Source organism: Halapricum desulfuricans (assembly GCF_017094465.1).
In the GTDB taxonomy this organism is placed as follows: domain Archaea; phylum Halobacteriota; class Halobacteria; order Halobacteriales; family Haloarculaceae; genus Halapricum.
On sequence record NZ_CP064791.1, the window covers coordinates 670974 to 725768 of the forward strand.

Below are 54795 nucleotides of genomic sequence, written 5' to 3' on the forward strand. Positions count from 1 at the left end.
TCGGAGCTGGCGTTGTAGCTCGCCCGGCCGATCCAGGTCGGGCTTGTTCTCGATGCCGACCAGCCGGTCGAACCACGCACCGGGATAGCGTGCGGTCTGTCGCACTCGCAGGGTGCCGCCCCGCCGTTCGCGCTCGAAGAATCCGATTTCGACGCCGCGATCGATCCGCGATCGCGCCCGTTCCGGCCGCAGATCCGGGAAGACGCGCCGCCAGTCACGCGCCTGGCCGACGCCGACGTCCGCCTCGATGAGTCGATCCGGGATCGTCCGATCGGTGATGGTCGTCCGCTGGTCGAACCCCGGCCCGGGTTCGAGCACGACCGTGTCGATGATGCGGCGCCCGTGGATGCTCGCACCGAGCTGGCGGCTAACCACCCGCTCGTCGGATTCAAGCGCCGCACACAGCGCCAGTTCGAACCCGTACTCGCGCACGCCTGGACGTTGCCCGCCACGCGCAAAAGCGTCTCGCCGTGTATACCGGGTTCTGTAACCCCGTATATATGGGGGTTGGTGACATGGCCATCGGGAACGAGATCTTTGTCGAAATACGGCTTGCAAGAGTCAACATCGGCCTGAAATGTCTTTTCGGGCGCGGTTCCCACGCGCTGAGAATGTGGCGGTCGTTTACTAACATAACGCTCTGAGTAGCGAACGAAGAGCTACCCCACACCCGATATATGGGGGTCATACAATGACAGATGGATGGAACATAGTCGTCTGCGTCAAGCAGGTACCCGATGCGGACGACGTTTCTATAGACCCGGAGACGGGACGGTTGAATCGCTCCGACGCCGAGGCCGTGATGAACGCGCCGGACTACAACGCGGTCGAAGCGGCGCTGGAACTGCGCGACGAGGTCGGCGGAACGGTGACGGCCCTCTCGATGGGGCCGCCGAACGCCGACGCGGTGTTGCGTGTGGCCGTCGGGATGGGTGCCGACGACGGCGTCCTCCTGTCCGATCCGGCCTTCGGTGGCAGTGACACCTGGCCGACGAGCCTGGCACTGGCCCGCGGGGCCGAGGAACTGGATGCTGACGTGGTCCTCGGCGGCGAGGAGACGACGGACTCCTCGACTGGCCAGGTCCCGCCGGGGATCGCCGCCCACAACGGCTGGGCACAGCTCACATACGTCGAGGAGCTCGAACCCCGGCCCGACGGGGACAAACTCGTCGCGAAGCGTGACGTGGAAGGCGGCTACGAGAAAGTCGCCGCCGAACTGCCGGTCGTCGTCGCGATGGGCTTCGGCGAGAACGATCCCCGTCCTGCGGGGCTACACCGCAAGATCTTCGCCGAGGCCGACTTCGAGCCCGAGACCTGGACGGCCGAGGATCTCGGCGTCGAGGACGAGGTCGGACTCTCCGTCTCGCCGACGCAGGTCGGCGGCATGGACACCGCGGATCCGGTCCCGCGCGAACAGGAGGTCGTCGACGAGACCGACGAACTCGCCGAGCAGATAGCGGAGGTGCTCTGAGATGGCAGCCACGAGCGACACCAGTGCCGATATCGAGGCACACGACGACGTCTGGGTGTTCGTCGAACAGCACGACGGCGAGATCGCGAACGTCGCCTGGGAACTGCTGAGCAAGGGTCGAGATCTGGCCGACGAGCGCGGCGAGGACCTCGTCGCCCTGGTGATGGGTGCGGATCTCGACGAGACGGACATCCCCGAGCAGTGTATCGCCCGCGGGGCCGACACAGTGCTGATCGCCGACGATCCGGTGTTCGAGCCCTATCGGTCGGACCCCTACGGCGAGCAGTTCCGCCACCTCGTCGAGACGCGCAAGCCCGCCGTCGCGCTGATCGGCGGGACCCACACCGGTCGGGACTTCGCCGGCCGCGTGGCGGTGCCGACACACGCAGGCCTGACCGCCGACTGCACCGAACTGGAGATGGAAGACGGTCGCTACGAGATGCGCCGGCCGGCCTTCGGCGGGGACGCGCTGGCGACGATCATCTGTCCCGAGCACCGACCGCAGATGTCGACCGTCCGACCCGGGGTGTTCCCGGCTGCGGAACCCGAGGAGGGCCGCGAGGGCGAGGTCGAGACCGTCGAGGTCGTCGTCGACGAGGACGAGACGATGACCGAGGTACTCGAGCGCGAGGTCGGCGACGTCGCCGACATCACCGACGCCGATATCGTCGTCGCCGGCGGGATGGGCGCCGAGGGCGACTTCGAGCCGCTGTGGGAGCTGGCTGACCTCCTCGGCGGTGAGGTCGCAGCGACCCGTGACGCCGTCGAAGAGGGCTGGATCGAACCGGCCCGACAGGTCGGCCAGACCGGCAAGACCGTCCGACCGAAGCTGTACGTCGCGGCCGGGATCTCGGGTGCGATCCAGCATCTCGAAGGGATGGACGATAGCGAGACGGTGATCGCGATCAACACCGATCCCAACGCACCGATCTTCGACAACGCTGACTACGGTATCGTCGGTGACCTCCACGAGGTCATTCCCGAATTGATCGAGTACTTCGAGGAGAACGAGGAGGCGATTCCGGCATGAGCGAGACTCCGAACTACGATAACATGTACGACGCAATCGTCGTCGGCGCGGGACTGGCCGGGTCGACGGCTGCACTGACGATGGCTCGCGACGGGCTAGACGTGATTATGATCGAGCGTGGTCCGTCGCCGGGCACGAAGAACGTCTTCGGCGGCGTCCTGTACACGCCGCGGATCCGCGAGCTGACGGACTTCGAGGACGCCCCGAAGGAACGGTACGTCTCCAAGAAGACCTACAGCATGCTCAGCGAGGAGGGCGACGAGACCTCGATGTCGATCGCGCCCTCGTCCTGGCGCGAGGAGCCCCACAACAACTCCTGGATGGTACTGCGTGGGGACTTCGACGAGTGGTTCGCCGAGCAGGCCGTCGAGGCAGGTTCGATGCTGGTCACCGAGACGACGGTGACCGATCTCATCAAGGAGAACGGTGAGATCGTCGGTGTCGAGACCGATCGTCCCGACGGCGAGTTGCGCGCACCGATGGTCGTTCTCGCGGAGGGTGCCAACTCACTGGTCAGCGAGGCCGCCGATCTCAAAGATCGGGACGACCGGGACAACGTCGCCGTCTCGGTCAAGGAGGTCCGGAAGTACGACCGCGAGAAGCTGGAAGACCGCTTCCACATCGACGGCGACGCCGGGCTGGCCGCACACTACTTCGGTGACGGGGCCTGTGGCGACGCCGTCGGTGGTGGCTTCCTGTACACCAACAAGCGGACAATCTCGCTCGGCGTCGTCTACTCGATTGAGGACGCCGCTCGCGACGACAAGACGCCCGACGAAGTGCTGGAGGAGTTCAAGCAGCATCCCGCCGTCGCGCCGCTGGTGCGTGGCGGCCGGATGGTCGAGTACTCCGCCCACGCGATTCCCGAAGGCGGCCCCGACTCGATGCCCGACTTGGTCCACGACGGTGCGGTCATTGTCGGCGACGCGGCCGGCCTCGTGCTCAACAGCGGGGTCCACCTGGAAGGGACGAACATGGCCGTCGAGAGCGGCTACCACGCCGGTCGGGCCGTCGCCGATGCGCTGGCGCAGGGTCGGACTGACGAGGCCGCGCTGGCGAGCTACGAGACCGACCTCCGGAACTCCTACGTCGTCGAGAACCTAGAGCACTACGGCTGGTTCATGGACACCGCCGCCGAGGAGAAGGAGTTCCTGTTCGACGATCTGCCGCGGGCGCTCGGACGGGCCGGCGACGCGTACTTCAAGATGGACAACACGCCGAAAGATGAGCACGTCTCGGAGGCCAAGAGCCACATCCTCGATGCCACCGGCGGCTGGCTCGGCGCCGCCAAGAAAGCCTGGAAGTTCCGCAAGATGCTATCATAACAATGAGTACCGCAAAACCCAACGTTCCGGACACCCCTGAGGTAGAGCGCGAATCGATCGAAGACCGCCTGTACACGGTCAAGTACAGCGACAGCGGCGAGAGTCACCTCGACGTCAAAGTCGAGGGGATCTGCGAGGAGAAGTGTACGAACTACGAATGTGTCAACGCCTGCCCCGCTGATGTCTGGCGAGCGGAGGAGGGCGGCGTTCCGATGATCGCCTACGAGAATTGTCTCGAGTGTGGTACCTGTCGGTTCGCCTGCCCGCACGGCAACGTCGAGTGGGAGTACCCCGAGACCGGTAACGGGGTCTCCTACAAGTTCGGATAACGGCCCCCATTTCATACTGCCAGTTGTCCGTCACTCAAGACTGTCAGCACCGGAGTGGCAAGTCTCTGCACAGAGTTCCGGCGGGACATACACCTGGTGCGTAACTCTGTTGGTCCTGTGTCGCGTGTATATCCGCAATTCTTGGGAGTACAGGAGCAACGTTAACCTGCTCTTGGTGCAATGACTAAGGTGGGATCATGGAAGCCAATCTCGGCATAGCACTCCTCGGACTTGGTGCAATCGGCACTGCATTCTCCAGTATCGGGCTGATTGCAAATCGAAGGTTCGGGTGGTTGCTAGGTCTGACGGTCATGTTGACTGCAATTTTCGGGGCAATGGCTGTTGGTCTCATAGGTTGACGAATCGTCGGGACCGGTGACCGTCCCACCACTGGTACACCCCCGAATCTTTATGATGATCTACAGCAGCCTCTCGAATTGAATTAACTCGTACTCGCCGAACGACCGTCGGCCCTGTTCTTCGAAGCCGTGTGCCGGGTAGAACTCCGTGGCCGCCTGCTGGCGGCGGGCCGTCTCCGCGAGCAGTCGCGTCGCACCGCGCTCGCGGGCGGCCCGCTCCAGCCGATCCAGCAGCGCCGAACCGAGTCCCGAGCGCTGGTAGTCGGGATCGACGCGCATCCGGAACACCTCGGCCGTCTCGCCGTCGATCGTGAGCCCGCCCATGCCGACGATGTCGCCGCCGAGATCCGCGACGAGGAACTCCCCGCCCGAATCGAGATACTCGGACTCGATTCGGCGAAGGTCGTCGATCCCGGGCACGTCCTCGGGATCGGTCCCCTCGGCGGCCATCGCCCGCTCGTTCAGCGCCAGCACGGCGTCGGTGTCGCCGGGTTCGAACCGGCGGATCGTGGCGTCGGTCATCGAGATGGCTGTCCCCGTATGCCGAGACGACCACTCACGCTCGGGGATCGACTGACAACCATCGCGATCACCCGAACTCGATGTCCTCGCGCGTGGTGACTTCGCCGAACAGAAAGTCGGCATGCTCCAGCGCGTACTCGCGGTGTCCGTCCTCGATCGCGCCGACGGCGTCTTCCAGCAGGATCGGTCGGTAGTCACGCAAGCCGGCGCTTGCGGCCGTCTGCAGGACACAGACGTTCGCCAGCGTCCCGACGATCACCAGGTCGTCGATCCCGCGGGCGTTCAGCCACCCTTCCAGTTCGGTCTGATAGAACGCATCGTAGGTGTGCTTCTCGACGACCAGATCCGCGTCGTCGGGATCGAGTTCGTCGACGAGTTCGGCCTCCCAGGAACCTTCCAGCACGTGCTCGCCCCAGCGCTCGAACTCGTCGTAGTAGTGGGCGTCCTCGAACTGCTCGGGCGGATGGACGTCCCGCGTGAATACGACGGTCGCACCCGCGTCGCTGGCCTGATCGACTAGGTCGACGCAGGGCTCGATGGCGTCTTCGCTGCCGGGCGCGTAGAGGGTCCCGTCGGGATGGCAGAACCCGTTTTGCATGTCGACGACCACGACCGCTGTCGAATCGGGATCCAGACGCATATCGACACGTACGTCCCTCTCAGGGGATAGTTGTGCCGAATTGGATGTGTTTTTATATCTGAACGTCGTGGCACGATATATGCGTCCCCGCACTGTCCTACTGATCGTCCTCGTCGGGGTGCTTGCGGTGGGTTCTGCCTCTCTTTCCGCCGGCGCCGCGAGTCACGGTCACGCCGCCGAGCAGGTACCGGTCCAGTCGTCTGCGGACACGGAACCGCCGGATCCGCCCGGCGACCCCCTCGGTTGGGAGAACGGTTACTGGTACAACGAATCGATCGACGTGACGCCCGATGACGGTCTCAACGAGAGTGAACTCGACGCCGTCGTCGCGCGTTCGATGGCTCGTGTCGAGTCCGTCCGCGGTATCGAGTTCAACGGGACCGTCCCGGTCGAGGTAATCAGCCGGGCGGCGTTCAGCGACAACCGGAGCGTCAGCGACACGAACACCTCGACGGCCAACCGGATCCATCAGAACGTCAAGTGGGAGGCGATGTTCTCGATCGGTGAAGACGAAAACGCCCTCTCCTCGTTCCGGTCGACCCAGACGGCGACGATCGGTGGCTACTACAGTCCCGGCGACGACCGGATCGTGATCGTCTCGGAGAACGCGACCACCCCGAAAATGGACGAGGTCACGCTCTCCCAGGAACTGTTTCACGCCCTGCAGGACCAGAAACTCGAAATCTCCTTCAACCGATCGACCCGGGAGGGACTCAACGCGGCCAACGGGATCATTGAAGGTGATGGCAATCTCGTCGACCAGATTTACCAGACCAACTGTGGTGACGACTGGAACTGTGTAACTCCAAGTAGCGACGATTCCAGCGGTGGCGGTGACACGAGCGACATCAATTACGGGATCTACCTGACGCAGTATCAGCCGTACAACGACGGCCCGGCGTTCGTCCAGCAGATCCGCTCTGAGGGTGGCTGGGAAGCAGTCAACGACGTCTACGACAATCCGCCGACCAGCACCGAGCAGGTCATCCATCCCGAGAAATACCCTGACGAAGGCCCAGTAAATATTACGTTCACTGATTCGAGTAGCGACGAATGGTCTGTGCCAGACTTGGGCAACGGGAGCGTCGACTACGCCCGCTTCGGCCAGGCCGGGCTGAGCGCGATGTTCCTGCGGCCGGCGGTCGCGTCACAATACAGCGATGTTCCCGTTTTGCGTCCCGAACAGATATTTACTGACCGTCGGACGCTCAACTACGGTCTCGACGTCACGAACGGCTGGGGCAACGACCGGCTCTACCCCTACGCCACGAATGAGTCGGCGGAAACCAACGAGACCGGGTACGTCTGGCAGATCGAGTGGGACACGGTCGACGACGCCGGTGCGTTCGCCGACGCGTACGTCGAGTTGCTTGAGTACTACGGTGCCGAATCGGTCCCCGAGAACGAGAGCACTTACCGGGTCTCTGACGACGAACCGTTCGGTGACGCGTTCTACGTCGGACACGACGGGCAGACGGTGACGATCGTCAACGGGCCAACTGTCGCCGATCTGTCGGAGATCCGTGCTGGCGTGGCACCAGCGAACGAAACGGACCCAGACGAGACGACTGAGTCAGACGAGACGAACACGGACACCGATGAGACGACTGAGTCAGACGAGACGGCGGGACCAGATGGGGCGACGACGGACACCGGTGATGGATTCGGTCCGGGCTTTAGTGTCGCCGTCGCGTTGCTCGCAGTGCTTGCCAGCGCCGCCGTCGCAGTTCGACGCCACACGTAGGCGCACGTTGTGGTTGTTCGACACGTCGTCCGGAACGCCTTTGCTCAGGAGTCCCCTACGACGGCCAATGCGACGGCACCTCGCGATTCTGGCGCTCGCGGCTGCGCTCGTGATCGCGGGGTGTATCTCACCACCTGCGACTACGGACGATATCGGCGTCGAGAACGGATACCGATACGACGCTGACATCGCGGTCACGACCGGCGACGGCCTCAATGAGAGCGAACGCGAGGCCGTCGTCGGACGCGCGATGGCACGCGTCGAGTACATCCGCGGCCACGAGTTCCAGGAGACCGTCGACGTACGGGTCATCTCCCGGGCGGAGTACCGCAACCGCACCAATGACGCTTCGGACGCTGCAAATCTGACCGCCCGACAGCGATGGAACGAACAGGTCTGGGAGGCGTTGCACATCATCGGCGAGGGCGAGACGTATCCCGAGGCGCGGGCGACCAACCGCGGCTCGTCAGTGGTGGGGTACTACTCGCCGGGGGACGGGGAGATCGTCCTCGTCAGCGACTCGGCGACGCCGCGGGTGGCCCGCGGGACGCTCGTCCACGAACTCGTCCACGCGTTACAGGACCAACACCTCTCCCTCGGGGAGACGCGCCAGTTGCAGGACGAGCAACTCGCCGTCTGGAGTCTCATCGAAGGCGACGCCAACTACGTCCAGGACCGCTACGAACGTCTCTGTGGGGTGACCTGGGAGTGCATCGAGACGCCCCGAGCAGCCCCCGTTCGATCGGGCTCGTTCAATCAGGGACTGTTCCTGGTGAGCTATCTCCCCTACGCCGAAGGGCCCGAGTTCGTCGAGGCATTGCGCGAGCGTGGCGACTGGCGTGCTGTCGACGACGGGTACGGACGGTTCCCCGCGAGCACCGAACAGGTCATCCATCCCGACCGCTATCCCGGCGACGAACCGGCGACCGTGCCTATTCCTGATCGCTCGAACAGTGGATGGGAGCAGTTTGACGACCTCGACCGTCCGGGCCATGACACCGTCGGCGAGGGATCGATCTACGCGATGTTCGCCGCGACCGGCGTGATCGACCGCAGCGGGGCAGCGCAGTACGACTACGACCATCCGCTGTCGAGCGGCTGGGCGGGCGATCGGATCGTCCCCTACCACAACGGTAGCGGCGGCTACGGCTACGTGTGGCGAGTTCGCTGGGCGACTCCCGGCGAGGCCCGTGCGTTCGCCGAGGGGTACCGGACGCTTCTCGACCGTCGGGGCGCCGATCGAATCGGTGACGGTCGATACCGTATCGGGGACGGCGGATTCGCCGACGCGTTCCGGATCTCGCGGGACGGACAGACGGTGACGATCGTCAACGCTCCGACCGCTCCCGGCCTCGATGCCGTCCACGCGCCGTCGTGACGGGGATGGAATAGGTCCCTTTTTTCATCTGCAGCCGGTAGCTCGCGTATGACCGATAGTGGCCCGTTCGACTTTCTCGGGGTGGACGCGATCCGTGCGGAGCGAGCGACCGACGCGTACTTCGACCGCACGGTCGAGGCGCTCGAACACGCGGGCAAGGATCCCCACGTCGTCGCCGAAGTGACCGCCGACCAGTTTCCCGACGGCGAGTTCGAGGTGCTGGCCGGGCTGAAGGACCTCGCGCATCTCTTCGAGGGCTACGAGGTGGACGTCGAGGCACTGCCGGAAGGGCAACTGTTCGACGGCGGTCCGGTCGCCCGGATCGAAGGCGATTATCTGGAGTTCTGTCGGCTGGAGACGGCGTTGCTCGGGTTTCTGTCACACGCCAGCGCCATTGCGACCAACGCCTTGCGAGCGCGGCGGGCCGCGCCGGACTCGACGGTGCTGAGCTTCGGCTCGCGACACGTCCATCCCGCGATCGCGCCGGTCGTCGAGCGGGGCGCCCTGATCGGCGGCCTCGACGGCATCTCCAACGTCGCTGCCGGCGAGATGATCGGCCGGGAGGCCGGGGGGACGATGCCCCACGCGCTGGTGCTTTCCTTCGGCCGAGGTAACCAGGAAGCGGCCTGGCGGGCGTTCGACGAGGCTGTCGGCCCCGACGTGCCCCGTGTCGCGCTCTGTGACACCTTCACCGACGAGGTCGACGAGACGCTTCGCGCCGTCGAGACTATCGAGGACATCGACAGCGTCCGCCTCGACACGACCGGTTCCCGGCGTGGCGACTTCAGACACATCATCAAGGAGGTCCGGTGGGAACTGGACGCACGGGGTCACGACGATATCGGTGTCTTCGTCAGCGGCGGCCTCGGGCCCGACCAGTTGCGCGAGCTTCGGGACGTTGCCGACGGGTTCGGCGTCGGCGGGTACGTCAGCAACGCGGACCCGGTCGATTTCGCACTGGACATCGTCGAGGTCGACGGACAGCCCACTTCCAAGCGCGGCAAGCTCGCCGGCGTGAAAGACGTCTACCGGACCCCGGACGGCGGTCATCACGTCGCGCTCGCGGACCGGCCCGGCCCCGTCGACGGCGAGTCACTCATGGAGCCGCTGGTCCGGGACGGCGAGATCGTCCGGGAGTTCGATATCGAGAACGCCGCGCGGCTGGCCAGTCAGGACGCCGACGCTGTCGGGTTCGCAAGCGAGTGATACGGACTGTTGTACCGATCTGCCACGACGATCGCACTCTTGTGATCGATGCGGAACAGTCCGTCTGAGAGAATTGGGCCGCTACTGGTGTCCGACCGGCTCGTCCGGGTAGTCCTTTTCGCCGACTTCGATCGGAACGTCCAGCCAGTTCTCCATCGGGATCAGCGGACATTCGTAGGCCTTGTTGTATGCGCACGTCGGGTTGTACGCCTCGTTGAGATCCAGGATCCACGTTCCGTCCGCAGTCCTGTGCTCGCCCACCTCGAGATCGATGTACCGGCCCGCGCCGTAGGTCTCCTCGTCGTTGGTCTCGTCGCGAAACGGCACCCACAGACGGTCTTCGCCGCCGACCGGCTGGTAGGCCTGTAGCGTCAGCTCCTCGCCGTCGACCTCGAACCGGAACTCACCGTAGCGAACGTACTCCTGTGAGCCGTCGGCGGTCGTCTCGACGGTTATGTGCTCCTTGTCGTCGTGTTCGTGTAGTTCGAGTTCGAACCGATACGCCGGGTCGATCGGGTAATACTCCAGTCCCGCGAAATCGGCGTGGTTCGGAATCGGCGACCGCGGATGTGAGCCGAAATACTGTTCTTTCTGTTCGCGCTGCTGTTCGAGTTCGCTTTGCCAGTCGTCGCTCATATTCCGTGGTACGGTGAGGGGCCAGTTTACTCTTCCGACTGTTGTGCGTTATTTGGACAATACTGTCTGGGCCGACCGAAATCCGTGGGAGCGACAGCGTGACGCGGGTTCTGTGCCCGTTCTCAAAGCTGTGTGGCTGCTCCGGTACTTTGAGGATTCGGACTGTCGGTCCAGCGTTCGACGCCGCTCGTGTGCTTCGGCGGTGTTTCGCGTTCGAGAGGGGGGATCCGCGTCGATCACTCGTCCCACGCGTCGGGCCAGATATCGGCCGCTCGCATACTGGGCTCGGCATCCGACAGATCGTCTCTGAGCCGCTGTGGGTCGATCCGATCGAGGTCCGTCCCGACCAACTCGCGAACGAGCAGCGTCACCAACATTGCGTGCTCGCGGAGCGTCCGTTGATCGACCTTGTCCCTGGTGTCCGCCCGCGTGTGCGTCCACCCTCGTTTCCAGGTGCCGGTCTCGTCGTTCGCCTGGCTGTGCACCTGCAGCGCCGGGATGCCCCGGCGGAGAAACGGCCAGTGATCGCTGTAGGGATGGGGCCGGTCCTGGACCTCCAGCGGATGGCCGACCGCCGCAAACGCCTCTTCCGCAAGTGCGCCGAGTTCGTCACTACCGTGTGTCAGCGCCTGAATCGTCCGCTCCCGTCCGACTCCGTCGAGGTTGACGACCGCATGCACGTCCTCGGGATCGACGCTTGCCGCCAGGGTCTCGCTGCCCTGTAGCCCCAGTTCCTCACACCCGACCAGCGCGATCTCGACGCCGCGGTCGAGTTCCAGTTCCCGCAGTGCGTCGACGACGGACAGAGATACGGCGACGCCGCAGCCGTTGTCCAGCGCCCCCTCCGCGACGTCGTGGGCGTCGTAGTGAGCGACCAGGAGCACGGACGCGTCGGTCTCGGGACCGAACCGGCCGCGGACGTTCTGGCTCGTTCCCGGTTCGACCGACGCGGTGACGTTCAGCCTGGCGGCCGCCCCGTTTCGAGCGTAGTCACGGAGCCACTCGCCGGTCTCGTGGCTGACTCCCACCGCGGGCAAGGTGTCGCCGACCCGGAGCGAGCCGGTCGGCGGGAGCTGTCCGGGCCGGTGATTCGCGAAGATGAACCCCGCGGCGCCGCGTTCGGCCGCGTGACCGATCTTCTCGGTCCGGTGGACGAACCGATCGGCCGACGGCGGCGTGGCCGCACTCGCGACGACGATCGCGTCCTCCACGTCGTTTTCGTCGAGTTCCTCGGGCGTGCCGTACCCGACATCCACCAGTGGTGCCTCGACGGTCGCCTCCGGGCAGTACGGCAGCGCTCGCGCCTCGAAGGTTCGCTCGCGGTCCTTGCTGTGGACGTGGACCAATAGCGATGTCTCCCCGCGCGTCCACTCCGGGATCGCGAACGACTCCTGGCGGACGTCCTCGACGCCGAGTGCTTCGAGCTCGTCACGCAGGAACTCCGCCGCCCGCTTTTCGCCCGGATGCCCCCCGAGTCTGTCCTCGAATTCCGCCAGCGTCGTCACCACGCGCCAGGGGCGGTCGGACTGCCAGATCGTCCCGAGACGGCGCGTCACCCGTTCGTCCATGGCGAATGCGTCGAACGGGTGGACCAAAAAACTCCCCTGCGCGGATGACACGGTCGCGTCGTTGCGTCCGATCGCAGTCAAGACAACTCCGGGCGAGTTAGGGACTCATCCTCTCCCCCTTCCAGTTCGGCGGCGACCGACTGCAGACGCTCTATCCGCCGGTCGGTCGGCGGGTGTGACCGAAGCTTGATCGTGAGTCCGTCGTCGTCCGCCGACTCGTCGCGGGAGAATCCGTACGGGAGCAGGCACAGCCCTTCGACGAGGCTGTCCATCGACCGGAGATCCGTTTCGGGGCTCGATTCGACCGCATCGTCGAGCTTCCGGAGCGCGCTGGCGAGTGCCTCCGGTTCCCCGGTCAGCATCGCCCCTGCCCGGTCGGCCGCGAACTCCCGGTCCCGGGAGAGCCGGTGAGTGAGGTAGACGACTGGCGTCGCCAGGACCCCCAGACCGACGCCACCGAGCACGAGCGAGAGGCCCGCCGCGACCAACAGTGACACGGGCGAGGTCGGATCCGTCCAGCCCGCCGCAACGATCAGCGCGAACAGCACCGCGCCACCGAAGAGGTTCGCCCGCAGCCAGCGCGGGAGCCCGGCGACAGGCCGATCGCTCGCCAGTGCCGGCAGAAACGTCGCCAGGGTCATCACCGTCGCGTCCCGGTTCTGGAGATGCGCGAGTTCGTGTGCCAGCACCGCGTCCAGTTCCGCGTCGGTGAGTTGTTCGCGCAACCCGCTGCTGAGGACGATCATCGGATCGCCGCCGCCGACCGAAAAGCAGTTGGGCGTCGTCGAGTCGATCAGCCCGACCGCCGGCGGCTGGCGATCGAGGAGTGCCGAGAGCCGCTCGACGCGGTCGTGTAACTCCGGGGCGTCCGATGCAGAGAGGCGCGTCACGTCCGCTCGGGACAACGCCATCGCCCGTGCAGTCCGAAGCTGGACGGCGAGCAAGCCCGAAAGCGAGAGTCCAACTAGTACCGTCCACCAGACTACGCCTGGAACCGCCGGTGCGACCGCACCGCGTGCGCGCTCGACGAACGGTGCCAGCAGCCCCAAAAGCGCGGTGACGAACACCACGTTAGCCACTACGATCGCGAGTACCGTGGCTGCCAGCCGTCGCCGGAGCGATGTCGGTCGATGCGGGGACACGTATCAGCGATGTATTCACGGCACCGGATCAAAACTATTGTGGACTACTCACGCAACTTGAGCGTTTAGAGAGTGAACAACAAGCTATTTTATCGTCACACGTGACACGTCCACACGTGGGACAAGACCTTCGTAGAGCCGCCCTGCTCACGGTCGCCCTGGGTTCCCTCCTGCTGGCGGCGTCGCTGATGCCGGCGGCGGGCCTGGGATCGTTCCCGTCCGCCGAGAGCGACGCCGGCGGGGATAGCGGCCCGGCCGCGTCGACGGGGACGGCCACGGAGACGGCGACCGAAACGGCGACGCTGACAGAGACAGCGACGCCGACCGAAACGACGACGCCGACAGTCACACGGACCGAAACTGACGCCCCAGCCGGCGACTCGCCGGACCGATCCGACGGCTCCGGTTCCGTGTTCACAGAGCTTTTCACGCTGTTCTCGCTGCTCACGTTCGGCGTGGTCGGTTCGGCGCTGGCCGCTGCTGGGTACGCGGGGACCGTCCTGGCTGTCAGCACCGTCGCCGGTCCTGCTGTCGCGGAACGGCTTCCGTTCGGTGCCGGGATTCGGTCGCTTCCGACGGCGACGATGGCGACGCTGATCGGACTGTCCGGCTCTCTCAGTCGGTTCTTCCGCAGTGTCGGGTCGGGCACTGACGCGCTCGTGGCCGGGCTCAGCGGGCTGACCGGTGCCATCGGCTCGATCGGGGTGGGGCTCACTGCAGTTCTCTCCCGCTCAGTCTCGCTCGGCAGTGGGCTCTCGGCCGGCGTCGGTTCGCTGTTCGGATCGCTGAGTAACGCATTGTCGTCGCTCACCCGCGGTGGCGCGACTCGAACGACCGCCGGGACGACGGAAGCAGCGAGTGCCGACGCCCGTTCGGCCGTCGGCGTCGACCCCGAGCCCCCCTCCGAGCCCGACGAGCCGGCGACGGTGTCGGAGGCCTGGGAGCGGATGACTGACCGTATCCCGGTCTCCGACAAGTTCGCGAAGACGCCCGCCGAGCTTCGTGACGCCGCGATAGAGCGCGACTGGCCTCGAGACCCCGTCGAGCGTTTGACAGCCATCTTCCGGGAGATCCGATACGGCAGCAGCGACCGGACGGACGAACACACCGAAACGGCGCTGTCCGCGCTCGCGGAGTTGCGGTCCTACTGGGAGGACGACCAATGATATCTCGGCCCATGAAACGTCTGGCACTGTCTCTGCTGGAGGCTCTGACGCTCGCGGCGGCGATCGCAGTCATCCTGCTGCCCCAGTCGCCCGCAGTCGTCACACAGTACGGTCAGACGCTCGAAGGGTCGATGCTGCTGCTCGTGCTGGCGGGCGTCTTCGCGGCCCTCGGCGTTCGCTACGGGTATCGCGTGGCGGCCCACCGCGGCGGGGAGCCACCGTTCGATCAGCCGCCGGAGGAAGCGACCGGCTACGATACGAGACTCCCTGGCGATCACGTTGACGCGCAGTACGCGAAGGCGACGGCGCCGAACCGCAACGAAAACGTTCGGGCGGCCCACCGACAAACGGTCGTTCGATATCTAGAAGAAACGGCCGTCGACGTACTCTCCGACGCCGAGAACGTTGCGCCACCGGCCGCCCGCGAACGCGTCGAGGACGGTTCCTGGAGCGACGACCCGCGCGTGCAGGCGCTGTTCCAGGGCGATCGCACGCAACTGCCACCGCGGATTCGGCTTCGGGACTGGGCGAGCGGCGAGAGCTTCGAACGTCGCGTCGAGCGAACCGTCGCCGAACTCCAGCGCATCGCGGACCTGCCGGACGACACGCAGTCGTCCCCCGATGATCTCGATTCCGAACTCGACGCCAGCGGCTCGACGCCCTCGGCGCGCTTCGAACCGTCGACAGCCGACACCGCGACGCGCGAGCGGGCCACGGTCACGACGGCCGACGCGACTCTCGAACGCGACGGTCACTGGAACGTCGGGGTACCCGTTGCCTTTCTGCTCGGTGGGCTGGGGTTCGTCCTCTCGAACCCGACGCTGGTGCTCGCTGCGATCGTTCCGGCGGGCTTTTCGATCTACGCGTCGCTGACGCGTTCGCCCGCCCTGAACGTCGATGTCGAGCGGACCGTCTCGAGTGAATCGCCCGCGCCAGGCGAGCGGGTTCGCGTGGTGCTCACCGTCGAAAACATCGGTGACCGGCCACTGGCCGAGTTGCGGGCGGTCGACGGCGTTCCGGAGTCGTTGCGCGTCGTCAGTGGTTCGCCACGACTCTGTGCCACGCTCGAACCCGGCGAGTCGGCGACGACCACCTACACGGTCGAGGCGTTCCGTGGCGAGCACGCCTTCGGGACCGCGTCGCTGTGGGCCCGCAACGTCAGCGGCGACGCCGAACGGACGCACGTGGTCGACCTCGAAACGAGACTCGCGTGTCACGATCCGGTCGAGACGATGCCGACGACCGGGCAGACGACGCCGTACGAGGGCCGGATTGAAACCGACGCCGGCGGTCACGGACTGGAGTTCTACGCGACCAGAGCGTACAACCCGGCCGATCCGCTCAGCCGGATCGACTGGAACCACTGGGCACGGACCGGGGAACCCCGCACCGTCCAGTTCCGACGGACTCAGGCCGGGACGGTCGTGGTCGTCGTCGACGACCGGTCGGTCTCCCGGAGGGCCAGAAGCGAGTTCACCCCGGACGCGGTCGCGCTGGGCCGTCACGCTGCCATCCGTATCGCGGACGCGCTTTTCGCCGCGTCGAACGCCGTCGGAGGCGCGTTACTGACGCGCCGCGCCTACGAGCGGCCGTCGCGCGGTCGGTATCAACGCCAGCAACTTGAGGAGTTTTTCCGCCGGCCGCCGAGCCAGCCCGAGTCGACCGGCAGTGGCGGCTCGCAGTCGCTGATGGACATCGACAAGCAGTTTTTCGGTGGGATAGATGAGGACTCCGATCGCCGATCGAAGCAGGACGGAGACGACGACAGCGTCTGGAGTCCGCTACTCGCGACCGACGGCGGTGGCATCCCGGTCGAATGGCTTCGAAAGCGTTTGTCGGGCCGGGAACAGGTGGTGTTCGTGTCGCCGCTGCTTGATGACGCGCCCCGTCGGTTCGTCCGGACGCTGCAGGCCGGTGGCACCGACGTGACGGTTCTCAGTCCGGATGTCACGTCCGGTGGCTCGCCCGGGCGGGCAATCGCCCGGATCGAACGCCACGAGCGGCTCAGGGCGTTGCGGCGCCGGGGGCTGCGCGTCGTCGACTGGTCGACCGACGAACCGCTGTCCGCGACGCTCGAACATGCCCAGCACAGGTGGTCACGATGACCGCGCCCGATCGACAGCCGGCCTGGCTCACCAGCCGACTGGCCGCCGCGCTCGTTTCCGCGCTCGTGGTCGTCCACGGCTTCGTCGCCGGCGTGCCGGTCGTCGCGTTCCTCGCGCTGCTCGGAGCGCTCGCGCTCGTCAGAGCCGCCCGATCGCTCGCTGTCGACCGCTCGGACGTGGCGCGAACCGAACGCGCGGCCTCGACGATCGGGTTCGTGCTCGGTGCGCTGGTTGTAGTTCTGGCACTGGCGCACCTCGACCCGATCGCTCGGTCGCTCCTCGGTTTGCCGATCGCCGGATTCGTCCTCGTCGGACTCGCCGGCCACGGCGCGATCTACGGACCGCACGCCGGCGCGTTTACCAGCGTCTACCGGCGATCCCGGGTTACTTTCGTGGTTGCTGCTCTCCTCTTTGCGTTCGTCCAGGGGATACTCCTCTCGACGACGGTCTCGCGTGGCGTGGCCTGGCTTCCCGTACTTTTCTCCTGGCGATTCGGCATCGCGCTGGTCGCCTTCGAGCTGGTAGTGTACGCGCTCGTCGTCTCGCTGTTGTGGGCCCAGCGCGAACTCGACGAGCGGCTCGGCACCGAGCGTGTTCGACAGACGATGGCTGTGACGGTCGGCGGGCGGTCCGTCCACGGAACCCTTCGAGCCGTCCACACCTGGGTTCGCGACCACTGGATCGTCGCGGGCGTGCAGGTGGTCGGCGTGTTCTTGCTGGGCGGGACTGTCGAGGCGGTCCTGCTGTCGGCAGTGCCGGTCGGTCCGCTCGTCGTCGTACTGTTCGCGTCCGGCCTTGCACACGCCCTGGTCGGCGTCCTCGTCGCCGTCGCCCTGTCCGTCCGCGTCGCTGCGTTCGTTCACGATATCCTCTTTCGGCCGCTGCAGGATCCGATGGCCACCGGAACCGATGTGACCGGTGCCGTTCTCGTCGCCGTCGGATCCGGATTGCTGTCGTTGCTCGTTCCCGACGCTCTCACGTCGGTGCTGCCGAGTGGGGCTGCGACGGATCTATCGTCGGCGGTCGGTCCGGCGGCCGTCTTGGTCGGACTATTGGCCCTCGTCGGCATCGTGGCGCCTTTCGTCGTGTTCATCCTCACGCAAACCGCCGTCGTGGTCGGTCTGGCCGCAGAACGGACGAGCGGCTTTTCGATCGGGAGCGCGCTCGTCCTGCTCGGATCGATCGTCGCGGCCGAACAGGGCGCCCCGGCAGTCGTCGTGTTCGTCGGCGTCGCAGTCGCCGTGCTGGCCTGGGAGTTCGGCGAACAGGCGACGTATCTCGGTGTGACTGTCGGCGACGACACCGACGACGTAGTCGAGACAGTCCACGCAGTCGCGGCCGTCGCCGTCGGAGTCGTCGGGATCGCAGTGGCGAGTGGCGTCGGCTACCTGTTCGGGCCGATTTCGGTCGGGCCCGATCGGGCGGTCGTGGCGATCGTGCTGGCGCTCGTCGCGGCCGTCGCGGCGGTGGCGACGCTCGACAGTCAGACCTCGTAGCGTCCACGTTTCTCGGAGGGCATAGCCGGCAGTCTTAGGACCCCGCCGTCCCAAAGCCGGCCCATGAGTTCGGTGCCCGAACGGAGCGACATCGAGACGGAGTACACCTGGGAACTGGAAGCGCTGTACGCCGACGACGAGGAGTGGGAAGCCGCCTTCGAGGACGCCAGCGAGCGGATCGAGGACCTGGCCGCCTACGAGGGGCGAGCGACCGAGGACGCCGCAACGTTACTCGAAACCTTAGAGACCTTCGAGACGGTGATGCGACAGGTCGAGAACGTCGTCGCCTACGCCCGGATGCGCCGCGACGAGGACACCCGCGACAGCGACTACCAGGCGCTGTTCGCCCGCGCGCAGTCACTGCACTCCGAAGCCAGCAGCGCCGCGAGCTTCCTCGACCCGGAGATCCAGTCCTGCACGCGCGAAGAGATCGAGGCGATGATCGAGGAAGAGCCGGATCTGGCCGACTACGAGCACTACTTCGACGACATTCTCCGGATGAAAGAACACACTCGCTCGGCCGAGGTCGAGGAACTGCTCGCGGACATGGGCGAGGTCCTGGGTGCATCCTCGGAGGTGTACAACATGCTGACGAACGCGGACATGACGTTCCCCAGCGTGGAGGACCCCGAGGGCGAACCCGTCGAGATCACGCTCAACAACTTCACAACCCTGCAGAAGCGCCAGGACCGGGGATTCCGCCGGGACGTGTACGAGACCTTCTACGACGAGTGGGGGTCCGTCCGCAACGCCGTCGGCGCGGCACACAAAAACAGCGTCAAGACCGACGTCAAGAGCGCGCGAGCACGGAACTACGAGACTGCCCGCGAGGCCGCATTGAACGGGCCGAACGTCCCGACCGAGGTCTACGACACGCTCGTCGAGACCGTCCGGGACAACCTCGACGCGCTGCATCACCACGCCGACCTGAAACGGCAGGTCATCGACGGCGACGAGTTGCGGATGTGGGACCTGTACGTGCCACTGACCGAGACCGAGAGCCCGGAAATCGAGTACGAACAGGCCTGTGAGTACGTTACCGAAGCCGTCGCGCCGCTGGGCGAGGACTACCAGTCCCGCCTGGCGGAGGGGCTGGATTCGCGGTGGGTCGACGTCTACGAGGCCCGCGGCAAGCAGTCCGGTGCTTACTCAGGGGGAACCTACGAGTCCCAGCCGTACATCCTGATGAACTATCAGGACGACGTCGAGTCGATGTACACGCTGGCACACGAACTGGGCCACTCGATGCACAGCGAATACACCAGCGAGCACCAGCCCTACGTCTACGCCGACTACGAGATCTTCACGGCGGAGGTCGCCTCGACGGTCAATGAGACGCTGCTGACTCATCATCTGCTGGACACCGTCGAGGACGACCGACTGCGTCGACACGTTCTCAACGAGTATCTCGAACGGTTCCGTTCGACGCTGTTCCGGCAGACGATGTTCGCGGAGTTCGAGCAGCGGACCCACGAACTCGCCGAGGCCGGCGAGGCGCTGACCGCCGAGCGACTCGACGAGCTCTACGCCGATCTCAAGGGCGAATACTACGAGCCCGCCGAATTGGACGACCGGATTGCCCGCGAGTGGATGCGCATCCCGCACTTCTACCGGGCTTTTTACGTCTACCAGTACGCCACGGGGATCTCGGCAGCGGTCGCGCTGGTCGAGTCGATCCTCGACGGTGACGACCCCGATGCGGCCGACCGGTACGTGAACGACTTCCTCTCGCGCGGGTCACGCGCGTACCCGCTCGAACTGCTCCGGGACGCCGGTGTCGACATGGCCGAACCCGACCCGATCGAGGCCGCGACCGACGTCTACAGCGAGTACCTCACGGAGATGGAGTCGCTGCTGTAGGCCCGGCATCGAACCTGCAACCGCGACCCAAAGGCACTTTTCCCTGTATCGACTACCATCTGTATCAGATGTCTCGCAGTCCCTCGCTTCCGGACCGACCCACTCTCGATCTCGACCCCGACATGTCGCCGTCCGAACGCCTGGCGGCGCTACAGGAGCATTTCGTCGAGGTCGACCGGGTGAACCGCGAATTACAACAGCAACTGACCGCGGCCAAAGAGCGCCAGGACGACCTGGTCGAACAGGTCGACACGCTCGAACGGCAAAACGAGACGCTCAAGACCTCGTCGCTGTACATCGCCACAACCGAAGAGTTGCTGGACGACGGCGTCGTCATCAAACAGCACGGGAACAACCAGGAGGTCCTGACGGAGGTCTCACCGCAGCTCCGCTCGAAAATCGAGGCCGGCGACCGCGTGGCGATCAACGACTCCTTTACCGTCAAACAGACGCTGGACAGCGAGAAAGACGCCCGAACGCAGGCGATGCAGATCGACGGCTCACCGGACGTGACCTACGACGATATCGGCGGGCTCGAAAGCCAGATCCGCGAAGTGCGAGAAGCCGTCGAGGAACCCTTGCTCAACGCCGAGCAGTTCCGCGAGGTCGGGATCGACCCGCCCAGCGGCGTCCTGCTGCACGGCCCGCCCGGCACGGGCAAGACGATGCTCGCGAAGGCCGTCGCCAACGAGACTGACGCGACGTTCATCAAGATGGCCGGCTCGGAACTCGTCCAGAAGTTCATCGGCGAGGGCGCGAAACTCGTCCGGGACCTGTTCGAACTCGCGGCCGAGCGCGAACCGGCGATCGTCTTCATCGACGAGATCGACGCGATCGCGAGCAAGCGCACCGAGTCGAAGACCTCCGGCGACGCGGAGGTCCAGCGGACGATGATGCAGCTCCTCAGCGAGATGGACGGCTTCGAGGACCGCGGGGAGATCCGGATCATCGCCGCGACCAACCGCTTCGACATGCTCGACCGGGCGATCCTCCGGCCCGGCCGCTTCGACCGTCTCATCGAGGTGCCCGAGCCCGACCGGGAGGGTCGCAAGCGGATCCTGGAGATCCACACCCAGGAGATGAGCCTCGACGACGGCGTCGACCTCGCCACGTGGGCCGAAGAGACGGCTGGCTTCACCGGCGCGGAGCTGGCCAGTCTCGCGACCGAGGCCGGCATGTTCGCGATCCGGGACGGCCGCACTGAAGTCACTGCTGGGGACTTCGCGGACGCTCTCGACAAAGTCGAAGCCGCCGACGACGACAGCGTCGGCACGCCGGTCGCGTTCTACTGATAGTCGGCTCCGCTTGTTCGTTTTCGATAATCACCCCGAAGCTTGACGGTGGCTCCCTGTGAATACCCAACTATGGGCAAGCATATTCTGATCCCGGTCGACGGGTCCGACCAGGCCCACGAGGCGTGTGAGTTCGTCGCCGAGAATTCTCCCGACAGCGACGTGACGCTGCTGCACGTCATCAACCCGGCGGAAGCCGGCTACAGCGTCCAGGCGGGGCTTCCGACCTTCTCCGAGGAGTGGTACGAGCGACAGAAAGAGCGCGCCGAGGAGATTTTCGAGGAAGTCGAACCGGATCTGGCAGGCGGCGACGGGACGGTTACCAGAGAAACCGAGATCGGCAAGCCGACGAACACGATCGTCGAGTTCGCCGAGGACAACGGCGTCGACCAGATCGTGATGGGCAGTCACGGTCGCTCGGGCGTCTCGCGGATCCTGCTGGGGAGTGTCGCCGAGACCGTCGCCAGACGCTCGCCGATCCCGGTGACGATCGTCCGGTGACCCCCTTCGAGTCGAACCCGTCACGCTAATACCTGCCCCCGGAAAACGGGGAGATATGTTACTCTCCCTTCGCGCGGAGGTCGAGGACGCCCTCAGGGACGCCCTCGAGGCGCTCGATCTCCCGACGGACGACCTGGGTATCGAGACCCCACCCGAGGACGTGCCCGCCGTCCTGGCGTCCAGCGCCGCGTACCGACTCGCGAGTGACGCCGGCGCGCCGCCGCCGGAGATCGCCGCCGACATCGCTGCCGAGATCGAGGTCGAGGCGTACGAATACATCGACGCGGTTCGGCCGCAGGGACCGTACGTCAACGTTCTGCCGAGCGACCGGTACCTCGAAGCCGCCATCGAAGCCGGCCAGGACGAGTCGTTCGGAACCTTACCCGATCGGGAGACGAGCCTCGTCGTCGAGCACACCTCCGCGAACCCGACCGGCCCGGTCCACGTCGGCCGCGCCCGCAACCCGATCATCGGGGACGCGCTCGCGCGCGTGCTGGAGTACGCCGGCTACGACGTCGAACGCCACTACTACGTCAACGACGCCGGCCGCCAGATCGCCGTGTTCACCTGGGCCTACGAGACCTTCGACGAATCGGATCTGCCCGAACCCGAACGCGACTCACCCGAGTACGAGATGGTCCGGTACTACCGCAAGGGCAACACGTTCCTCGAAGAAGCGGACGAGAGTGCCGTCGAGGAGGCCGAGGCAGAGATTCAGGACATCCTGCAAGGGCTGGAGGACGGCGACGAACGAGCGTACGAACGCGTCTCGGAGGTCGTCGACACCGTCCTCTCGGGGATGACCGGGACGCTCGAACGGCTCCCCGCCGAGTTCGACGAGTTCGTCAAGGAGACCCGATTCATGCGCGACGGGGCGACCGACGACGTGGTCGAGCGGCTGCAGGACCTCGACGCGGCAGTCTACGAGGACGACGCCTGGCAGCTGGACTTCCCTGACATCGGGAAGAACCTGGTCTTCCTGCGCGCGGACGACACGTCGCTGTACACGACGCGTGACCTGGCCCACCACGAGTGGAAGTTCGACAACTTCGATCGCGCTGTGACAGTGCTGGGCGAGGATCACAAACTCCAGGCCGAGCAGCTCGAGACGACACTTCGTCTCCTGGATCACGACACCGATCAGCTCGATCAGGTCTTTTACTCGTGGGTCAACCTCCCCGAGGGCGGCATGAGCACGCGCGAGGGGACCGGCGTCGACCTCGACGACCTGCTCGACGAGGCGATCGATCGCGCCCGCGAGGAGGTCGAAGACCGCCTGGACGATCGCTTGCGCGACGACGACCTCGACGAGGACGACATCGAGCGGATCGCCCACCAGGTCGGGATCGGTGCCGTCCGCTACGACATCGTCGCCAAACAACCCACGAAGGGGATCACATTCGAGTGGGACCGAGCACTGGATTTCGAAGCCCAGTCGGCCCCCTACGTCCAGTACGTCCACGCGCGCTGCTGTGGGATCATCTCGGAGGCGCGCGAGGCGGGCGTACTCGAGCGCCTCGATTCGGACGAGCGGGGAGAGACGACCCGCAAGACCGAAGTAGCCGGCCATAAGGTGGCCAACGACATAGATATCGACGCGCTCGAAACCGATGCGGCGCGCGACCTCGTCCGGGAGATTGCTCGCTTCCCGGCTGTGATCGAGGAAGCCGCCGAGGAGCTGCGCCCGCACGTCGTCGCGACCTACACGCGGGCCCTCGCCGAGTCGTTCAACACGTTCTACCGGGAGTGCCCGGTGCTGACTGCCGAGGAGCCGGAAACGCGTGCCGCCCGGCTGGCCGTCGTCGCAGCCGCCCGGAACGCGATCGCGAACGCACTGGACGCGCTCGGGGTCGCCGCGCCCGAGTCGATGTAACTGCCGATCGGATACTCAGAGTTAGAACGTCCGGGACACGCCAGCCGTTAGCCGCCGAACAGGCCGAGAACGCCGCCACTACTTTCGTCATCCTCGTCTTCGGTCGTTTCCTCTGACTCTGCGGAGGGGAACCATTCGGTTTCCTCCTCGACGATCGTTTCGACCGCTTCCCCCTTGAGGACGCGTTCGAGCGCGGTCGAGAGGCGACGATACGCGTGGGCGGCGTCGCTGTCGGGGTAGTTCAACACGAGCGGTTCGTCGGTCGTCGCTTCCGAGTCTTCCGGGATGACCGCGAGCAGCGGGTGATCGACTTCCCGTTCGACCTCGTCAATCTCGGATTGTTCTTCTGCTCTGGTCAAGATCGCACCGATGACCTCGCCGTCGACTCGTCGGGCGAGCTGTGCGGTTTTGCCGGCGTCGCCGATCGCGACGCTGTCCGGCGTGGTCACGAGCAAGACGCTGTCGGCGAGCCCCAGCGGGACGGTTGCCTCGTGACTCAATCCCGCACCGGTGTCGATCAGCACGATGTCGTAGGCGTTGGCAAGCGTCTTGATGACCTTCCGGAGCTTCGCCGGGTCGGCGTCGGCGAACGCTTCGAGGCTCTGCTCGCCGGGGACGAGCGTGACGCCGCCCGGCCCTTCCGTCAGCGTGTCGCTGACAGCAGCCTGTTCGGCGAGCACTTCGTGCAGGCTGGTGTCGTGGTCGATCCCGAGCATGGCGGCGAGGTTCGCCATCCCTAGGTCCGCGTCGACGATGACCACGTCGTATCCGGCGTCCTCCATCGCGACGCCGACGTTGACGGCGGTCGTCGTCTTCCCGACACCGCCCTTGCCGCCAGCGATCGTAAAGACGTGTCCCGTCATTTGGCCTGTTTCGATAGAGTGGGTGCCATCCATATAAAGCCGTCCGTCCAATGTCAGCGGAGCATGACGTTTTCGGTCCGACGTCCGGTCAAAGCATACTTATCCGTCATCGGACTAGTAGCAGCCAATGAGCGAACAGGAAGCCGACCAATCCGACCGGCAAAAATACGAGTTCCAGAAGGTCATCGAGGAACTCCAGGACTACCGCGGGTCGGGCACGCAACTGGTCACTATCTACGTCCCCGAGGACAAGCAGATCAGCGACGTCGTCGCCCACGTCACTCAGGAACACAGCGAAGCGAGCAACATCAAATCCAAGGAGACCCGGACGAACGTCCAGGACGCACTGAAATCTATCAAGGACCGTCTGCGGTACTTCGATACCTATCCTCCCGAAAACGGGGTCGTTCTCTTCTCCGGGGCGGTCGACGCCGGCGGCGGCCAGACCGACATGATCACTCGGGTCCTGGAGAGTCCGCCCGATCCGATCGAGTCGTTCCGCTATCACTGCGACGCGGAGTTTCTGACCGAGCCCCTGGAGAACATGCTCCTCGACAAGGGCCTGTTCGGACTGGTCGTCCTCGACCGCCGGGAGGCTAACGTCGGCTGGCTCAAGGGCAAGCGGGTCGAACCCGTCAAGTCGGCCTCCTCGCTCGTGCCGGGCAAACAGCGGAAAGGCGGCCAGTCGGCCCAACGGTTCGCCCGGCTCCGCCTGGAAGCGATCGACAACTTCTATCAGGAGGTCGCCGAGATGGCGAACGATCTGTTCGTTCCCGATCGTCACGACATGGACGGCATTCTCGTGGGCGGCCCCTCCCCGACCAAAGACGAGTTCCTCGACGGCGATTACCTGCATCACGAACTCCAGGACATGGTGCTGGGGAAGTTCGACGTCTCCTACACCGACGAGTCGGGGCTGTACGATCTGGTCGATGCCGCTGACGAGGTGCTGGCCGAACACGAAATCCTCCAGGACAAGGAGGTCATGGAGCAGTTCTTCAAGGAGCTACACGACGGGGAAAAAGCGACCTACGGGTTCGACCAGACCCGACAGAACCTCAATATGGGGGCCGTCGAGCAGTTGCTCATCAGCGAGGACCTCCGAAAGGACGTGCTCACGTACGAGTGCCCCAACGGTCACACAGACTACGAACTGATCGATACCAGTGATACCACTGACTCACACGCCTGCTCGACCTGTGGTGAGACTATCTCCGCCGAGGCGGCCGAACGCGAGGACGCCATCGACCATCTGATGTCGCTGGCCGACCAGCGCGGCACCGAGACTGTCTTCATCTCGACGGACTTCGAGAAGGGCGAACAGCTGCTGACCGCGTTCGGCGGCGTCGCCGGTATCCTCCGCTACTCGACTGGCGTGTAATCCCGGAGGTGCGTGCCCGTTCCGGCACGCGTCCGCCACGAGCGCGTTCGATCAGGGATCTCCATCGTTGCCATGTCACCGATGGGGCGTCCGTGGCGGATCGATCGGGTGGGTCGAACACCCACTACACTGTTTTCGACTCGCGTGGAAAGTACTCCATCCCCAATATAATCGGTATCTGTCCGCCGGATCGGTCGTCCGCCGGCGCCGTCACAACAATTGCTCGAGCTGCCGGCGTCGCCCGTTCAGGTCGACGTGACTGTCGACAGTCGGGTCGGACGCGAGCCGATCGACGACGAGCATCGGGTCGGTCCCCGCGCGCTCGACAGCTTCGAACAGCGTCCCGATCTCCGAACGGTAGAGTGCGAACCGATCGAGCAACCCGACTGCCAGCGCCATCGGGACGGCCGCATCGGAGTTCGACGGGAACGCGTCACTGATCCGCTGTAGATCGGGATCTGTCGTCGGATCGCCCGCGGGATGGAGCGCCAGACAGTGGGTGCAGATGCCGACTCCGGATTCGTCGCCGGGCAACAGCTCCTGGAACTGCACGGGGACTTCGAACTCGACGACCGGCGAGCCGCATTCGGGACAGTCCATACGGGTTGCTGGCGACGGGCGTATTTCAATCTCGGGACGACAGCATACTGGATAAAAGATTATCCAATAACGGCGTGTAGATCGACACATTGCTGGGAGGGATCCGGACGATTCCGGTGTGGCGGTGGTCGCCTTTGCTCCCAGCAGTGATTCCCATGAAACTGGACGACAAACGCATCGCCATGTTGGTCGGCCCCGGATACGAGGACCTGGAGTTCTGGGCCGTCTACATGCGCATGCAAGAGGAGGGCGCACAGGTCGACGTTGTCGGGATGGAGGCCGACGTCGAGTACACGAGCAAGAGCGGCGGACTGACCGCCGAGACCGAACTCGCGGCCGAAGATGTCGATCCGGACGAGGTAGATGCGGTCCTCGTTCCGGGCGGCTGGACGCCCGACAAGATACGGCGCGACGAGTCCGTGCTCGAGCTCGTCCGCGAGGTCTACGAGGACCACAAGGTCGTCGGGCTGATCTGTCACGCCGGGCTGGTCGGCATCTCGGCGGGCATCGTCGAGGGCTCGGATGCGACGGGCTCGCGCGGGATCAAAGACGACCTCGAAAACGCCGGCGCGAACTGGGTCGACGAACCGGCGTTCAGAGACGGCAATCTCGTCTGGGGGCGCGTCGTCGCCGATATCCCTGACTACTGTCGTGTCTTGGTCGACGCGCTCGAAAAGCAGTGACCGGATCAGTCCTCGGACTCGGCTGATTCGGCCTCGCGTTCGGCCCGTTCCTGGGCTTCCTTTTTGTCCTTGATCTTTTTCATCCGGAAGATCTCCTCGCGCTCCTGTTCTTCGAGCTTCTGCTCGATGTACTCCTTGTTCTCGTTGAGCTCGGGCAACAGCTTGAACTCCAGCGCGTTGACCCGGCGTTTCGTCGTCTCGATCTCGTCGAGCAGTTCCTTCATCGCGGTCTCGACCTCCGCTGCGAGGATGATCTGTTCGAGCAGTTCCTCGTAGGCCTCCGCGGCGGCGTCGATCCGGCCCGACGTGCCGAGCACGCCGTAGCCGCGCTGATCGAGGCTCTTGCGGACGCTCGTCGACTCGATCTGCGGGACGACAACGCCCATGATGTTCTTCGACTGGGTCGTGATCTCGGGGTGCTCTTTCAGCGCGGCGGCGGCCCCGCGAACCGCGACGTCGCCGTCCATCGCCCGCGCCATGTCCAGCCGCTGTTGGGCCGTATCGTAGGTGTCCTCCAGATCCGACCGGACGTCCTGTGCCTGATCCAGGATGTCCATGAACTCCATGATGAGGCCGTCGCGCTTCTTTTCGAGGGTGTCGTGGCCCCGCTCGGAGAGCTCGATCCGGTCCTCGATCGCCATGAGGTTCTTCCGGGTTGGTTTGACGTCGGTGGCCATTTGCGCGCTAGTTCCGGCTACGGTGACTTACACCTTTTCACTTCTCCGACCCGTTCGAACCGCGGTCGCTCCGTAGTCACAGGTGGCCGTTTCGTGACCGCCAAGCGGCCGTTCACCGCCGGCCGCGCACTCGCGTCTGTGTATGCTCGGGAAAACACTCGCTGACGGCCTCCTGGCCGTGCTCCTCGGCGATGACTGCCCGAATCTCCGTCTCGTAGTCGCCTTTCGGCACTTGCTCGCTCGGGCCGGCCTCCACGTCGAGGCGGGTCTCGACCAGCCGGTCGACGGCCCCGCGACCGAACCCTGTCAGCGGCGAGAGGTAGTCGATCCCGTGGCGATCTTCGAGGCTCTGGGCGAACGACCGGGGGATCGTCGGGACGCGATCGTCCCGGCGCGTCCCGTCGGCGACGGCGTCGTACTCCAACTGGGCGACTTCTTCGAGCGCGTGCTCGTGGATCGCCTGAATCCCGTTTCGCGGGAACCCGTCGGCGACGATCCGTTCGGCCGCCTCGCGCACGACGGACTCCTCGAGTTCGACCCGCTCGAAGGGGAAGTCGATGGTTTCGGCCGCCTCCCGTGCGTGGGCCGCGCTGTCGGCGACGCCGGCGGTCGCACAGACCAGCGTCACCTCGTAGAACGGTTCGAGGAGCAGCGCCGCAAGCGACGAGTCCTTGCCACCGCTAAAACAGACGGCTGCGTTCATCTACCGGTGGCGGATGTTGAAGCTCTTCGAGTCGGGGGTGAGTTCCTTCAGCAGATCCCGCATCTGGTCCTCGTCGATCTGCTCGCCGCCCAGTCGCCCGCTCTGTGCCAGCGCGACGACCTGCTGTTCGACTTGCTCGGCGATCTCCGGTTTGGACATCTTGACCGTGTTCAGTCGCTTTCGCGCCCCGTCGGTGAGATGCTGGCGGAGCAGGGCCTTGCGCTGGGCCTCGGCTTGCTCTTTGGCTGCCTGTCTGCCCTCACTCTGGCCGCCACTACCGCCTTCGGCCTGGTCGCGCATCTGTTCCATCTTCTTCTGGCGAAGCTCTTCGAGTTCGTCGTCGCTTGGCTCTCCGCTCATTGTATCTGTACGTACGACTTCAGCCCCCGAAAGGCTTTCTCCTGAAAGCCCTCGGCGGGTGCTGGCGCACCCGCCTCGCCCTTTTCATGTCCGCCAGGACCGCCGTGCGGTGCCGCGCCGATCGGCGCGGCATCCGCCTGGGTTACGCCGACGCTTTTCGCAGTCGCGGCCGCCGTGGCCGCGACGAACCGCACCGTGGCCGCACCGCTTCCGCGGCCGCGCCCCGTCCCTCCCCAGGCGCGCGGCTGAAACCGCGCGCTGGCATCCTGGCGGCGGTTGACCGGAACCGCGCGTCGGCATCCTGACCGTACCGCGATGGCACGTCCGAGTTGTGTCAGGGATGAGCGAAGTACGTCACCAGTTCGTCGTCCGCTGCCGGGAGCGTATCGACCCTGATGAACCCGATCCGCACGAACTGCAGCATGTCGTCGGGCTCGTAGTCCGCGAGGCCGGGCTCGGCGTAGCCCGTCACGTCGCCGTCCATCGTCCGCATGCGCGTCGGAACCGCACCCTCGGCCGGCACCCAGTGGACGACCTCGACGTCACCGTCTCGGACGACCTCAATATCGTCGTCGGTGTACTCGAAGGTCCCTCCGGTGTGTCGCACGCAGCCGTAGCCTTTCAGCCAGATCCGATCGCCCTCGGCCGGCACGTCCTCGGCTTCGACCAGCACAGCGTCTTCGACGGGGATCTCTCGACGGCCCCGCTCCTCGTTGGGGTGGACCGGCGGCGTAGCGGCGTCAGGCCCGTCGACGATCGGCTTCTCGACGGCTGGCCCGACCGCGTCGTCGCCAGCGTGGGCATCCCGGACGAAGAAGGCCCGGTCGGCCCCGTCGTCGATCAACTCGCGGTTGTTCGCGTAGACCGCCGACATCGACAGATCGACGTTGCTGGTGGAGGTGCCGAGTTCGACCATCGCGTCGACGATCGCCTCGCCCCTGATCCCGCGGCGCCTGAGACTTTTGAGGGTGGGTGCCCGGGGGTCGTCCCAGCCGTCGAGATCGCCGGAGTCGATCTTCTCCTTGATCGTCGAGGTGCTCATCGCGACGTCGTAGGCCTCGACCTGGACGTGCCCCCAGTGGATCACCTCGGGATAGTCCCAGCCGAAGTACTCATAGACGAACTGCTGGCGCTTGGCCGAGTCCTGCAGGTCGATCCCGCGGATGATGTGCGTGACGCCCGTGAGGTGGTCGTCGATCCCGCTCTGGAAGTCCAGCATGGGCCAGCAGCGGTACTCGCTGGCTGCCTCGCGCGGGTGCGGGGTATCGATCATCCGGAAGGCCACCCAGTCGCGCAGTGCGGGGTTCTTGTGCTCGATGTCGGTTTTCACCCGCAGGACCATCTCGCCGGAGTCGTACTCGCCGTCGATCATCGCCTCGAACTCCTCGCGGGTCTGCTCGGGATCCTTCTCGCGGTGTGGACAGGCTTTACCGTTGTTCTTGCGCTCGGAGAACTCCTCCTGGGGACACGTGCAGGTGTAGGCACCGCCCTGATCGATCAGTTCTCGAGCGTGGTCGTAATAGGTCTCCAGCCGATCGCTGGCCCGCAGAACTTCGTCGGGCTCGAAACCCAGGTATTCGATGTCGTCGAGGATCGCGTCGTAGGCATCCAGATCCGGCCGCTTGGTCTCGGGGTCGGTGTCGTCGAACCGAACGATGAAGGATCCGTCGTAGCGCTCCTTGTAGGTGCCGATGACGGCGGGCATCCGGGCGTGGCCGAGGTGCCAGGGGCCGTTGGGGTTCGGGGCGGCGCGCATCCGGACCTCGTCGGCGTTCGGCAGATCGGGCAGCGCGTGCTCGTCGCCCTCGTCCTCGCGTTCGAGTTCCTCGAGGCGTTCGGGCGCGAGTTCCCCGAGCCGTTCGCGCTTCTGGGCTGGGTCCATGTCGTTGACTCGCTGGACCACGGGGGCGACGACGCCGGCAATCTCGTCGCCGTACTCGCGGAACGCGGGGTTTTCGCCCATCAGCGGTCCCATGATCGCCCCGACCTGTGCGTCGCTATCGTGCTTCAAGGCGTTGAACAGCGCGTCGACCTCGGCGGCTTCCTCGACGCGCTCGCGAATGTCCTCGTCCATGGTGTCGGATTGCGGGCCGCGGGTCAAAACGCTCCCGGGTTCGGATCGCGGGGTCCCGCCGGCCCGATCCACAACCAGTTTGCCGTCCGGGCCGACAGTGAAGGTATGACCGATCGTGATCTAGCGTGGAACCGTCTCGAATCCGAGACCGTCTACACCTGCCCGGGATTCGACGTGATCAACGAGACCGTCCAGCTGCCCGACGGTACCGAGACGGACTTCGATTACGTCGCCGAGGGCGACAGCGTCGTTATTCTCCCCGTCACGACCGACGACGAGGTCGTCGTCATCGAGGAGTGGCGCGAGCCCGTTCGGCGGATCAACTACGGACTGCCGGCCGGCGGCCTGGAACCGGACGATTCGGAGCCAGCGGCCGCTGTCGAACGCGAACTCGCCGAGGAGACCGGCTACGAGGCACAGCGAGTCGAGCATCTCACGACCGTCGAGCCGACGAACGGCTTCGCCGACACGGTCTTCCATTACTTCCTCGCCGACGGCTGTACGCCCACTGCCGAGCAGGACCTCGATCACGACGAGACCATCGCCGTCTCGACGACGACTTTCGAGAAACTCCTGAGCGCCGTCCGGGAGGGGGAACTGCGGGACGGACGTGCAGCCCTGGGCATCCTCTATTATCACGCGTTCGAGGCGTGACCTCAGGATGCGTTACTGTACGTCGGCGCTGGTCGCTCGCGTGATGGTGTAGACGGCGATCGCGCCGAAGACCAGATCGAGCGCGACCAGCACGCCGATCGCGGGGACGAGCGTGTTCCAGATCCCACCGAAGGCAGTGACGTTCCAGACCTCCATAACGTCAGCGTTGACCATGATCGCGCGTGCGGCGTCGACGCCGTAGGTGATCGGGTTGTACGTCGCGACGACCTGGATCCAGTCCGGCATCGAGTTCACCGGCAGAAAGGCGCTGGAGACGAACAGCAGCGGGAGTTGGATCATGTTCGCGGCGATGATGGTCGATTCCTGGTCCCGCGTGGCGAGCGCGACGACGTTCGAGAACGCCAGGAACCACAGCGAGAACAGGACCGCAACGCCGATTATCGCCAGCGCGCCGGTCAGTCCCGACTTGATCTCCGCACCCAGGAGCACGCCCAGCGCCAGCACGATGACGATCTGGACGACGATCCGAACCAGTTCTGACAGGGTCTTTCCCAGGAAGATCGCCGTCCGGCTCATCGGCGTGACCAGCGTCTTCTGGAAGACGCCACTCTCGATGTCGTCGACCAGCCCGATCCCCGACGAGGAGGCGACGATCAGCGCAATCTGGATGACGATCGCCGGCACGAGGTAGGTCTCGTAGCTTATCGGGCCGGAGAGCGCCTGACCGGCGACGTTGCCGAACACCTGCGTGAACAGAAACAGGAAGATGATCGGCTGCAGCAGCGAGGAGATCACCACGAACGGATTGCGCACGGCGTTGATGTTCCAGCGCATGAAGTTCGTCCAGACGTCGCTGGCGAACGTGTTCGAGGTCCGGGCGACTCCGTCCGTCTCCGAGCTCATCGTTCACCCCCGTCGGCCGCGGCAGCCGCGGGAGTTTCTCCCGTCGCCTGCTCCGCTCCCGGTTCGTCGGGCAGGTCGTCCTCGATGTGCTCGCCGGTGATCGCGAGGAACACGTCATCGAGGGTCGGCGAGCGGACGTTGAACCCGGTGACGGCGATCCCGGCGTCACGGAGCGCGACGAGCAGGTCGGGCCCGCGCTGGCGCGCGTCCCGCGAGGTGACCGAAATCCCGCTGTCGGTAGCGTCGACGGTCGGATCGTCCGAAAACAGGCCGTCTTCGCGGACGATGTCAGCGGCCCGCTCGCGTGCGTCCGCGCCGTCTTCGAGTTCGATGTCGAGGATCTCGCCGCCGACCTCGCGCTTGAGGTCCGCGGGTGACCCCTCCGCGACGATCTCGCCGTCGAGAATGACCGAGAGCCGATCACAGAGATAGTCGGCCTCTTCGAGGTACTGGGTCGTCAGAAAGATCGTCGTCCCGTCGTCGTTGATCGCCTCGAAGTACTCCCACAGGCGGTTCCTGGCCTTCGGATCCAGCCCCGTCGTCGGTTCGTCCAGGAAAACCAGCGGCGGCCGATGGACCAGCGCCATCGCGGCGTCGAGGCGTTTTTTCATCCCACCGGAGAACCCTTCGGCCCGTTTGTCCGCGACGTCGGCCAGATCGACCAGATCGAGCAACTCCTCGATACGGCCGCTCCGATCGCGTTTGGGCACGCCGTAGGCGTCACAGGCGAATCGCAAGTTCTCGCGGGCCGTCATCTCCGTGATGACGCTGGTCTCCTGGGCCATGTACCCGATCGACTCCCGGATCTTCCGTGGCTCGCTCTCGACGTCGAACCCGTTGACTCGAACCGATCCGGCCGTCGGCCGCAGTAGCGTCGCCAGGGTCTTGATCGTCGTCGTCTTCCCCGCTCCGTTCGGGCCCAGAAATCCGAAGAACTCCCCCCGAGGGATCGATAGCGACACGCCGCGTACCGCTTCGGTCCCGTCGCTGTAGGTCACCTCCAGCCCGTCCGTCTCGATGGCGTGGTCCCCCTGTGCAGTCCCGTCTGTGTCTGTCATATACGACGACATGTCGCCGTCGAACATAAACGCGTTGATTGAATATTCATTCAGCACCGTTATACGGATGGAAACACATTCCTCCCGTATGGACACAGTGCTCGTCACGGGGGCGACAGGGACGGTCGGCTCCCGGGTCGTGGACAGACTCACAGACCGAGACGTCACGGTCAGAGCGGCCACGCGCGATCCCGCCGACGAGCAGTTTCAGGGCGATGTCGAGCCGGTCGCGTTCGACTTCGAAAAGCCCGAAACGTGGGGGGCGGCCTTTGGAGGCGTCGATGCGATGTTCCTCGTCAGACCGCCCGCTATCGCCCGGGTCGGCGACTCGATGCTCCCGGCGATCGACGCTGGCGCGCGGGTCGGCGTCGAACGAATCGTCCTGCTGTCGGTGCTGGGCGCGGAGCAGAACCCGCTGTTGCCCCACCGGAGGATCGAAAAACACCTCCGGGACAGTGATGCAACCTGGACGTTCCTGCGGGCGTCGTTTTTCATGGAAAACCTGCTTGCGGTTCACCGACGGGAGATCACGGAGCACGGCGAGATCGTCGTCCCGGCAGGTGACGGCGAGACCAGTTTCGTCGCTGCAGACGACGTCGCCGCTATGGCGGTCGCGGCGCTGACCGAATCCGGCCACGAGTATCGCGCCTACGACGTGACGGGGCCGGAAGCAGTGACCTACTACGACGTGGCCCACACGCTGTCGGACGCCCTCGATCGATCCGTCACCTACGAGGCTCCATCGCTCGCCCGGTTCGTCCGGCACTCACGCCGACTCGGCCGCGACTGGTCGTTCCTGCTTGTGATGGCGGCGCTGTACACGACCGCCCGTCTCGGCCTCGCAGGGCGGGTCAGTGACGACGTCAAGCGGGTACTGGGTCGACCGACGATGTCGTTCCGCGAGTGGGCCAAACGGAACGTCACAGCGTTCGACCCGAGTGCGGACGAACCGGAAAATAACAGTCTTAACGGGAGTGAGTGAGAACGTACAGCCATGTCGGCCGGAAACCCGTTCGCCGAGGATGCCGAAGACACCCAGACTGCGATCATGCGGGCGACGTTCGACGCGCTCGTCGAGTACGGCTACGCCGGACTGACGATCGACCGAATCGACGAGTTCTTTCCCAAGAGCAAGTCGCTGCTCTATCACCACTACGACGGCAAGGACGAGCTCCTGTTGGATTTCCTCTCGCGGATGATCGACAACCGCGAGGCCACGATCGACCACGAACCGTCTGACGACGCCCGCGAGCGGCTCGATCGATGGCTCGACGCCGCTGCGGCGCCCGAACTCGCCGAGGAGGACCTCGGATTCATTCGCGGACTGGTCGAACTCCGCGCGCAGGCGGCCCACGACGAACGCTACCGCGAGCAATTCACGCGAAGCGACCGGCTCTTCCGGGGGTGGCTCGCCGATATCATCGCTGAGGGCATCGAGGATGGTGTTTTTCGCGATGTCGACCCCGAACAGGTCGCGACGACGATCCACATGCTCGCGGGTGGGATCATGGCCGAACGGGTCACGAACGACGATCCGCGCGTGGAAGACGTCCGTGCTGAACTCGACGCCTACGTCGAGGCGCGGCTGCTGGCGGATTGACGACGAGACAGGACTGATCGCGGTCCCGGCCCCGCACTGGCTCACTCGATCTCTAGCTGCCCGCTCTCACCACTCTCGCCGCCGTCTTCGTCCCATTCGAGTTCGAACTCGATGCTCAACTCGCCTGGGCGATCCGTCGGTCCCTCGCGCTCGGCCTTGACCTCGAAGGTCGGCCGGGCTGGAGGGTCGAGCGTCACGGATTCGCCGCCGGATTTCAGGTTGATCTCGCTCCCGCTTTCGAGGTTCTCCGCCACGGTCCGGAGGTAGGACGCGATTTCCGCTCGGCTCTGGTCGCTCTCGGATTTGAACAGCACTTCCTCTGGCATGATAGACCGTCCGCTGTCCCGTAGGTAAAAACACGCCCCTCGACCCAGCCCTGTAGAACAGAGCTACGCTTCGACGTTTCCGAGACTCGACATCGGCGTCGCGCCGGCGACGATCGCGCCCGTCGCCAACAGCGCCGCTGACAGCACGACGAAGTCCCCGCTGGGCGAATAGCCGGCGATCCCCGCGCCGGCCTCGACGATGAACACCGTCACGAAGAAACTGAGCACGGCGAACAACAGCATGACGAGCGCCGCGATAACACTACTGACTAACACGCCGAACGAATCGAGAAAACCCATTAGTACTGTTACCTCACGTCCATCGACGCACGGCCGACGGTTACCGTTTGGGGCTGGCGGTCGTCGGTAGTCCTTTACTCGCGTCGCTCCCATCCGGATGTATGGATCCCGATCTCTCGCGACTGGACGAGACGCTCGCAACGCTGGACGTCGACGGCTACCTGATCGACGCCGACTCGACGGACGCCGATCAGTACTACCTCTCCGGGTTCGACGCGCCCGACCCCTTCCTCACGCTGTATGACGGTTCGGTTCGGCTGCTGTTCGTTCGGAGCCTGGAGTTCGGCCGCGCGAAACGCGAGAGCCGCGCCGAAACCGTCGAACGCTTCACCGACTACGGATACGACGACTACCTCGAGGATCACGACCGAACCGAAGCTGCTCATCGGAGCCGCGCGGCGTTTCTGGACGCCTATGGTATCGATTCGGTCGCCGTTCCGTCACGGTTCCCGCTGTCGACTGCCGACGGACTCCGCGATCAGGGAATCGAAGTCGTCGTCGACGACGGCGAAGCGGTCACTGATATCCGCGCGCGCAAGACCGACGAGGAGATCGAACACGTCCGGGCGGCCCAGCGGGCCAACGAGGCCGCGATGGCGGCCGCCGAGGACCTCCTCGATCGAGCGGAGATCGACGGCGACCGGCTGTTCGTCGACGGCGAGACCTTGACCAGCGAGCGAGTCAAGGAGGAGATCGAAGTCACACTTCTGCGCCACGGCTGCGCGCTCGACGAGACGATCGTCGCCTGCGGGGCCGACGCCGCCGATCCTCACGACCGCGGGAGCGGTCCCCTCGAGCCTGGTGAGCCGATCATCGTCGACATCTTTCCGCAGGACAAGGCCACAAAGTACCACGGCGATATGACCCGGACGTTCTGTGTCGGCGAGCCCGACGATCGAGTCCGGGAGTGGTACGATCTGACCGAGCGAGCCTACCGGGCCGCGCTGGCGGCGGTCGAGCCGGGCGTGACGGGTTCGGACGTCCACGACGCGGCCTGTGATGTCTACGAGGACGCCGGCGAGCCGACCCTGCGAAGCGAGCCCAGCACCGAGACGGGGTTCATCCACAGCACGGGTCACGGCGTCGGGCTTGACGTCCACGAACTCCCGAGCGTGGCCCCGGGTGGCTCGGAACTCGAACCGGGGCACGTCATCACGATCGAACCCGGTCTGTACGATCCCGAGATCGGCGGCGTTCGCATCGAGGACCTGGTCGTCGTCACCGAAGACGGCTACGAAAACCTCACCGACTATTCCGTGTCGCTCCGAATCGAGTAGGTGAAGTTAGTAAAAGACCATTATATTTATAACGTATCATCTCATTGTGGGTGATACGATGTTGGCGCTTCTCGTACGTGGTGCACGTTCTGTTTGATCGGCCAGTATCGCAGTCGAATCCGCGCGTCACACCACGTCACAATGAGTACGAATCCACAGCCACCCCAGCACCGAACCGAACCAACTCCGACCGAGCCGACACCGACGATGCGTCGTCCAGCGTCACGCACAGCACCGCGGACGTTCGAGCCGACACAGACTGGCGAACTCCCGCCGATGTTCGAGACGGAGGCCACCCTGCAGGAGCGGTAGCTAGTATTCCCGTTCAACAAGGAAGTCCGCGATGTCGTCCAGACGGTCGCGGGCCTCGTTGTCGGGCAACACTCGCAGATGCTCTTTGCCCTCGCGGATCAGATCGTGAGCTAACTCACGGGCGAACTCGATGCTGCCGGCCGCTTCGAGGCGCTCGACGGCCTCCTCGATAGTTTCCTCCTCGACGGCCTCGACGTCGTCTTCCGGGACGAGGCTATCGACGTCGACGCCCTGCTGGCGGGCGTGGAGCGTGATGATCGTCTGTTTGTTCTCGACGAGATCCGAGCCGCGCTGTTTCCCCAGTTGCTCGGAGGGAATCGTCAGATCCAGCAGATCGTCCTGGATCTGGAAGGCCCGGCCGACGTTGAGTCCGTACTGATAGAGCGGACCGACCGCCTCGTCTTCGCCGAGCAAGATCGCCGGAATCGACGCCGCGGCCGCGTACAACACGGCGGTCTTCAACTCGACCATCTCGAGGTACTCGTCGGTCGTCACGTCGGTCCGGCTCTCGAAGGCGATGTCACAGGACTGGCCCTCGCAGATCTTCGTGCACGTCGTCGCCAGCTCCGACAGCGCTCGCACCGACCGCTCGGAGTCGGCGCCCGTCTCGAGCATCTGCTCGAAGGCCTTCGCGTAGAGAGTGTCGCCGGCGAGAATCGCCGTCGAGAGGTCGAACTCCCGGTGAACTGACGGGACGCCACGACGCATGTCGTCGTCGTCCATGATGTCGTCGTGGATCAGCGTGAACGACTGTATCGTCTCGATGCTGACCGCTGCGGCCATCATGTCCACTGTCCGCTCCGGTGCGGGAAACTCCCGGTAGTCCTCGCTCAGCGGCGGTACGTCGGCGATCGCTTCCGCCGCGAGCAACAGCACTGTCGGCCGCAGCCGCTTCCCGCCGGCATCGAGCAGGTACCGCGAGGCCTCGTAGAGCCGTTCTGGCTCTTGAATCGGCAGCTCCTGGGGGATCGCCTCGTTGACGAGTTCGCGTCTGGCTGTGATCGCCTGCGTGACCGCCTGTGCAGTGTCGGTGCCCTCGGTCATTTCGGTCATCTCACTCGACCAGCTGGATCAGTTTCCCGTTGCGCGTGACGTGCAGCGTCTCGCCGACCTCGAGTCCGAACTGCTCGGCCAGATCGACGTACGGAGCGAACCCTTTCATGTCCTGGTGGGCCGGAATGACGTTCTCGGGCTGGAGCGCGTCCAGCATCTCGTAGTGACCCTCCTCACGGAGGTGTCCCGAGACGTGGATCTCGTCGTAGATGCGCGCGCCCTGCATCCGCAGCAGCTTCTCGGACTGGTAGCGCTGCCCCTCGTTGGTCGGCTCCGGGATCACACGAGCCGAGAAGATGACTTTGTCCCCCTCCTCTAGTTCGTAGGGCGTCTCGCCGCGGCCCATGCGGGTGAGCATCGCGCGCGGCTCGCCCTGGTGGCCGGTGACGATCGGCAGGAAGTTCTCCTTGCCCTCGTTCATGATCCGCTTGAAGGTCCGGTCGACCGACTTGCGGTGGCCGTACATCCCCAGATCGTCGGGGAAGTCCACGAAGTCCAGTCGCTCTGCAGTACCGGAGTACTTCTCCATCGAGCGTCCCAGAAGGACCGGCTGGCGGCCGATGTCGTCGGCGAACTCCACGAGCGACTTGACGCGCGCGATGTGGGAACTGAACGTCGTCGCGACGATCCCGCCGTCGTAGTCTTCCATGCTGTGCATGGCGTCCTTGAGGTGGCGTCGAGCGACCGATTCGGATGGCGTGCGCCCTTTCTTGCCGGCGTTGGTACAGTCCTCGATGTAACAGAGGACGCCCTCGCGGCCGATCTCGCGGAACCGCTCCATGTCGATCGGGTCGCCCAGTACTGGGTCGTGGTCCATGCGTTTGTCCAGCCCGTAGACGATCGCGCCTTCGGGCGTGTGCAGAACCGGGTTGATGGCGTCGATGATCGAGTGGGTGACGTTGACGAACTCGAGTTCGTTCTCGTCGCCGATGGCCATCGTCCCGCCGGCCTCCATCTTCACCAGATCGTTCTGGACGCCGAACTTCTCCTCGCTTTTGATCTGCTGTTTGACCAGTTCGATCGTGAACGGTGTCGCGACGATCGGCGCGTCGTATCGATGCGCTAGCTTCGAGATAGCACCGATGTGGTCGAGGTGACCGTGGGTCGGCACGATGGCCTTCACGTCGCCTTCGAGTTCGGACATCACCCGGTCGTCCGGGATCGCGCCCATGTCGATCAGGTCGAGACTGTGCATCCGCTCGGTTTCGACGTTGTCGTGGATGAGGACCTTCGAGAGGTTCAGCCCCATGTCGAATACGACGACGTCGTCTCCGGCGCGAACAGCGGTCATTTGGCGGCCGACTTCCTCGTAGCCGCCGATTGTTGCGATTTCGATTTCCATAGTTTACCCTCCGAGAACGGCCACGAGAGAGGCCTGAGGACCGACACGGCCACTGGAGCGTTGTCGTCTGCCTTCGCTCGCGTTGATGACCGGCGGGGTTCGGATGGGCGTGCCCGGGCGGGCCGTCGCCGCCGAACCGGATCGTCTCCGCACGACGCTTCGACGCGTCCCTCGGCCGCAACTCGTGCGGCCGTCTGCTCGGTTATCACTCTCTTGTGCGCCTGCCGTTAAAAACAGTGCGGGTCGCCGCCGACACCCGGACTACTCGCTCGTCGGTTCGTCGTCCAGTTCGGACTGGATCTCCCGTTTCCAGGCCGCTTCGTCGCTTCTTGATTCCGTCTTCGGCTCGTCCGGCACATCCGCACGTGACCCGTCCCCGCTCGCCAGTGGATCGTCAGATTTCTCTCTGTCCGTCTGTGGGCCGTCAGCTTCTGGCCCGCCCGCGAGTGGATCGCCGGTTCCGCCCCCGGCGAGTGGGTCACCCTCGCGTTCGCCGAACGGATCCTCCGGCGAGGGCTCGCGTTCGGCCTGTGGCCCGTGCGGCGACCCGTCGTCGGTATCCGTATCGGACTCGCCTGCCGGCTCGGCATGTGGCGATCCCTCGCTGTCGTCCGCGGCCCCCGTCTCTGTCCGTGTGTCGGTCGTCTCGGCGGTTTCGAGTCCGGCCGCGACCGCGTCCGAGATCAGTGCGAACACCGTCGCGAACACGCCCGCGAGGAGGACGAGACCGCCGATCACCGCGAGTGCGCCTCCGGCTGCGACCGGCGCGTAACTGCTCGGTGACTGGCTCCCGAAGACGACACCGGGATCGAGTGTCACGATCGTTCCGATACCGCCGGCGATCAACGCCCCACCGAGGAGGACCGATACGAGGAGGTAGCCGAACAATCGAACGCCGTAACCGAACACGTCTCGCGCGGAACGGGCGACCATACGTCTCCCCTCGCAAGTGACCGAAAAGTGCCTTGTGGTCGCTATGCACTGACACACGTTCCCAGCCTTTCGATACGTTTAGGGGTGCGCTCGGCGACGTGCCGAACAACGACGAGCGATTCGGTCGCATCGACGCGACTACCGGACCATCGCATACTCGAAACTATGTCAGACCAAGAACTCGGTATCACGACGAGCAAAGAGCACGAAACTGGCGAGTGGTACGCGGAACTGGTCCAGAAGGCGGGCCTGGCCGATTACGCGCCGATGGGCGGGTTCATCGTCACCCGGCCACGGGGATACGCCATCTGGGAGCGCCTGCAGAACTACCTCGACGCGTGGTTCAAGGATACGGGCGTCCAGAACGCCTACTTCCCGATGTTCATCCCCGAGTCCTACCTCGAAAAGGAGAAAGACGTCGTCGAGGGGTTCGACCCCGAGGTCGCCTGGGTGACCCACGGCGGCTACGACGAACTCGAAGAGCGACTGGCCGTCCGCCCGACCAGCGAGAGCATCATCACGCCCTTCATCGCCCAGTGGGTGCGCAGCCACCGGGACCTGCCGATGCGGGTCAACCAGTGGTGTTCGGTCGTCCGGTGGGAGGCCACCGAGACCAAGCCGTTCTTCCGGACCAAGGAGTTCCTCTGGCAGGAGGGCCACACCGCCCACCACGACGAAGCGGACGCCTACGAGGAGACGATGACCCGGCTGGGGCAGTACGAGCGTCTCTACGAGGACGTGCTCGCGATGCCCGCACTCACCGGTCGCAAGCCCGACCACGACAAGTTCCCCGGGGCCGATACGACGACGACCGTCGAGACGCTGATGCCCGACGGCAAGTCCGTCCAGGCCGCCACCTCCCACTACCTCGGGACCTCCTTCGCGGAGGCCTACGACGTGACCTACGTCGACGAGGACGAGGACGAGCAGCTGGCGCATACGACCTCCTGGGGGCTGTCCTGGCGAGCGCTCGGGGCGCTGTTCATGACTCACAGCGACGACCAGGGGCTCGTGCTGCCGCCCACGCTCGCACCCACGCAGGTCGTGATCGTCCCCATCTGGGACGAGGACAGCAAGGACGAAGTGCTCGAGTACGCCGCCGACGTGGCCGTCGATCTGGAAGATGCCGGCGTTCGGGTCGAACTCGACGACCGGGACAACCGCAATCCCGGCTTCAAGTACAACGAACACGAACTCAACGGCGTCCCGCTGCGGATCGAGATCGGATCCTACGAGGTCGAAGACGAGGAACTGACGTTGGTCCACCGCCCCGACGGCGAGGAGGCGACCGTCGACCGCGAGGGGATCAGCGAGACCGTCGAGGAGCACCTCGATACGATCTACGCCAAGCTGTACGCCGAGGCCGAGCAGACCCTCGAAGGGGAGATCCGCGAGGCCGAGAGCCGCGAGGAGATACTCGGCACCATCGGCCAGCACGGCGGGTACGTCAAGTGTGGCTGGTGTGGTGACGAGGACTGCGAGGAGCCGATCAAAGACGCCATCGCCGCCGAGATCGTGATGGTCCCACTGGAGGAAGACGAAGCGCCGATCCACGACGAATGCGCGATCTGCGGTGAAGCGGCCGAGGAGACGGCGTACTTCGCGAAGACGTACTAGCGTACTGCGCGACCGACGGGAGCGCAGTTTCACCGCGACGAGCCTTGCGAGTCGCGGGGCTTTTCATCGACGTTTTGCGACGAGTGGTTCCGCAGCGGGTGCCCCGCGAGGAACCCGAGGAGGAAACGGTCGGAGTGCGCGATTTGCGGTGAAGCGGCCGAGGAGACGGCGTACTTCGCGAAGACGTACTGATCAGGGCTCGTCCGACAAATACGTCATCGCCTCTTCGTCCGAAACCTGACCGAAGTCGTCGTAGAACTGCCCCACGCCTCTGAAGACGCTCGGCGTCGAGAGACAGACGACCTCGTCGGCTATCGCCGCGAGTTCGTCGATCGACTCCGGCGGCCCGACCGGCACTGCCAGAACGATATGGCCGGCGCCGGATTTATCGAGTGACTCCAGACACGCTCTGGCTGTCGACCCCGTGGCCACACCGTCGTCTACGACGACGACCGTCTTGGCTGTCACATCGGGCTCGGCTCTCCCAACACGGTAGCGCTCGGCCTTTTCCTGTGCCTCAACTGCCTTCTCCTCGCTCTTACGCTCGAAGTACTCCTCGTCGACCCCGCGTCTCCGGAACGCCTCCAGATTTCGCCAGGCGCTTCCGTCGGCCGCGACGGCACCGATAGCGTACTCGGGATTTCCCGGCGCACCGACTTTCTTGGCGACGACGATGTCAAGCGGTGCATCGAGCTCGTCGGCCACCGCTCGCCCGAGCGGCAGCCCACCCCGTGGAATGGCGAGAACGATGTCCGGATCTATCTCTCGCTCCTCGAGTTCCTCGGCGAGTTGTTCCCCCGCTGCCGTCCGGTTTGCGAATCGATTAGATCCCACCATTGCCCTCGTCTAGAACGTGTTCTTATAGCAACTTATATTGCAACCTCATCCATAGGCGATTTACGCCGACTCGAACGTCCAGTGGACCCGGACCGATCCCCTCCGTTCCCAGTTAGTTGAACTATCACGTTACTTTATGTCTTTGGACTGCGTCTTTTCAACCCCGGAGAGGCCGGGGTGATAGCATGTACCAGGATATTTTGTATCCGACAGACGGGAGTGGTGGTGCGACAGCGGCGCTCGAGCACGTTGGGGATCTGGCCGACAAATACGACGCGACGGTCCACGTCCTGTACGTCCTCGATACGTCCCAGCCAGGGCTTGGACTCGGTGAGGATCCGGATAAAGAACATGCGCCTGGAATGATCGGACACCCTGACGGCGAAGGGTCCGGCATGGTTGGCGAACGTGAGACACACGAAGAGCTCCACGCACGCCAGCAGGAGTATGGTGAAACGGTCGTGGAAACGGTTGCCGATCGGCTCGAGGGAGTCGACGTGGAAACCGCCGTACGGACTGGAACGCCCCACGAGACCATCCTGGACTACGCTGAGGAGAACGCCGACATGATCGTGATGGGGACCCACGGCCGGACCGGGCTGGACCGATATCTGCTCGGCAGTGTCACGGAGAACGTCGTCCGGATGGCCGACGTTCCCGTCGTGACGGTCCGGGCGGAGCAGTCGTCGTAGCGTGAGGGCACGTTGTAGCTGCCGGCTGCGAGATCGTGTCCTCGTTTTTGGCCTGCTGTCACTTCTCGCTACTCACAGCAGTTCGTCGCCGGGTACGGCAGTGCCGACCAACGCCGTGAACTGCTGGCGACGCTTGATCTGCCCCCAGCTGTCATCAACGAAATCCGACGCCGGTTCTGACGGATTTTGCTCTATACTGGGGGTTATCCCTCCAGCATATTGCTCCCATTGATCGTCGTCTTCTCTAATATCTTCGAGGAATCTGTGTCGAATTATCGACGCCTCAGCGTTTGTCTGCAACGACGTCTCGACGAGCATGGCCAGCAGGCTTACCGGCTGTATTTGTGCCGCGACTGGATTACGAACCCGCCTCGATCTCGAAATCACAGTCGGCGGCAACGGTGTACAGCGGTCGTTCATCGATTGTGACGGTGGCGAGTCGCTTCCCGATCGGGTGTTCGCCGAACGCAAGCTCAGCGTGACCTCGGGGCCAAATCCCGACAGTGCCGGATAGTCGTGTCTGCTCTCGGAGTAGTTGATCGTCTTTGACGGTATAATTGTAGCCGGACAGCCGGGCCGGTATTGTCGGTGGTCGCCATCCGTCGAAGGCGAGGACGTGTTGTCCATCGGCGGTGACAGTCGCGTGCCGTGTGCGGCCCTTGTCTCGCAGGTCGATATCGGCGACGAGTTTCGGATACCCCCAGATGTCTACGCCGAATGCTCGCGCGGGTTCGGTCAAAACTGGGAGCGTATAGACATAGCCGCTGACACCGCGGCGAAGTCCGGACAGATACGGCCACGTCCGTGTGCCTGTCTCGACCGCTGGGAGGAGCACGCCGACCTCGTCGTATGGATCGATCGTGTCTTCGCCGATGCGGTCATAGCTGACGGCCAGCACTGTCAGTGCCGCCCGTGTTCGTGTCGCTCGAATCGGATCGAGTCCTGCGGGCAGCAGCGTCGCGACAGCATCACGATCTGCGGGGAAGACAGCGCCGACGATCGATGCCGACAGTTGCGCCGGCAGCTGAAACGTGTGTCCGGTCGAAATGGTTTCTTGTGACATCATTTGAAGTGGGTTCGGAGGCGGTGGAACGCAGCGAACGCTTTGATAGCTGTTCGGTGTCCGAGCGATTGCGCGGGCTGGGGAAGCCAGCGCGTCGCCAGCACCAGCCTGGCTGGCCAGCCGACAGGATGGCGTAGGGCAGGGTCTTCCGTCATCGCGACGGCGTGAATCTGTTTGGCGACCCGCTCTGGCGTCACTGCCAGCGGGCCGCGTCCGCCGATGAGTGTCCCTTCGGCCATCGCGTCGTACACGTCGTTGAAGTACTCGCTACGGTCCGCCTTGTGGAATCGCTGCTGAGCCGTGTCGGCGAACGCAGTGGTGACCCAGGCGGGTTCGATTATAGCGACATCGACGCCGATGTCGGCGATCTCCATCCGAAGTGTCTCTACCAGCGCTTCGAGTGCGTGTTTCGAGGCGGCGTACGCGCCCATCCCCGGTGTCGTAATGCGGCCGTGTGTGCTAGACACGATAACGGCTGTCCCCTCGCGCTCGACCAGCAGCGGCACCATTGCACGCACGGTCCGGTGGACGCCGTGGACGTTGACGTCGAACTGGGCTTCGAGGTGCTCGCTCGGCATATCGGCGACAGGGCCGAGTTGGGCAAGCCCTGCGTTTGCGACCACGCAGTCCAGCCCACCGACGTCGTCGGCGATCTGTGCACGGAGTCGCTCGATGTCGTCTGTGTCGGTGACGTCTACTGTCTCCGTGACACACCCCTTGATTGTTTCGAGGCCGTCAGTGTCGATATCGGTGGCGTAGACCTGCCATCCATTGTTGACCAGTCTCTCGGCGGTGGCGCGTCCGATTCCCGAGGCAGCGCCAGTCACGAGCGCCGTCTTCATCGACTCGTACTCCGTAGAGGATCGAGGAAACTGTTCCGACACCTGGCATAGTGATGCTTCAACCGCGGAGTTGTGGATCCCGGTCTGATCCTCACCTGTCGAATAGCAGCCACATTTTTTGAGCCGTGCAAGATGTAGGGCGCGAATGCAGCACGCGTCCCGTCTGGTTCGCCGTGAGTCACTCAGTTGTTCGAAACACCGTTGCAGTGTGAAAATGCCACCAGTTCATACGGGTGGGCATCCTGTATGAGCATAGAGAGTCCAACATGAATTCAGTACAATCCGAAGCAGACGAACCGAGCACGTGGCCGGATCTCGCGGTGAGCCTCTACGATCGGCTTACCGGTCGAAACGCCGAGATTTCCTACAACTTCGACGATATGGAAGTCGCGGTTCCCAGCGGCCTCGGGGAGGACAGCGACCACGCTTCCTGGCGCCTCAACGGGACCGTCACAATCACGACCCGCGAGCGTGACTGAGACGCCCGCACCTCGAGCGCCGCTGGCAATCGAGACGGATCTCGAACTCACGATCGACGATACCAGGGCCGAGGTCAGCTCGACCGGGGATCGACTATTTGTAAATTTTCCATCACTGGGTGCCGCCAATACGGCCCTGCGTGGCCTTCCACCGGGAGGAATTGGAGAGTTCACCGAACTGCTGGTGGAGACGGACCTGACGGTCGAGGTACAATCACGCAGACGGACGGTAATGGCGATCGGAGCCGACGCCACCGCCGGCCCGCTCTCACAGCGGCTGGGTTTTGCCCCGGCACAAGTCCGGGTCGCCGGCATCGCCGGTGCTGTGGGCCAGGAGTTCGCCGCTGGAGTTCGCTGGGTTCGCCAACTCCTCAGGTAGCCTGGTTTCCGTGCTGCTCCGTCCCTATCGAGCCACACCGAGTTCGACCTGCCCGTTGCAGCAGGGTCCTCACTCACCGATCGGAACGTCTATGAGCACAGTAGCCACTTCGATCTGCTGATTGGAACCTCTGTATCGGTCAGATTGCTTCTGACACTAATCAGGTAGTTTGTCTTGTGAGTGCTGCGTACAGTGCGCGTATCGGTCACTGGACCACGAGTGTGAGATGCCCAGTCAGATTGTTCGATACAGGCACACTGCCAACCGATAGCTTACTCCTCAGGACAGGGTGCATCAACATTTGTTACTGTAGTCACATTGAACGAATTGGTATCCTCATCGGGGTCAATCTGAATTTGTCGCTCGTAACAAATCTGTTCTCTCTGAGTGAGCCTCGCTGTGATATTGCTCTGGGTCCAGTCACCCGTCCCTACCTTATATTCGAGTGCATAATCGCCAGGGGTCTTTTCCCAGCCGTGAGTAATCCTTACCGTCGAGGTCGCAGCGACGGTGCGTTCGTTGTTCGTGACTGTTTTCGGTTCCTCATCAAGAGCATCCGCTCGCTTCACCCGAAATTTGAACGTCTGCTGTTGATCAGTGGCATTCGCAAGCTCAACCGCGACCAAGATCGGAAGCGTTGTTTCGTTATTAGAAGAGGATAACTCAGAGCAGCCGGCAAACGCTGAAGCACCGATAAACCCCAAGATCTGGCGGCGTGAAACATTCGGGGACATACAACGAGTGGTAGAGTAGCCACTCAAATAAAGATTGACTAGATGACCATTTCAGTCAATACGACTCCGAAGTGATCACCAGTGTTCTCTGAATAACTCCGGAATGTGTTGACCATCCTCTGTATCGGTCAGGATGCTTCTGACAGAAGTTGGGTAGGTCAATAGCGCCCGTGCAAGATAGAACGCGCACTCCTTGCACAGAACCTATTCCTGAAACAATCTCTCCTTTACTCAGTGTAGGGAAAGCAATCATTTGTTCATCCCGATAACCAAGCAGTATGGACGCGGCCGACGGGAGGCAGTGGCCGAAGACGCACGCCAGATTCTCGACGTTCACCTCGATGGGACGCAGCCCGGCGTCGAGACCCGCCCAGACGAGGCTCGGAATTTTCCAGCCGTTTTCCTGCTTTCAGACCCAGCGGTAGAACTGGTCCATGCGGCGGGAGCGACACTTGACAGTCGCGAATGCGTACCCTTCGGATTTGTCAGGATTCTCTCCGAAGTGGAGGTGCCCTCGCGCTGGTTGCGATCGTCAACGCGCTGTCGTTTGTTGAGGTGCTCCGCGGACGGTTCGGTGACGACTGAGACGTCTTCGAGGTCGCTCATCGCCCATCCTCCGGACCCAGTTGCTTGCCCAGGGAACATCGAAGTCCGTAAATTCGCCCGAAGGCGTCGGGATAAGGTCGGTGTTTCCGCTTGCCGAAATGGCGACGATAGTTCTCGTGAAATCGCCATACTGCGCGGGGTCGATTCGCGGGTCAGCGACGTGCTTGCCGTTGGATATGGATTAACTTTCCACGTCACGAGTAGTGAAATCGCAGGTAGGGATCGTCGCAAAAGTGCTCCGGCAGGGATTTGAACCACGTGAAACGCTCACTGTTCGCGTTTCTCTACTTCAAATCCCTTTGTGCGTTTCCTTCTTCGTCACTTCGTTCCTCAGAAGAGTGCTCCGGCAGGGATTTGAACCCTGGTCATTGCCGTGAGAGGGCAATATGATTGGCCGGACTACACCACCAGAGCGTGCACTCGACGGTAGCGGGGAGATACGTAAAACCGTTCCGTTTCCGATCGCCGTATGCCGATGTCTCCCAGACTCACTCCTCGTCTTCGAAGGGTGAACCGGCAGCGTCCGGCTCGTGACCTGGCAGGCTGACGATGTTCTCACGTCCCACACGGAGCTTGGTGATCTCGTCGTCGTCCTCCATATCGGAGAGCAACATGCTCACCTTCGATTTCGACCAGTCGGTCGCCTCGACGATTTCGGACTGGCGCATCCGGCCACTGTGTTCGTCCAGCAGTGACTTCACCCGTTCGGAATCAGACAGCACTTCCTGGGGTTCGACCGCCGACGATCCGGCGCTCGCCTGCTCGGCGGCGCCCGCCTCCTGGGGGTCGGTCGTCGTGTCCGGGCGACGCTGGGCGAGACGCCAGATCGCACCTGCGCCACCCGCGACGACGATCACGACCGCCACGATCGGCAGCCACATCGGAAGGCCGTCCCCGTCGTCCGGGGCGACCGTCGTGTTCGTTGCCCTATCCGTGGACGGCGGTGCGAGTCTCACCAGCGGACGATACGGGTTAAACTCGCGTTCGCCGGACCAGGTAATCGTCCGGCTGGTTGTGATATTCGAGCCGGACATCGTCCCCGGTGCCGGTTCGACGACGGTAAACCGCAACGCGTCGGATCTGGTAATCACGAACCGCACGTCGGGGCCAAGCGCGAGGCCGTTCGTGAACACGTCCCCGATGCGCAGTCGCTGTCCCGATTGTTCGGTGAAGTTCGTCCACAGAAACGACATCTCGACGACGCCCTGGTGACCGAGCGTCACGCCGCCTTCGCCGGGTTCGGAGACGTACGCCCGACGGGAAAAGTCGGTCGCGTTCATCCGCCTGTCGGTGGCCTCCGTACCGCGCGCAGTCAGCTGGCTGGCCGTCTCACGAAACTGCGTGTAGATGTCCGTCCGCTCGGCGTTGAACCGCTCGGAGTAGTTCCGGTAGGCTTCGATCTCACTCTCGTTGTTCAGCGGCTGCACGTGACGATCCGTCCAGCGCACGCTGCCGTTCCGGTAGACGGTCAACTCGTGAGTCGTCCTGACGAACTCCGACGGGGCGGCCATCAGTTCCGTTTCCGTGACCGCGCCCGTACTCGTCGTCTCCGCGAGCCGGGTCGGTTCCGCTCCCCAGTCGCTGTCGACACCTCGATACTCCTCGGCACTCGCCGGGAGACCGAGGGCCACACTCGCGGCGAGCGTTAGCACGAACACGAGCGCGAGACCGCCCGACCAGCGTACCATCTATGCGTATAGATCCATGGCCGATAGTTAAGTACTGTGTTACGATCGGAGTGTACCGACGCCGTCACGCGGTTTCTTCGATCGCGTCGGCGAGCCGTTCGATCGGATGCGGGGGTTCGGTCTCCTCGTGATCTTTGAGTTGTCCGCGACAGGACGCTCCGGGGGCAACCACGGAGTCGCCGTCGCTGCGGTCGATCTGATCGAACAGCATCGAACCGATCGCCTTGCTCATCGAGTAGTGTTCGGCCTCGTAGCCGAACGAACCAGCCATCCCACAACAGGTCGAATCCAGCGCGTCGACCGCGTAGCCGGCCCGCCGGAGGACGTTCGCCGTGTGGTGATCCTTCTTGGTCGATTTCTGGTGGCAGTGGCCGTGATAGGTTAGCGTCTCCTCGGGCGCGTCGAAGTCGATACGCTCGTCGAGTCGGTAGGTGTCGAGATACTCCGCGACGCCGTAGGTGTTCGTCGCGACGCGCTCGACGTCGTGGCCGGCGAGCAGATCCAGATAGTCGAGCTGGAACATCACGGCTTCGGAGGGTTCGACGGCCACGATGTCCCAGCCGTCCTCGACTTTCGGCGCGAAGTACTCGACGTTGTGCTCGGCGTGCTCGCGGGCCTTATCGAGAAAGCCCTTCGAGTGGGCCGCACGGCCGCTGTCGACGACGTCCGTCGGCACGTCGACGTAGACGCCTGCGGCCTCCAGCACTTCGACGGCGGCCATCCCCGCCATCGGTCGATTGTAGTTCGTGTAGGTGTCGGGGAACAACAACACCTTCCGGTCGGCCTCGTCCTCGCTGACGGTCCGCTCGTGATCGGCGAACCGATCGACGAACGTGTTCCGGTAGAACGGCGGGAACTCCCGCTCGCGGGCGATCCCGAAGAGCTTCTCCTGGACGAGACCGGTCCCCGGGAGCTTCTGTGCCCAGTTCGACAGCGGCGCAAGCGCGCTGGCCAGCGGGTAGAGCGTGTCGGCGTTGGCGAAGATCCGGTCTCGTAGTCCCGGGCCCTGTTCCTCGTGGTGTGCGTGTTTGACCTCGGCTTTCAGCTTGGCCATGTCGACCTCGCTCGGGCAGTCTTTGGCACAGCCCTTGCAGCCGACACAGAGATCGAGCACCTCGTCGACGAACTGTTCGTCACGCGGGTCGTCCGGCAGGTCCCCGCTCATCGCCTGCCGGAGCATGTTCGCCCGCCCGCGCGTCGCCTGGATCTCTTCGTTGGCCGCGCGGTAGGTCGGACACATCACCCCGCCTGTCGTCTCTTGGGGGCCCCGACAGCCGCCACAGCCGTGGCACAGTTCGACCATCCCCTGCATGCCGTTGTCGTTGTCCCAGTTGAGCGTCGGCTCGAAGGGAATATCCAGCTCGTACTCCGGGTCGAACCGGAGCTGTTCGGTCATCGAGGCGACTCGGGCCCGTTCGGGCGTGTCTTCGGGCAGTTCCTCGTCGGGCGCGTACCCACAGACCTGGCTGGGATTGAGCAGCCAGTCGGGGTCGAACGCCGCCTTGAGTTCGCGCAGCAGTTCCCAGACGTGCTGGCCGTACAGTTTCTGGTTCCACTCGCTGCGAGCCCGACCGTCGCCGTGCTCGCCGGAGACGCTGCCGCCGTACGTGACTGCCAGATCCGTCGCGCCCTCGGCGATCGACCGCATCTGTGCCACGCCAGCGGGGGTCTTCGTGTTGACCAGCGGCCGGACGTGCAGACAACCCGGGCCCGCGTGGGCGTAGAAACTCGCGTAGGTGTCGTTCTCGGCGAGCAACTCCCGGAAGTCGGTGACGAACTCGGGGAGGTTCTCCGGCGGGACGGCCATGTCCTCGATAAAGGAGATGTGCTTCTCGTCGGTCGTCCGGCCCAGAAGCGTGGGCTGGCCGGATTTGCGGAGCTTCCAGAAGCGACTCCGACGCTCGTCGTCGTGTGCCTCGCTCGCGTCGAAGGCAATCGGGTCGGCGTCGGTGATCTCGGCGGCCCCCGCATCTGGCTCGGCCACCGTTTCGACGCCCGGGACCCGATCCGCAAGCAGGTTTGCGACCTTGCGCTCGCCCTCGCTGTCGCTGTCGGCGTAGAACTCAACCAGCAGCGTCGCTTTCGCGCCCGCCGGCAGGATCTCCTCGACGAGATCACCGAACTCCTCGGTGTCGGCCGCCAGATCCAGCAGGACGTCGTCGAGTACCTCCACCGCGGAGGGATCGTGTTCGAGGATGATCGAGACGTCCTCCATCGCCTCGACCAGATCCTCGTAGAACAGCAGCGCGACCGATTTGGTCTCCGGGACCGTCTCCAGGCCGAGCGTCGCCTCGGTGATCGTCGCCAGCGTCCCCTCGCTGCCGGCCAGCAGCCGCGCGAGGTTGACCGTCCCCTCCTCGTGGGCCTGCTCGACCATCCGATCGATGTCGTACCCGGAGACGTTGCGCTTCAGGTCCGGGAACGCATCCAGGATCTCGTCGCCCTCCTCCTCGATCAGGCGCTGGACGGTCGCACAGATCCGGGCCTCGATGTCGCCGTCAGGATCGGCCCGCTCGGCGAGTTCCTCAAGGGTCACCTCGCCCAGTTCGGTGACCGTTCCGTCCGCGAGGACGACCTCCGCGCTCTCGACGTAGGCGGCAGTCATTCCGTAGACCAGCGAGTGCGATCCCGAGGAGTTGTTGCCGATCGCCCCGCCGACGGCACTCTTGTCCCGCCAGGCCGGGTCTGGGCCGAACTTCAGTCCGTCCTCGGCGAGGTGTTCGTTCAGATCTTCGAGGTAGGTCCCCGCCTCCACTCGGGCGGTCTCGGCGTCGGTATCGACCGAGACGATGTCGGTCATATACCGCGAGAAATCGAGGACGACGGCCTCGTTGACGGTCTGTCCGGCGAGACTCGTGCCGCCTCCGCGTGGCAGCACCGGGATGTCACGCCGTGCACAGTACTCCGTGACAGCGGCGACGTCGTCGGTGTCGGTCGGGAAGACGACGCCGATCGGCGTCACCTCGTAGGCGCTGGCGTCGGTTGCATAGAGCTGGCGCGTGTACTCGTCGAAGCGGACGTCCCCCGAGACACGCGAGCGCAGGTCAGATACGAGCCCCGGCCGCTCCACCTCGCCGGCTGTGTAGTCGTAGTTCGCCCGGTCGTCCCTCGCAGGGTCCGGTCGTGGAACTCCTGGCTCAACCCGGTCGCTGGTTCCCATACGGATTGGCTACGACCCAACACCGATTAAACCCACGTTATCGCTCAGCGCTGCCCCTACCCCACTTTCGTCGTTGCTTCGGGTCCGCATACACCTGGGTGCGCGATCCACGAGTATCAGCAACCGACGGTGGGTTCCCGGACGTTCAAACTACCACGGCAGCAGAGTTGACCCATGAGCATCGATACCGAGACACCGACGACCGACACGGACGCCGACCGACTCGCGCGAGAACTCGGCGACGCGATCACTAGCCTGCCGGAATACCAGGCGTATCTCGACGCCAAATCGGAGGTCGAATCCGACCGAGAGGCACAGGAACGGATCGAGGAGTTCGAACAGGTACGCGAGGAGTATCTGGTCGCTCGGCAGACGAACCAGGCCGAGGACAGCGACAAGCAGGCGCTGACAGACGCCAAACGTCGCCTCCACGCGCTCCCCGTCATGAAGACGTATCTCCGGAAGCAGGCCGCACTCGAAAACCGACTCCAGGAACTCGACGACTTGATATCTCAGCCGCTCGCCGTGGACTTCGGCGAACAGGCCGGGAGCTGTTGTCAGGACTAGGAGACGTGTGCGGCGATGTCGGCGTCAGTGATGATCCCCCGCGTCTGGCCGTTCTCGACCACGAGGACGGCGTCTTTGTGGTCGAGATAGGTATCGATCTCGTCGATCGTGGCGTCGGGTTCGACCTGTGCGATCGACTCGTGCATGACCTCCGCGACCGGGAGGTCACCGACGTTCTCCTCGGGCCGCTGCCGAATGTCGGTGTTGCCGATCAGCCCGATCGGCGAGCCGTCCCGGATCACCGGCACCTGCGAGTAGCCCTTCTCGTCCATGACGTCCTTGGCCTGGTGGACCGAATCGTCCGGCGCGACGCTGACGACCGCCTCGTTCATCAGATCAGCCGCACGGAGGATGCTCCCCTCTGCCTCCTCCAGCGCGTTGACGATCCGCCGCAGCGTCGAGAGCCGTGGATCGACATCCCCGCCCTCGATCCGGGCGATCAGCGGCTGAGACACCTCGGCTCGCTCGGCGAGCTCGCTCTGGGTGAGATCGAGCTCCGTCCGCCGTTCGCGCAGGTCCTCCGGCGTTGGCAGTTTCATACCTCTGTATAACCAGAGGTAATACAAAAAGGTACCGGCAGTCGTCGGGCGACCGCTACGCTTCGGCTTCTTCCTCGTCGTCCTCGAACTCGACGGTTTCGATGACCTTCAGCGGGACGTCACGGAGTGCGCCGCCGACCTCGCTTTTGGCGATGCGCTGGGCGTGTTCCTGGCTTTCGGCGTTGAACACCTTCATCTCCAGCACGAGGCCGACCAGGGCCGTGTCGGCAGCGATGAACGCGGAGTCGAACGGTTCGCCACAGGCCGGACAGCCCGTCGCACCGACCTCGACTTCCACGTAATCCATCTCCTGGTCGTTCAACCGCTTCCCCGCTTCGCTGACCGCCACACCGATCGCGTCGTCGATGTCTTCGACGTCTCGTACCAACCAAGCTGCTTCCATTGCGACGAGGTAATTCATACCCGTCCCTTCCGGCCCGAGCCTCTTGGTGTTTTATAATTCGCCACGACGCCCGGTGCGCACGTCATCCCGATAATGGCTATAACTTATAGCTACGCCCGCCATCTCCAACCGCTCGATTACCCATCGCTCCGGAGAAAATCACATCTACTTGAGTGTAGCCCAACCCTACCTGAATCGCATGACTCCGGTGCTGTAGTCTGTCACTATCTGTTAAACTACCATATTTCAGTCAGAAATAGTTATATACCGTGAGCAGCCCACATCCGGTCGAGGACAAACCGATGGAATCACGGCTGTACCGCGCTACCCTGTTCGCACTGTACCAACTGACTGTACTGGTCGGTCTCGTCATGCTACCGATCGCACTCGTCGCACGTCAGATGGGCGTCGCCGTCCCGGTTCACCGGGCGATCGACCGAGTCGAAGCCGCCTACGAACGGACCACCGAACAGGCCTGATCAGTCG

At 64.4% G+C, this 54795-nt stretch carries 56 protein-coding genes and 1 tRNA gene (1 of these 57 cut by a window edge); 28 read left to right on the forward strand and 29 right to left on the reverse strand.

Going from position 1 to position 54795, the window contains the following annotated elements:
• Positions 1-432: the 5' end (the start) of a DUF5787 family protein gene (locus HSEST_RS03470; RefSeq protein ID WP_229122182.1), read on the reverse strand. The gene continues 537 nt to the left of window position 1, outside the view; 432 of the gene's 969 nt are visible here — the first part of the coding sequence; its start codon is at positions 430-432; the stop codon falls past the left edge of the window.
• A 259-nt stretch (positions 433-691) separates the two neighbouring features.
• On the opposite strand from HSEST_RS03470, the gene HSEST_RS03475 reads away from it, so the two are divergent.
• The 5 genes from HSEST_RS03475 to HSEST_RS03495 all read left to right on the forward strand — a co-directional run bounded on the left by HSEST_RS03475 (position 692) and on the right by HSEST_RS03495 (position 4514).
• Positions 692-1471, forward strand: coding sequence for an electron transfer flavoprotein subunit beta/FixA family protein (locus HSEST_RS03475; RefSeq protein ID WP_229122183.1), 780 nt, complete (start codon positions 692-694; stop codon positions 1469-1471).
• A gap of 1 nt (position 1472) precedes the next feature.
• Positions 1473-2501: an electron transfer flavoprotein subunit alpha/FixB family protein gene (locus tag HSEST_RS03480; protein ID WP_229122184.1), complete on the forward strand. Its 1029-nt coding sequence runs from the start codon at positions 1473-1475 to the stop codon at positions 2499-2501.
• Positions 2498-3826, forward strand: a complete 1329-nt coding sequence (locus tag HSEST_RS03485) for an FAD-dependent oxidoreductase (RefSeq protein ID WP_229122185.1) — start codon at positions 2498-2500, stop codon at positions 3824-3826. The genes HSEST_RS03480 and HSEST_RS03485 overlap by 4 nt, the downstream gene beginning before the upstream one ends.
• 2 nt (positions 3827-3828) lie before the next feature.
• Positions 3829-4155 carry a ferredoxin family protein gene (locus HSEST_RS03490; RefSeq protein ID WP_229122186.1) on the forward strand — a complete coding sequence of 109 codons (327 nt, stop codon included), beginning with the start codon at positions 3829-3831 and terminating at the stop codon, positions 4153-4155.
• Positions 4156-4352: 197 nt separating this feature from the next.
• Positions 4353-4514, forward strand: coding sequence for a hypothetical protein (locus HSEST_RS03495; protein ID WP_229122187.1), 162 nt, complete (start codon positions 4353-4355; stop codon positions 4512-4514).
• A 60-nt stretch (positions 4515-4574) separates the two neighbouring features.
• On the opposite strand, the gene HSEST_RS03500 is transcribed toward HSEST_RS03495, so the two are convergent.
• Positions 4575-5036, reverse strand: a complete 462-nt coding sequence (locus tag HSEST_RS03500; protein WP_229122188.1) for a GNAT family N-acetyltransferase — start codon at positions 5034-5036, stop codon at positions 4575-4577.
• A gap of 67 nt (positions 5037-5103) precedes the next feature.
• Positions 5104-5676: a cysteine hydrolase family protein gene (locus tag HSEST_RS03505; RefSeq protein WP_229122189.1), complete on the reverse strand. Its 573-nt coding sequence runs from the start codon at positions 5674-5676 to the stop codon at positions 5104-5106.
• A gap of 79 nt (positions 5677-5755) precedes the next feature.
• On the opposite strand from HSEST_RS03505, the gene HSEST_RS03510 reads away from it, so the two are divergent.
• From HSEST_RS03510 to HSEST_RS03520, 3 genes are all read left to right on the forward strand, one after another.
• Positions 5756-7420: an Hvo_1808 family surface protein gene (locus tag HSEST_RS03510; protein ID WP_229122190.1), complete on the forward strand. Its 1665-nt coding sequence runs from the start codon at positions 5756-5758 to the stop codon at positions 7418-7420.
• 67 nt (positions 7421-7487) lie between these two features.
• Positions 7488-8798 carry an Hvo_1808 family surface protein gene (locus HSEST_RS03515; RefSeq protein ID WP_229122191.1) on the forward strand — a complete coding sequence of 437 codons (1311 nt, stop codon included), beginning with the start codon at positions 7488-7490 and terminating at the stop codon, positions 8796-8798.
• Between the two features lie 48 nt (positions 8799-8846).
• Positions 8847-10004, forward strand: a complete 1158-nt coding sequence (locus HSEST_RS03520) for a nicotinate phosphoribosyltransferase (protein ID WP_229122192.1) — start codon at positions 8847-8849, stop codon at positions 10002-10004.
• A gap of 81 nt (positions 10005-10085) precedes the next feature.
• Here HSEST_RS03520 and HSEST_RS03525 read toward each other — a convergent pair whose 3' ends face one another.
• From HSEST_RS03525 to HSEST_RS03535, 3 genes are all read right to left on the reverse strand, one after another.
• The gene (locus HSEST_RS03525; RefSeq protein WP_229122193.1) at positions 10086-10640 is read right to left on the reverse strand and encodes a DUF1684 domain-containing protein; all 555 of its coding nucleotides are present in this window, start codon (positions 10638-10640) and stop codon (positions 10086-10088) included.
• A gap of 236 nt (positions 10641-10876) precedes the next feature.
• Positions 10877-12208, reverse strand: a complete 1332-nt coding sequence (locus tag HSEST_RS03530; RefSeq protein WP_229122194.1) for a M28 family metallopeptidase — start codon at positions 12206-12208, stop codon at positions 10877-10879.
• Positions 12209-12285: 77 nt separating this feature from the next.
• Positions 12286-13350, reverse strand: coding sequence for a M48 family metallopeptidase (locus HSEST_RS03535; protein ID WP_229122195.1), 1065 nt, complete (start codon positions 13348-13350; stop codon positions 12286-12288).
• Between the two features lie 116 nt (positions 13351-13466).
• Here HSEST_RS03535 and HSEST_RS03540 point away from each other — a divergent pair, with 116 nt between their 5' ends.
• From HSEST_RS03540 to argS, 7 genes are all read left to right on the forward strand, one after another.
• Entirely contained in the window at positions 13467-14516 is a 1050-nt protein-coding gene (locus tag HSEST_RS03540) for a DUF4129 domain-containing protein (RefSeq protein WP_229122196.1), read from the forward strand.
• Entirely contained in the window at positions 14513-16621 is a 2109-nt protein-coding gene (locus tag HSEST_RS03545; RefSeq protein WP_229122197.1) for a DUF58 domain-containing protein, read from the forward strand. Before HSEST_RS03540 ends, HSEST_RS03545 begins: the two co-directional genes overlap by 4 nt.
• On the forward strand, positions 16618-18117 hold the full coding sequence (locus HSEST_RS03550; protein ID WP_229122198.1) for a DUF7519 family protein: 1500 nt from the start codon (positions 16618-16620) through the stop codon (positions 18115-18117). The genes HSEST_RS03545 and HSEST_RS03550 overlap by 4 nt, the downstream gene beginning before the upstream one ends.
• A 63-nt stretch (positions 18118-18180) precedes the next feature.
• Positions 18181-19977 (forward strand): oligoendopeptidase F, encoded by a 1797-nt coding sequence (gene pepF / locus HSEST_RS03555; RefSeq protein ID WP_229122199.1) that lies wholly within the window; start codon positions 18181-18183, stop codon positions 19975-19977.
• 68 nt (positions 19978-20045) lie between these two features.
• Positions 20046-21269, forward strand: coding sequence for a proteasome-activating nucleotidase Pan2 (gene pan2 / locus HSEST_RS03560; RefSeq protein WP_229122200.1), 1224 nt, complete (start codon positions 20046-20048; stop codon positions 21267-21269).
• A 72-nt stretch (positions 21270-21341) separates the two neighbouring features.
• A complete protein-coding gene (locus tag HSEST_RS03565; protein ID WP_229122201.1) occupies positions 21342-21770 on the forward strand; it encodes a universal stress protein in 429 nt (142 codons plus the stop codon).
• Positions 21771-21825: 55 nt separating this feature from the next.
• A complete protein-coding gene (argS, locus tag HSEST_RS03570; RefSeq protein WP_229122202.1) occupies positions 21826-23643 on the forward strand; it encodes an arginine--tRNA ligase in 1818 nt (605 codons plus the stop codon).
• A gap of 47 nt (positions 23644-23690) precedes the next feature.
• Here argS and HSEST_RS03575 read toward each other — a convergent pair whose 3' ends face one another.
• Positions 23691-24506: a MinD/ParA family ATP-binding protein gene (locus HSEST_RS03575; RefSeq protein WP_229122203.1), complete on the reverse strand. Its 816-nt coding sequence runs from the start codon at positions 24504-24506 to the stop codon at positions 23691-23693.
• Positions 24507-24633: 127 nt separating this feature from the next.
• Between HSEST_RS03575 and prf1 the strand changes: the two genes are divergently transcribed.
• Positions 24634-25887 (forward strand): peptide chain release factor aRF-1, encoded by a 1254-nt coding sequence (prf1, locus tag HSEST_RS03580; RefSeq protein ID WP_229122204.1) that lies wholly within the window; start codon positions 24634-24636, stop codon positions 25885-25887.
• 210 nt (positions 25888-26097) lie between these two features.
• Here prf1 and HSEST_RS03585 read toward each other — a convergent pair whose 3' ends face one another.
• Positions 26098-26487, reverse strand: coding sequence for a DUF6276 family protein (locus HSEST_RS03585; RefSeq protein ID WP_229122205.1), 390 nt, complete (start codon positions 26485-26487; stop codon positions 26098-26100).
• Positions 26488-26642: 155 nt separating this feature from the next.
• Here HSEST_RS03585 and HSEST_RS03590 point away from each other — a divergent pair, with 155 nt between their 5' ends.
• Entirely contained in the window at positions 26643-27170 is a 528-nt protein-coding gene (locus HSEST_RS03590; RefSeq protein WP_229122206.1) for a type 1 glutamine amidotransferase domain-containing protein, read from the forward strand.
• 5 nt (positions 27171-27175) lie between these two features.
• Here the strand turns inward: HSEST_RS03590 and HSEST_RS03595 are convergent, their stop codons facing one another.
• From HSEST_RS03595 to HSEST_RS03610, 4 genes are all read right to left on the reverse strand, one after another.
• Entirely contained in the window at positions 27176-27847 is a 672-nt protein-coding gene (locus HSEST_RS03595; RefSeq protein WP_229122207.1) for a V-type ATP synthase subunit D, read from the reverse strand.
• Positions 27848-27959: 112 nt separating this feature from the next.
• Positions 27960-28550, reverse strand: a complete 591-nt coding sequence (locus tag HSEST_RS03600; RefSeq protein WP_229122208.1) for a DUF7411 family protein — start codon at positions 28548-28550, stop codon at positions 27960-27962.
• Positions 28551-28910: a DNA-binding protein gene (locus tag HSEST_RS03605; RefSeq protein WP_229122209.1), complete on the reverse strand. Its 360-nt coding sequence runs from the start codon at positions 28908-28910 to the stop codon at positions 28551-28553.
• Between the two features lie 334 nt (positions 28911-29244).
• Positions 29245-30984: a glutamate--tRNA ligase gene (locus HSEST_RS03610; RefSeq protein WP_229122210.1), complete on the reverse strand. Its 1740-nt coding sequence runs from the start codon at positions 30982-30984 to the stop codon at positions 29245-29247.
• A gap of 105 nt (positions 30985-31089) precedes the next feature.
• Between HSEST_RS03610 and HSEST_RS03615 the strand changes: the two genes are divergently transcribed.
• Positions 31090-31638 carry an NUDIX hydrolase gene (locus HSEST_RS03615; protein WP_229122211.1) on the forward strand — a complete coding sequence of 183 codons (549 nt, stop codon included), beginning with the start codon at positions 31090-31092 and terminating at the stop codon, positions 31636-31638.
• A gap of 12 nt (positions 31639-31650) precedes the next feature.
• Here HSEST_RS03615 and HSEST_RS03620 read toward each other — a convergent pair whose 3' ends face one another.
• Together HSEST_RS03620 and HSEST_RS03625 are read right to left on the reverse strand one after the other, a co-directional pair.
• Positions 31651-32502, reverse strand: coding sequence for an ABC transporter permease (locus tag HSEST_RS03620; RefSeq protein WP_229122212.1), 852 nt, complete (start codon positions 32500-32502; stop codon positions 31651-31653).
• A complete protein-coding gene (locus HSEST_RS03625) occupies positions 32499-33560 on the reverse strand; it encodes an ATP-binding cassette domain-containing protein (RefSeq protein ID WP_229122213.1) in 1062 nt (353 codons plus the stop codon). Before HSEST_RS03625 ends, HSEST_RS03620 begins: the two co-directional genes overlap by 4 nt.
• Positions 33561-33648: 88 nt before the next feature.
• Here HSEST_RS03625 and HSEST_RS03630 point away from each other — a divergent pair, with 88 nt between their 5' ends.
• Positions 33649-34542, forward strand: coding sequence for an NAD(P)H-binding protein (locus tag HSEST_RS03630; RefSeq protein ID WP_229122214.1), 894 nt, complete (start codon positions 33649-33651; stop codon positions 34540-34542).
• Positions 34543-34554: 12 nt separating this feature from the next.
• Positions 34555-35160, forward strand: a complete 606-nt coding sequence (locus HSEST_RS03635) for a TetR/AcrR family transcriptional regulator (RefSeq protein WP_229122215.1) — start codon at positions 34555-34557, stop codon at positions 35158-35160.
• Between the two features lie 41 nt (positions 35161-35201).
• Here the strand turns inward: HSEST_RS03635 and HSEST_RS03640 are convergent, their stop codons facing one another.
• Positions 35202-35486, reverse strand: coding sequence for an amphi-Trp domain-containing protein (locus HSEST_RS03640; protein ID WP_229122216.1), 285 nt, complete (start codon positions 35484-35486; stop codon positions 35202-35204).
• A gap of 63 nt (positions 35487-35549) precedes the next feature.
• On the reverse strand, positions 35550-35786 hold the full coding sequence (locus HSEST_RS03645; RefSeq protein WP_229122217.1) for a hypothetical protein: 237 nt from the start codon (positions 35784-35786) through the stop codon (positions 35550-35552).
• A 101-nt stretch (positions 35787-35887) separates the two neighbouring features.
• Between HSEST_RS03645 and HSEST_RS03650 the strand changes: the two genes are divergently transcribed.
• Together HSEST_RS03650 and HSEST_RS03655 are read left to right on the forward strand one after the other, a co-directional pair.
• Positions 35888-37063 (forward strand): M24 family metallopeptidase, encoded by a 1176-nt coding sequence (locus HSEST_RS03650; protein ID WP_229122218.1) that lies wholly within the window; start codon positions 35888-35890, stop codon positions 37061-37063.
• Positions 37064-37204: 141 nt separating this feature from the next.
• On the forward strand, positions 37205-37375 hold the full coding sequence (locus HSEST_RS03655; protein WP_229122219.1) for a hypothetical protein: 171 nt from the start codon (positions 37205-37207) through the stop codon (positions 37373-37375).
• On the opposite strand, the gene idsA3 is transcribed toward HSEST_RS03655, so the two are convergent.
• The 3 genes from idsA3 to HSEST_RS03670 all read right to left on the reverse strand — a co-directional run bounded on the left by idsA3 (position 37376) and on the right by HSEST_RS03670 (position 40703).
• The gene (idsA3, locus tag HSEST_RS03660; protein ID WP_229122965.1) at positions 37376-38419 is read right to left on the reverse strand and encodes a geranylfarnesyl diphosphate synthase; all 1044 of its coding nucleotides are present in this window, start codon (positions 38417-38419) and stop codon (positions 37376-37378) included.
• Between the two features lie 10 nt (positions 38420-38429).
• Positions 38430-39770, reverse strand: a complete 1341-nt coding sequence (locus tag HSEST_RS03665) for a ribonuclease J (RefSeq protein WP_229122220.1) — start codon at positions 39768-39770, stop codon at positions 38430-38432.
• Positions 39771-40031: 261 nt separating this feature from the next.
• Positions 40032-40703: a hypothetical protein gene (locus tag HSEST_RS03670; protein WP_229122221.1), complete on the reverse strand. Its 672-nt coding sequence runs from the start codon at positions 40701-40703 to the stop codon at positions 40032-40034.
• Positions 40704-40868: 165 nt separating this feature from the next.
• Between HSEST_RS03670 and proS the strand changes: the two genes are divergently transcribed.
• Positions 40869-42320, forward strand: coding sequence for a proline--tRNA ligase (proS, locus tag HSEST_RS03675; RefSeq protein WP_229122222.1), 1452 nt, complete (start codon positions 40869-40871; stop codon positions 42318-42320).
• A 192-nt stretch (positions 42321-42512) separates the two neighbouring features.
• On the opposite strand, the gene HSEST_RS03680 is transcribed toward proS, so the two are convergent.
• On the reverse strand, positions 42513-43157 hold the full coding sequence (locus tag HSEST_RS03680) for a phosphoribosyltransferase (RefSeq protein ID WP_229122223.1): 645 nt from the start codon (positions 43155-43157) through the stop codon (positions 42513-42515).
• Between the two features lie 185 nt (positions 43158-43342).
• On the opposite strand from HSEST_RS03680, the gene HSEST_RS03685 reads away from it, so the two are divergent.
• On the forward strand, positions 43343-43849 hold the full coding sequence (locus HSEST_RS03685) for a universal stress protein (RefSeq protein ID WP_229122224.1): 507 nt from the start codon (positions 43343-43345) through the stop codon (positions 43847-43849).
• A gap of 72 nt (positions 43850-43921) precedes the next feature.
• On the opposite strand, the gene HSEST_RS03690 is transcribed toward HSEST_RS03685, so the two are convergent.
• The 3 genes from HSEST_RS03690 to HSEST_RS03700 are packed head-to-tail and all read right to left on the reverse strand — an operon-like array spanning position 43922 to position 45754.
• Entirely contained in the window at positions 43922-44167 is a 246-nt protein-coding gene (locus tag HSEST_RS03690) for a hypothetical protein (RefSeq protein WP_229122225.1), read from the reverse strand.
• A 40-nt stretch (positions 44168-44207) separates the two neighbouring features.
• A complete protein-coding gene (locus tag HSEST_RS03695) occupies positions 44208-44912 on the reverse strand; it encodes an acetoacetate decarboxylase family protein (RefSeq protein WP_229122226.1) in 705 nt (234 codons plus the stop codon).
• Entirely contained in the window at positions 44912-45754 is an 843-nt protein-coding gene (locus HSEST_RS03700; protein WP_229122227.1) for an SDR family NAD(P)-dependent oxidoreductase, read from the reverse strand. The genes HSEST_RS03695 and HSEST_RS03700 overlap by 1 nt, the downstream gene beginning before the upstream one ends.
• 266 nt (positions 45755-46020) lie before the next feature.
• Here HSEST_RS03700 and HSEST_RS03705 point away from each other — a divergent pair, with 266 nt between their 5' ends.
• Together HSEST_RS03705 and HSEST_RS03710 are read left to right on the forward strand one after the other, a co-directional pair.
• Complete coding sequence (locus HSEST_RS03705; RefSeq protein ID WP_229122228.1) at positions 46021-46233, forward strand: hypothetical protein; 213 nt, start codon at positions 46021-46023, stop codon at positions 46231-46233.
• Positions 46226-46612: a hypothetical protein gene (locus HSEST_RS03710; protein WP_229122229.1), complete on the forward strand. Its 387-nt coding sequence runs from the start codon at positions 46226-46228 to the stop codon at positions 46610-46612. Before HSEST_RS03705 ends, HSEST_RS03710 begins: the two co-directional genes overlap by 8 nt.
• Positions 46613-46884: 272 nt before the next feature.
• Here the strand turns inward: HSEST_RS03710 and HSEST_RS03715 are convergent, their stop codons facing one another.
• From HSEST_RS03715 to HSEST_RS03730, 4 genes are all read right to left on the reverse strand, one after another.
• Entirely contained in the window at positions 46885-47346 is a 462-nt protein-coding gene (locus HSEST_RS03715) for a hypothetical protein (protein ID WP_229122230.1), read from the reverse strand.
• 945 nt (positions 47347-48291) lie between these two features.
• Positions 48292-48366, reverse strand: a tRNA-Glu gene (locus HSEST_RS03720).
• Between the two features lie 74 nt (positions 48367-48440).
• On the reverse strand, positions 48441-49640 hold the full coding sequence (locus HSEST_RS03725; protein WP_229122231.1) for a helix-turn-helix transcriptional regulator: 1200 nt from the start codon (positions 49638-49640) through the stop codon (positions 48441-48443).
• Positions 49641-49704: 64 nt separating this feature from the next.
• The gene (locus HSEST_RS03730; RefSeq protein WP_229122232.1) at positions 49705-52800 is read right to left on the reverse strand and encodes an FAD-binding and (Fe-S)-binding domain-containing protein; all 3096 of its coding nucleotides are present in this window, start codon (positions 52798-52800) and stop codon (positions 49705-49707) included.
• Positions 52801-52974: 174 nt separating this feature from the next.
• On the opposite strand from HSEST_RS03730, the gene HSEST_RS03735 reads away from it, so the two are divergent.
• Complete coding sequence (locus tag HSEST_RS03735; RefSeq protein ID WP_229122233.1) at positions 52975-53367, forward strand: YlbF family regulator; 393 nt, start codon at positions 52975-52977, stop codon at positions 53365-53367.
• Here the strand turns inward: HSEST_RS03735 and HSEST_RS03740 are convergent.
• Entirely contained in the window at positions 53364-53906 is a 543-nt protein-coding gene (locus tag HSEST_RS03740) for a CBS domain-containing protein (protein WP_229122234.1), read from the reverse strand. The two genes, HSEST_RS03735 and HSEST_RS03740, sit on opposite strands and share 4 nt — an antisense overlap.
• A 55-nt stretch (positions 53907-53961) precedes the next feature.
• Positions 53962-54327: a DUF555 domain-containing protein gene (locus HSEST_RS03745; RefSeq protein WP_229122235.1), complete on the reverse strand. Its 366-nt coding sequence runs from the start codon at positions 54325-54327 to the stop codon at positions 53962-53964.
• A 284-nt stretch (positions 54328-54611) separates the two neighbouring features.
• On the opposite strand from HSEST_RS03745, the gene HSEST_RS03750 reads away from it, so the two are divergent.
• Entirely contained in the window at positions 54612-54788 is a 177-nt protein-coding gene (locus tag HSEST_RS03750; RefSeq protein ID WP_229122236.1) for a hypothetical protein, read from the forward strand.
• The last annotated feature ends 7 nt before the right edge of the window (positions 54789-54795 follow it).

Coding starts and splice junctions, on each gene's coding strand:
- HSEST_RS03495 (WP_229122187.1), top strand. CDS start 4,353: ATGGAAGCCAATCTCGGCATAGCACTCCTCGGACTTGGTGCAATCGGC.
- pan2 (WP_229122200.1), top strand. CDS start 20,046: ATGTCTCGCAGTCCCTCGCTTCCGGACCGACCCACTCTCGATCTCGAC.
- argS (WP_229122202.1), top strand. CDS start 21,826: ATGTTACTCTCCCTTCGCGCGGAGGTCGAGGACGCCCTCAGGGACGCC.
- HSEST_RS03505 (WP_229122189.1), bottom strand. CDS start 5,676: ATGCGTCTGGATCCCGATTCGACAGCGGTCGTGGTCGTCGACATGCAA.
- HSEST_RS03655 (WP_229122219.1), top strand. CDS start 37,205: ATGAGTACGAATCCACAGCCACCCCAGCACCGAACCGAACCAACTCCG.
- HSEST_RS03480 (WP_229122184.1), top strand. CDS start 1,473: ATGGCAGCCACGAGCGACACCAGTGCCGATATCGAGGCACACGACGAC.
- HSEST_RS03490 (WP_229122186.1), top strand. CDS start 3,829: ATGAGTACCGCAAAACCCAACGTTCCGGACACCCCTGAGGTAGAGCGC.
- HSEST_RS03565 (WP_229122201.1), top strand. CDS start 21,342: ATGGGCAAGCATATTCTGATCCCGGTCGACGGGTCCGACCAGGCCCAC.
- HSEST_RS03510 (WP_229122190.1), top strand. CDS start 5,756: ATGCGTCCCCGCACTGTCCTACTGATCGTCCTCGTCGGGGTGCTTGCG.
- HSEST_RS03515 (WP_229122191.1), top strand. CDS start 7,488: ATGCGACGGCACCTCGCGATTCTGGCGCTCGCGGCTGCGCTCGTGATC.
- HSEST_RS03725 (WP_229122231.1), bottom strand. CDS start 49,640: ATGGTACGCTGGTCGGGCGGTCTCGCGCTCGTGTTCGTGCTAACGCTC.
- HSEST_RS03575 (WP_229122203.1), bottom strand. CDS start 24,506: ATGACGGGACACGTCTTTACGATCGCTGGCGGCAAGGGCGGTGTCGGG.
- HSEST_RS03550 (WP_229122198.1), top strand. CDS start 16,618: ATGACCGCGCCCGATCGACAGCCGGCCTGGCTCACCAGCCGACTGGCC.
- HSEST_RS03730 (WP_229122232.1), bottom strand. CDS start 52,800: ATGGGAACCAGCGACCGGGTTGAGCCAGGAGTTCCACGACCGGACCCT.
- HSEST_RS03530 (WP_229122194.1), bottom strand. CDS start 12,208: ATGGACGAACGGGTGACGCGCCGTCTCGGGACGATCTGGCAGTCCGAC.
- HSEST_RS03690 (WP_229122225.1), bottom strand. CDS start 44,167: ATGCTCGTCGAGACGTCGTTGCAGACAAACGCTGAGGCGTCGATAATT.
- HSEST_RS03545 (WP_229122197.1), top strand. CDS start 14,513: ATGATATCTCGGCCCATGAAACGTCTGGCACTGTCTCTGCTGGAGGCT.
- HSEST_RS03525 (WP_229122193.1), bottom strand. CDS start 10,640: ATGAGCGACGACTGGCAAAGCGAACTCGAACAGCAGCGCGAACAGAAA.
- HSEST_RS03520 (WP_229122192.1), top strand. CDS start 8,847: ATGACCGATAGTGGCCCGTTCGACTTTCTCGGGGTGGACGCGATCCGT.
- HSEST_RS03625 (WP_229122213.1), bottom strand. CDS start 33,560: ATGACAGACACAGACGGGACTGCACAGGGGGACCACGCCATCGAGACG.
- HSEST_RS03590 (WP_229122206.1), top strand. CDS start 26,643: ATGAAACTGGACGACAAACGCATCGCCATGTTGGTCGGCCCCGGATAC.
- prf1 (WP_229122204.1), top strand. CDS start 24,634: ATGAGCGAACAGGAAGCCGACCAATCCGACCGGCAAAAATACGAGTTC.
- HSEST_RS03680 (WP_229122223.1), bottom strand. CDS start 43,157: ATGGTGGGATCTAATCGATTCGCAAACCGGACGGCAGCGGGGGAACAA.
- HSEST_RS03665 (WP_229122220.1), bottom strand. CDS start 39,770: ATGGAAATCGAAATCGCAACAATCGGCGGCTACGAGGAAGTCGGCCGC.
- HSEST_RS03670 (WP_229122221.1), bottom strand. CDS start 40,703: ATGGTCGCCCGTTCCGCGCGAGACGTGTTCGGTTACGGCGTTCGATTG.
- HSEST_RS03605 (WP_229122209.1), bottom strand. CDS start 28,910: ATGAGCGGAGAGCCAAGCGACGACGAACTCGAAGAGCTTCGCCAGAAG.
- HSEST_RS03640 (WP_229122216.1), bottom strand. CDS start 35,486: ATGCCAGAGGAAGTGCTGTTCAAATCCGAGAGCGACCAGAGCCGAGCG.
- HSEST_RS03500 (WP_229122188.1), bottom strand. CDS start 5,036: ATGACCGACGCCACGATCCGCCGGTTCGAACCCGGCGACACCGACGCC.
- idsA3 (WP_229122965.1), bottom strand. CDS start 38,419: ATGACCGAGGGCACCGACACTGCACAGGCGGTCACGCAGGCGATCACA.
- HSEST_RS03615 (WP_229122211.1), top strand. CDS start 31,090: ATGACCGATCGTGATCTAGCGTGGAACCGTCTCGAATCCGAGACCGTC.
- HSEST_RS03610 (WP_229122210.1), bottom strand. CDS start 30,984: ATGGACGAGGACATTCGCGAGCGCGTCGAGGAAGCCGCCGAGGTCGAC.
- HSEST_RS03715 (WP_229122230.1), bottom strand. CDS start 47,346: ATGTCCCCGAATGTTTCACGCCGCCAGATCTTGGGGTTTATCGGTGCT.
- HSEST_RS03620 (WP_229122212.1), bottom strand. CDS start 32,502: ATGAGCTCGGAGACGGACGGAGTCGCCCGGACCTCGAACACGTTCGCC.
- proS (WP_229122222.1), top strand. CDS start 40,869: ATGTCAGACCAAGAACTCGGTATCACGACGAGCAAAGAGCACGAAACT.
- HSEST_RS03685 (WP_229122224.1), top strand. CDS start 43,343: ATGTACCAGGATATTTTGTATCCGACAGACGGGAGTGGTGGTGCGACA.
- HSEST_RS03740 (WP_229122234.1), bottom strand. CDS start 53,906: ATGAAACTGCCAACGCCGGAGGACCTGCGCGAACGGCGGACGGAGCTC.
- HSEST_RS03750 (WP_229122236.1), top strand. CDS start 54,612: ATGGAATCACGGCTGTACCGCGCTACCCTGTTCGCACTGTACCAACTG.
- HSEST_RS03695 (WP_229122226.1), bottom strand. CDS start 44,912: ATGTCACAAGAAACCATTTCGACCGGACACACGTTTCAGCTGCCGGCG.
- HSEST_RS03585 (WP_229122205.1), bottom strand. CDS start 26,487: ATGGACTGTCCCGAATGCGGCTCGCCGGTCGTCGAGTTCGAAGTCCCC.
- HSEST_RS03645 (WP_229122217.1), bottom strand. CDS start 35,786: ATGGGTTTTCTCGATTCGTTCGGCGTGTTAGTCAGTAGTGTTATCGCG.
- HSEST_RS03475 (WP_229122183.1), top strand. CDS start 692: ATGACAGATGGATGGAACATAGTCGTCTGCGTCAAGCAGGTACCCGAT.
- HSEST_RS03485 (WP_229122185.1), top strand. CDS start 2,498: ATGAGCGAGACTCCGAACTACGATAACATGTACGACGCAATCGTCGTC.
- HSEST_RS03595 (WP_229122207.1), bottom strand. CDS start 27,847: ATGGCCACCGACGTCAAACCAACCCGGAAGAACCTCATGGCGATCGAG.
- HSEST_RS03650 (WP_229122218.1), top strand. CDS start 35,888: ATGGATCCCGATCTCTCGCGACTGGACGAGACGCTCGCAACGCTGGAC.
- HSEST_RS03735 (WP_229122233.1), top strand. CDS start 52,975: ATGAGCATCGATACCGAGACACCGACGACCGACACGGACGCCGACCGA.
- HSEST_RS03745 (WP_229122235.1), bottom strand. CDS start 54,327: ATGAATTACCTCGTCGCAATGGAAGCAGCTTGGTTGGTACGAGACGTC.
- HSEST_RS03700 (WP_229122227.1), bottom strand. CDS start 45,754: ATGAAGACGGCGCTCGTGACTGGCGCTGCCTCGGGAATCGGACGCGCC.
- HSEST_RS03630 (WP_229122214.1), top strand. CDS start 33,649: ATGGACACAGTGCTCGTCACGGGGGCGACAGGGACGGTCGGCTCCCGG.
- HSEST_RS03600 (WP_229122208.1), bottom strand. CDS start 28,550: ATGAACGCAGCCGTCTGTTTTAGCGGTGGCAAGGACTCGTCGCTTGCG.
- pepF (WP_229122199.1), top strand. CDS start 18,181: ATGAGTTCGGTGCCCGAACGGAGCGACATCGAGACGGAGTACACCTGG.
- HSEST_RS03635 (WP_229122215.1), top strand. CDS start 34,555: ATGTCGGCCGGAAACCCGTTCGCCGAGGATGCCGAAGACACCCAGACT.
- HSEST_RS03705 (WP_229122228.1), top strand. CDS start 46,021: ATGAATTCAGTACAATCCGAAGCAGACGAACCGAGCACGTGGCCGGAT.